The sequence below is a fragment of the Vibrio sp. Vb1554 genome (assembly GCF_033344235.1).
This window is the reverse complement of the sequence record NZ_JAWPOJ010000001.1, coordinates 57,672-115,342: the sequence shown is the minus strand read 5'-3', so window position 1 is coordinate 115,342 and position 57,671 is coordinate 57,672. Positions and strand designations below refer to the sequence as shown.

The window sequence follows — 57,671 nt, the reverse complement described above, 5'->3', positions numbered from 1 at the left end:
TATTCGGGGAGCAGTAAATGGTTTGATGCGAGAAGTAATTAAAGGTCACTTACTTGAACACGTCGTACTTGAGGAAGACAAAACTCAACGTGAAAAAGATATGGAAGTCGTATTAAAAGTACTGGACTCTTATATAAAGTAACCCTACTTCGCTAGAGTAAAGTCACTAGGGTTAAACTCGAATATATCCTTTATAGGTAATCGCTTACTAAGCGGGAAATAACAATTCCATTTCATATTGATTAAGTTGAAAACGGAACCTATATCGGTTCAATTTAAATAGTTTATTTATAAGAACTAAAACGGCCCAAACATAGGGCCGTTCATATTATTAAAAAACTCTAAACTATCTGATAAAAATACATATTGTGATAGGTTTTTACTTTATGGAAGAGTACAAGTAAACCTTTATACCTCTTGTAATTCGACGTGCTTAGCGCTGTAAGATTTTGTAAATGCAACACACCCCAAAAGTACAGCAAGTGGTAACACAGGATCAAAGATTGAACCATGAGATCCGAAGAATAAGTTAAGAATCATGACTAATGAACCACCAATAGCCCAAGCAATTGTTGTTGGAATAGTCCAAATAATGAGTTGTTTCTTAACCTCAGTCACCCCCATTAATCGATTAACAATATGGAATAGCGAGTCATTAAAGTAGCCAGCAAATAGAGATCCCATCGTAGCTGCCGTCGCTGCGAATAAAAGATTAACGTCAGGAATATTTACTAAAACTGGGGCAGATATAGAAGCAGCGGTTATCATGGAGACTGTACCAGAGCCCTGAATAATACGAACTAACGTCGCAATAATAAATGGAATCATAACCGCAGAAATAGGAAGCCCTGCAACTTGGTTAGCAATCTCTGCGCCCGCACCCGTTTCACGCAATACGGCACCTAACGCGCCACCAGCTCCTGTTACTAGCAAAATGATGCCACAAGTGGAGATTCCTTGTTCCATCTTTTCATTCGCTTCTTCTTTGGTAAGGTTATTACCCAATGTGTAAACCGCTAATAACGTCGCTATTGATAGTGCAATAGTAGGGCTGCCGATAAAAGCGATAAATTGACCAAATGTTGTTGCAGTCAGCCCTTCGAAACCGAAAGTCCCCTCTAATAAACCCATCACTGATTTCGCAAGTATAAGTAAAATTGGTATAATAATTGGAGCGATAGATTTACTTAAAGATGGTAGGTCTTTCGCTTCTTTACTTGCAATGTACTCTTTGTGATCATTAATCAGTTGCTCACTAGACTTCGAGAAATGTTCGGTTGGAATGAATTCAGGAAACTGCTTTTCTAACCATCTTGCATACCAAACAATACCCATGACACAAGGCGCTGCGATCATCAAACCAAAACCTAACATGCTGGCAAGATCGACACCAAAGATACCAGCAACTCCCAAAGGCCCTGGAGTCGGCGGAATAGCGTGATGCGCTACGACCAAGCCGCCCGCCAGAGCAACCGTAAGCGTTAAAATCGAGCGATTGGACGTTTTTGACAAAGACTTCGCTATTGGATAAAGAATGATAAGCGCGCTATCCACAAAGATTGGGATGCTAACAATATAGCCAGTTACAGCAAGAGCGGCCTCTTCTTTCTTTTTTCCTAACCACTTTATAAAATTATAGGCAATACTTTCTCCTGCTCCAGAAGCCTCTAAAATAGCCCCCATCATAACGCCGAGACCGATGACAATCCCTATACCGCCTAATGTTCCACCAAATCCTTTGCTAACGGTCGCAATCGTGTCGTCAACACTTAACCCACCAATAATACCTGCGATACATGCCGCAATTAACATCGCAATTAACACATGTACTTTTGTACGTAATACAAGAAAAACAAGGACTGATACGGCTACTATTAGTCCAATTACTGAGGTTGGTAACATTAGACAATCTCCATATTGTTAACAGAAATAAATTGTTGTAATACATCCTTGAAATTACTGTCTGCTTTAAATCCAAGCTCCAGTTCTTTAGTACAATCAATTTTTTGTGGCCAACTACTCACAATACGATCAATACCCGCATCATGCTCATAGGTAATATAATTAGAAAGTTGTTTACCCATTAGAGTGTCCATTGTTTGAATCATCTCAGCTGGTGTAGTTTGAATACCAGGTAAATTAAGCGTTCTATAGGACAGATTATTTAACTGCTCATAAGGCATTAGCCCTGCATATTGAATATTGTCCACCACTCTAGACGGGCTCGATATCCAAAGTTTTAGCGTAGGGTCTACAGGACAATTTGATTCTTGAGCATTCAAAGGCTCACGAATAATTCCGCTTACGAAAGAGCTAGCGGCAAGGTTTGGTTTCCCAGGGCGAATACAAATAGTCGGTAAACGTACGGATACAGCTTTAACAAAGCCTTTACGGGCATAGTCGTTCACCAATAACTCACCTATAGCTTTTTGCATCCCGTAGGATGACTGAGGATGAAGTGCTGTTATTGGTGTAATCGTTTCCGGAAGATCACCACCAAATACAGCTAAAGATGAAGCAAACGTAAAACGAATATTAGGGTTTACTTTACGGCAACGCTCAAGCAATAACTGTGTGGTCGTCAGATTTACAGCTACGCCTAAATCAAAATCTTGCTCAGCATGGCTCGATACAATTGCCGCTAAATGAAAAATGTGTGTCGTTTCGGCAGTAATAACTTGGTCTATATTTTCTCGCTTTGTCATATCCATGACTAAAGAAACGACTCGGTCATCAATGCCCTCTAAGCGCGACTTTTGAATGTCGACAATAGTAATACTTTCAGCTTTGTTTTCTTTTAGTAGTGATTTGGCAAGTAGGGTTCCGAGAAAACCCGCCCCTCCAGTTATGATAATATTCATAGTCACGACCCTTTGTTTTTGTAATTGGTTTCAAGTTATTTATGGATAGAAATTAAAATTGTTATAGGTATGGTTTAACCCAACTAAGGCCCAGCTGCGTGCTATGCCTTGGGTTGTATTCACAACCGATCCAGCCTTGGTAACCAGAGTCATCCAAAACATAGAATAGGTGTGGGTAATTCAGTTCGCCTTCCGATGGTTCGTGCCTTTCAGGCACAGAAGCAATTTGAATATGGCCTGTGTATGGCGCCACATCGCGAATCAACGTACTCAGATCACCGTCCATAATTTGTGCGTGATAGAGATCGAGCTGCAATTTCACGTTTGGACGAGCCACTTGTTTGATGAGTTCCACCGCTTCACGTTGATGTGCAACAAAGTAGTTCGGTACATCGCGATTGTTGAGTGGCTCAATCATCAGCTCAACACCATGTTCGGCAAACTTATCCGCTGCATAACGAATGTTTGAGATAAAGGTTTCAATATACTGGTCACGAGTGAAGCGTGAATCAACAATGCCAGACATAGCGTGAACCTTTTTACAGTTCAGTGCCTTGGCGTACATCAACGCAGTCTCGACGCTCGTTTTAAATTCATCCTCACGCCCCGGAATAGCTGCAAAACCTCGTTCACCTGCATCCCAATCACCTGGAGGCATGTTGAATAACGCTTGCTCAAAACCAAACTGCTGTATCTTGCTTGCTAGTTCTTGCGCTTCGAATGCGTATGGAAAAAGGTATTCCACCGCTTTGAAGCCCGCTTGGTGTGCTTTTTCGAAACGATCTAGAAAAGGAACTTCTGTGAATAACATTGTCAGATTTGCCGCGAATTTAGCCATTACTTACCTCTCCCTTTTAGGTCTTGAATCTCAGTATCCGTTAAGTAGCGGATGTTGCTATCTTTAAGAATGAACGCTAGCTTCGCTGTCTCTTCTAGCTCTTCTGCGTTATCCACTGCATCTTCAAAGTCCGTACCCGTGATCACTGGACCATGGTTCGCCAGGAGGAAAGCTCGGTAGTCACTAGCCCGCTGCGCAAGTTCTTCAGCAATCTGAGGGTCGCCCGGGCGCAGGTACGGAATCACTGGCAGTTCGCCAATGCGCATTACAAAGTAAGGTGTGAAAGCTTTGATGGCATTCTCGCGATCTAAACCTTCAAGACAAGAAAGCGCCGTCAAGTAAGTAGAATGCAGATGCACAATCGCATTACACTTTGAGTTATTTCGATAAATCGCCAGATGAAAAGCCACTTCTTTTGATGGCTTTTCACCAGAGATATGGTTGCCATCAATATCCACAACCGAAAGCTCTTCAGCAATCAAGCGGCCGAACGAAGAACCAGTTGGCGTTGCCAGAAAGTGTCCATTAGGCAGTTTTAGAGAAAGGTTGCCAGCGCCGCCAGTCGCATAGCCACGTTCAAACATAGAGCGCGCCATAGTGACCATTTGCTCTCGCAGTTGTTGTTCTGTCATCAATTCTTTATTCATCACAACCTCACCTATTCAAAAAACGACTGTGCTTTGGCAAAGAAGTGTTCATCGCCGAAGTTGCCCGATTTCAGAGCCAAAGAAAGCTCGCCTTCAAGTGACTTCACCCAAGGTACACCTGGTGCGATTTGAGGACCGATATGAAAACCTTTTACGGCTAGGCTTTGGGTTACAACCCCTGAGGTTTCCCCACCCGCAACGATGAAATTTTTCACACCGTGCTGCTGAAGTTTAACTGCAAGTTGGCTAAAGAACTGTTCAACCGCGTGACTTGAAGCATGCGCGCCAAACTCTTGTTGAATCGCTTTTAACGCCGCTGCATCTGCGGTTGCGTAAACCAGTGGTGCGAACTCGCTTTCGATGTTGGTCATGACCCAATCAAACACTTGATTTGAGTAATCTTCTTCCGTCAGACACGCCTTCACATCAATAGCAAAGTGTGGCGCTTTTTCTTTGTAAACAGCGACCTGTTGGTTGGTCATGACAGAACAAGATCCAGATAACACAACGGTTGGTGCCTTTTTAGGGTTCCCCTCTTGCTTCGCATCACTTTGATCTTCAAGGTTCTCTATCCAGTTCTTAGCAATACCCGCAGCCAAACCAGAACCACCAGTTACCAGTTTTAGAGACTTCGCCGCTTGGCCAAGTGTGACAAGATGCTCTGCATTGAATGCATCAACCACTGCATAGCGGTTACCTTGTACTTTTAGCTCTTCAAAGCGCTCAATTACCGCTTTTGGACCTTGTTCAATTATTTGGAAGTTTACCAGGCCAGATTTGCCTTGAGATTGAGCATCCATCATACGAACTAGGCTTGAATCAGTCATTGGTGTCACAGGGTGATTACGCATACCTGAGTCGCTTAGCAAGTCTTGGAATACAAATAGATGGCCGTTGTAAACTGTGCGACCATTCACTGGTAATGATGGGCATACAATGGTGAACGCTTCACCTAGCTCTGCAAGCAGTGCATCCGTTACAGGACCAATGTTACCTTCTGCTGTGCTGTCAAACGTTGAGCAGTACTTGAAGTAAAACTGCTGACAGCCATTTGCTTGCAGCCACTTAAGCGCAGCTACTGAATCCTCGATTGCCTCATCTACAGGACAGGAGCGAGATTTAAGACTGATCACGACCGCATCTGCATTTACATCAATCTCTTCTTTTGGAATATCGTTAAGCTGAACTGTGCGCATGCCGTTTTCTACAAGAAAACCTGCGATGTCTGTTGCGCCAGTAAAGTCGTCTGCGATAACGCCTAATAACATCATTTTTTCTCCGTTTTACGTGCGCTTACTTCTGTTTGTTTTCTACACCTGGAAGCTCAATACCATCAAAAATCTTGATAACGGCACTGTCGTCTTCCTGGCCAAAACCAGCATTGCTTGCACTCAAAAACATGTTTAGTGCTGTGCTTGATAGAGGAAGTGGAAATTTGAGATCTTTTGCTGTGTCCGATACGAGGTTTAAATCTTTCACAAAGATGTCGACCATAGATTTAGGGGAGTAATCACCATCAACTACATGCTTCATGCGGTTCTCAAACATCCAAGAGTTACCCGCTGCATTCGTCACCACGTCGTACATCAGGTCAAGAGGAATGTTTGCACGTGCCGCTAATGCCATTGCTTCAGCACCAGCTGCGATATGAACACCTGCTAGCAATTGGTGGATAATCTTCACAGTTGCGCCTAGGCCAATCGCTTCACCGATGTTGTAGACTTTAGCTGCCGTTGCGTTGAGTACTGGTTCAAGTGCATCAAATGTGCTTTGCGCTCCCGACGCCATAATAGTCATCTCACCTAATTCTGCTTTTGCAGCACCACCAGATACCGGTGCATCAAGCATCACAAGATTGTGTTCTGCCAATTTCGCTTCAATTTGTTTTGCGTCTTCTGCTGAGATGGTTGCTGAAACCATTACTGGCGTATTCGGCTTAAGCGCTGTAGCAAGACCGGTTTTGAACAAGACCGTGTTAACTTGAGCTGCGTTCACAACAAGAACTAGAACCGAATCAAGCTTATCTGCAAACTCAACTGCATTTGTAGAAACAGCTTTTGCACCGAATGAACCTAACTCTTCAAGCGCTTGAGAATTTAAATCGAAACCATAGACATCTAGGCCTGCACGCACACATGACTTTGCGGCGCCCATTCCCATAGAGCCTAAACCGATAATACCTACAGATTGAACTTCACTCATAAAAACAATGCCTTCTGGTCTATTAAACTTTGTTAATTCTTGTTTGGTTGATGTGATTATATGTGAAGATTAATACTAAGACCTCGCTTTGAATCACATTTTTTCACACAAATTAACAATGTCGTGATATATACCTCTTTATGGGCAGAGATATTCCGAGCAGTTAACACAAGCGAAGGCTGTTCTTACAACGTTGAGAACATAATTCACAGATATTCACAACAAATGAAAAGATTGGTAGGATACTGAAAAACAAGAATATAGAAGTGAAACTATGATCCCAGCAGAACGTCAAAGAACCATATTATCCCTGTTATCACATCAAGAAGTGTTAAGCATTTCAGATTTAACCGACCACCTTGGCGTATCACATATGACCATTCGTCGTGATATCGTGAAGCTTGAATCCTCAGGTAAAGTCGTTTCTGTTTCTGGTGGAGTGCAACTCGCTCAAGCTCTACATTCCGAACTTTCCCATGATGCGAAGGTCGAGCAACAAGCGGATGAAAAAATTCAAATTGGTAAGCTGGCGGCTACGTTAATTGGTCAAGACGCTACGATTTACTTGGATGCGGGAACAACCTCTCTAGAAATCGCCCATCAAATAGCAAATCGTAATGATCTTTTAGTGATCACCAATGACTTCTCTATTGCTGCTTTCCTTATGACGCACAGTGAATGTGAGCTTTACCACACTGGGGGAAAAATTGACCGCGAGAACCAATCCACCATTGGTGGAAAAGTCGCAGAGTTCTTGAATGGGCTAAATATTGATATCGCCTTTATTTCGACTTCATCTTGGAGCTTGAAAGGCTTATCAACACCTAATGAAAATAAAGTTCTTGTTAAAAAAGCAATCATCAAGGCGGCACAAACCAATTATCTGATCTCAGACTCAACTAAATACGGTCAGATAGCGAGCTTTCATGCATTAGACATCGAGCAATTGGACGGAATTATTACCGATCGAAACCTATCCGAAGTGGTCACTCAAGAATTAACGGATAAAGGATTACGTGTGTATAAAGAGTAACACTACCTAAACATCTGAGTTCGCGTAACTTTTATACTCGTTAATTTATAGGTGCTTCCAATATACATAGACCGTGCTGTGTACTTTCTGGCAGAAAACACATCCTTTTGTTTTCTAAATTACCAAATTACTGATTACATCTGGATATGGAAGCTCACTTCGCTTTATCGCTGCTCGTCACTTGTCATCAAAAATCAAATTCACCGCAATTGCCATCAAAACTAAGCCTGAGATTGGCAGCAAGACACCTAATGGTGAGCGCTCTATGTAAGGCAAGTTTTCCGCAATCAATAAGCCCCACTCAGGTTCTGGCGGCTTAACGCCAAGTCCGATAAAACTCAGAGACGTCAGGCTGAGCGTAATGTACGGCAAACGCAGAAACGCATGACGAATCAATGGCGGCAGCACATAAGGTAACAAGTAGTAACGGAGTACTCGCCACTGACTGGTTCCCCAAATGGGCGCAAGATGCGTGTAAGGCTGCGCTTTGGCTTCCATCAACAAACTTGCACAGTGCGCTGCTAATGGTGCCCATGACACCATAACAATCGCAATCAAGGCACTGTTTGGGTTCATCCCCGTTAGACCCGCAATCAGCAGACCCGCCACAATGTATGGCACACCTTTGGTGATCTCAATTAAGCCTTGGCTATAACGAGTCACAAAGCCGAGCAGCAAACCAATCACCAAACTTAGGAAGGTGGCGATGATGCCCATTTTGATTGTCGACATCATACCGCCGCCAACACGAGCAAGCAGATCTCGTCCAACCGCATCGGCACCAAACGGTGCTGCTAAGCTTGGCGATTCAAGGCGAGTAAATTGGATAGTGTAAGGATCGCGCATTAACGCCCATCCCGCACAACCAATCAGCAAGGCAAAGATTGTGGCACTGACGATACGTTTGGTAGTGCTTTGGGTAAAACGGAACGTACTGTGACTGCTGATCAGCTTGCCACTTGTGACACTGTGTCCGAGTAACCAGCGTTGCAATAAAATACTCGCACTGCTGATCAACATCGAGAACACCAGTAACACCAACAAGCCACCTTGCAGCATCGGCAGATCTTGTGACTTCGCTGCACCTAAGATTAGTCGTCCGATGCCCGGAATGGAAAACACTTGTTCCACAGCAACCGCGCCGCCGGTCAAACCAATCACCGTCATTGCGATTTGAGGAATCAAATTACTAACGGCACGCCACAAGGCAAAGCGTAAGATTTGAAACTTACTGACGTTCGCCGATAGCCAAGTGATCACCCAAGGCTCATCTAATACTCGCTTGAGGCTGTCATTGAGCAAGCGCCCGAACAAACCAGCAGCAGGCAATGCCATTGCCAAACTTGGTAGCCAGAGGTTCTGCACGCCTTGCCAACCATAAGGTGGGAACCAACCCAACCAGATGGAAAACACCATGATCAGTAACGAAGCAATCACGTATTCCGGCAGTGAAACCAACACCGAACTGAGCGTGTCATGATGCTTGTCTAAACGATTCTGTTGCCAACGACGCACAGTGTAAAGCACGCTCGCCATGCACATTACAAATGCCATACCTAAGGCTGTAAGCATCAGTAATAGCGACGTTTTTGCGGTTTGTTGAACGCTCTCCATGACGGACGCCCCGCTCACCCAAGAGACACCTAAGTCACCTTGCATGGCAAGCGTCAACCAATCCCACAGTCGCTCAGCAGCGCTGCGGTCAAGTTGAAGATCTTCTCGAATTGCTTGCAGAGCTTCCGCCGTCAGCAATTGTTGAGCACCCGCACGGGCACGCAGGATTGATTGGCTTGGATCGATACCTGCAATATCCGGCATCAAACCCACCAGCACAACCACTACCCCGAGAGACAGGAAGCGCGACAAAAAACGCGTAAACCATTCAGGCATACAAGCACTCCAACGAGAGCGCATGTTGGCAACAGACGACATCGAGTTAGTTCACCTCAGTAAACTGGTCGATCAGGCGACGCTCACGTGGGTCACGTTGTGCATTCTTCACACGATCACTCTCACCTTGGATTACACGCTCGTGAAGCAGTGGAATCACAGCGTATTGTTCAAGGATTTTGCTTTCTGCTTCGATGATCGCTTGTTGGCGTTTCTCACCCAATGGCTGACGATCAGCGTGTTTCAATGCAGCATCCACTTCTTCAGAGCAGAACTGACCTAGGTTGTAAGAACCTTTACAGCTAAAGTCACTTTGCATGTACGCCACTGGGTCACCAGAATCCAGCACTGTTGCACGTGACAACAAGAACGCATCGAACTTACCTGCTAGTGCATCGTTTTCGATTTGTGCATATTCACGAACGTCTAGTTCAACCACAAAGCCAGCCGCTTCAAGTTGTTGCTTTAGCAGCACCGCTACTTCTGGCAACTCAGCACGGTCGGTAAATGTACCGATGGTGATCTTCTCACCATTCGCGTGGCGCATTTCCATGGTTTCCATACGAGGGTTCGCATCACGAATTGGTTGAGCCCATGCCAATGCAGGACCTAACAGACCTTTTGCTGAATCGGCGTGGTTCTCGTAAACCGTTTTAATGATTTGCTCACGGTTAACCGCTTGAGCCGCTGCTTTACGCAAACCGAACTGGCTAAACACATCTGATTTATTGTTTAGGTAAAGCGTGTTGGTACGTGGCATTGCAACTTCATGCAGTTGTGAAGATTCCATCATCGCGATTTGCGAAACAGGAACGGCTTCAACGACATCCGCCTCACCGGTACGCAGCGCTGCAGCACGAGCAAAGCCATTTGGTACGTATTCAGCAAAGATACTGTCTACTTTTGCTTTTTCACCCCAGTAACCGTCAAAACGCTTCAGCTTTGCGCTGGTTGTCCCGTTGATTTCTGTCAGAACGAATGGACCGGTACCCGCATTGATTGGCACAACACGACCGTTTTCTTGGTATGCAGCACCAGAAAGGATCGCTAACTGTGGGCTAGATAGACGGCTTGGCAACAATGGATCGTTAAAGGTCGTTTTGATTTCAACAGTGAAGTCGTCCAATGCGCGAACTTGCCATTCGATACCATCCAAAATGCGTGGCTTTGGTGCGGCATCTAATGCTTTTTGTAGAGAGTTCACAACCGCGTTGGCATCAAGGTCAGAACCATCGTGGAATTTCACGCCCTTACGTACCGTAAATTGCCACGTCATCGGGTCAACTTGTTCCCACTCTGTTGCCAGCATAGGCTCTGCTACCGACTGATCGTTAAGGTTCACTAGCGTTTCTGCCGTGCTCCAACGTGACAGTTTGAACGCGTCATCTGAAAGTGGTGACAAACCTGTGCGTGGTGGTTGCATCATGGCAACGCGAATTTCCGTTGCTTGTGGTGCGGCTGCTTTTTCCGCTTCTGGCTTGCTTTCGCCAGAGTCAAAACAACCCGTCAGCAGTGCGCTTAAAGCCAGCGACAAAGCTAACTTGGGAGTACTAAGGTGCATAAGAAACCTCTCCAATGGTTTTTGTGAATTCATTACTTTTGTGTTGAGCGCTCATCAATGCTCTCGTGATCAAGTGTGATGGGTTATTTGTCACGTTTTGTGCTGTGCCGTGCTCGACAACGCGTCCTTTGTCTAACACTAGGATTTCATCGCATAGGGTTTGTGCCGCATCGAGGTCATGTGTCACCAAAATCAGGCGCATCTGACGACTCTTTTGAATGCCTGCCAACAAGTCGAGAATCTGTTTACGACTGACGGGGTCTAAGCTGCTGGTTGGCTCATCGGCAACCAATACGCAAGGCTCAACAATCAAAGCTCTGGCGATAGCCACACGTTGGGCTTGCCCAACTGATAATTGCTGCGGGTTACGATCCAACAATGTGAGATCCAAACCGACATCCGCCAACACCTTTTCCACCTTCTCATTGAGCTCTTGTGTCAAACCAATGTTGCTTAGCGGCTCCAGTAAGATCTGGCGAACGGTGTAATAAGGATTCAAGCTCGATTGCGGCTCTTGCGGAATCAATTGAATGTGCTGGCACAACTCTTGGCGCTGCTTAGCCGAGCTACGCGATAACGGATAACCACACACATACACTTCACCAGATGTGGGCTTACGAAGACCGAACAGAAGCTCAATCAAGGTCGATTTACCCGCACCAGAAGGACCAACAATCGCAATGTTCTTTGTGTCGATAGCAAGATCCAATTGTTCGAGCGCTTTAAACGGTTTGCCCCCTAACCAACTTGGTTTGGAGTAATAGTGAACACTGGCTTGCTCAAAGCGAACTTCCGCCGATTTAGGCTGCGTGTGCCCGCTCAAGTTGTGCTTAGTCAAAATAGGCTCCAGAGATGAGGTTAAGGCAGCAGTTGCGCAAGTTGTTGGCAGAAAGGATGCGAACTTTGCTGAATGGCTTGCCATGGTGCGCCATAAGCCACCATGGTGTTGTCCGCAATCACCAAGACTTTGTCACACGCCAAAGCCGCAGAGAGATCGTGCGTGATCAACAAACCACTGATGTTGCGTTGCTGAACACTACTGCGAAACAACTCAAGGATCTCCGCTTCGGTGATTGGATCGAGCGCACTGGTGGGCTCATCAGCGATGATCAAGTTAGCACTACCAAGCAACGCAATCGCAATACAAATACGCTGACGTTGACCACCAGATAACTGGCTTGGATGCTGCGCTAATGCTGCTTTTGGATCCGCAAATCCGAGTTGAGACAACAAGGTCGTCACCGTTTCTCGGTTTACTGAAGACAAGCGTGTTTTGTTACCTGTCAATGCCAAACACAGTTGTTGCTCGACAGAGGCCAATGGATTCAGTGCTTTAAGTGCATCTTGGAAAATGACCGCGGGACGCTGGGATTGACTCCGTTGCAGCATGGCAGTTTGTGCGACTTCACTGCTGTTAAGCTGGATAATTCCGTCTACCCAAATATCAGACGGCAAAAAACCTGCGACGGCTTTCGACAACATGGATTTACCAATGCCGGAAGGTCCCATAATGGCAAGAACTTCACCTTGAGACAGCTCAAAAGAAATGTCTTTGAAGAGTGTACGCTCTGAGTCTGTAAGGCTGAGATTATTAACGGAGAGTATTGGTTGAGAAATCACGGCATAAACTAAATGTAATAATATAACATCACAAATAATATCATGCGGGTTAAAGCAAGGAAACCAGTCGGAGGGGTTATTTCATCACCTTTTTCAGATTTATCAACAAGGGCAGATGGCTCCACCCTTGTTATAAGAACATCTAAATTAGGTCGTTTGTGACAGTGTGAATTACTGACACTTTTGTTTGACTTGTTCGAGGTATGGGAACAAGAAGACAAAGCGCCCAACGTAGAACAGAGTGAATGCCAGCCATAAACCGTGGTTGCCCCAATATTGCACCGCAATAAATTGAGTCACTAAGAACAACACCATGGTTAGAAAGGTAGAGTTACGCACTGGTCGCGTCGTCCCTGTACCGGTAAAGATGCCGTAAAACGTAAGACCAAAACCAGCAACCAACGGGAATGCCAATAACCAAGGGCTCATGTCTAGATACAGTTCAACAAGGTTTGGCAAGGTGGTAAACAACATCACCACTTGGTGTTTGAACAGCACTAACAGCAAGGTCAAGACAACAACGAACGCCGCGGTCCATTGCGTGTTTAGCTTAATCACGTTATCAAGCAATGTCGTATTCTTCTGGCCTACCGCTTTACCTGCAAAGACGCTCGACGCGTTCGCTACACCGTCGAACATGTAGCTGACGATAAAGGTCACTTGCATCATGATTGCGTTCGCAGCAAGCACATCAGAACCAAGCTGAGAGCCTACACGCGCCATCATGTTGAAGAACACCAATAGACACACAGTACGAAGCAGCAGATCCATATTGGAAGACGCAATGACTTTGAGATCTTTACGCGTCATTTTTGCGGTCTGAATGTGATCAAACAGCGGGAAGCGACAGGTTTTCAACACCAGCACCGCACCAATAACAAACGTCGAGATTTGCGCGATAAGTGTCGCCACCGCAACACCAGCAATGCCCATATCAAAGTACAACACAAATACGATATCTAGCACGATGTTCAGAACATTACCAAACACTTGCGTGAACAAGGTTTCTTTGGCTTTCGCCTGCCCCATCAACCAACCAATCACGGTGTAGTTCAGCAGTACAAACGGCGCACCAAAGATCATGATATCGAAGTAAGTCTTAGCGTTTTCGGCCACGACTGCATCAGGGGAGATAATCAGCTCTGCCCCCATCCAAATCACGGACTGCAACGCAATGAAAATCAAGCCAAGGCAGAGCGAAAGCACGAAAGGACGCAATAAGCTACTCGCTTGATCCTCTGGGCTATTTTTACCTAATGCGATTGCACTTTGCCCGGTAGTACTGACGCGGAAGAAGCCAAACAGCCAATACAAGGTATTCATGATAACGGTGCCGATCGCTACACCACCAATCATCTCAGCCACACCGAGTTTACCGATCACCGCGGTGTCCACCGCCCCCAATAATGGTTGGGTAACAGTAGAAACGATGAAAGGAAATGCGATTTTAAAATAGTCTTTATGAGTCAGGGACATCTTAAATTATGAACAGGGTTAATTTTTATAAGGTCGCTATCATATGCGAATGGCGTCCGAACATGAACCAAAGTTCGCCAGCAAGGAATAGCATTGATAATTGATACAACCAGCAAACGTATTCTCATACCAAAGCTTGAAATAGGATAACGACTTATGAGAAAAGCCAAATTAACTGCATATAAATGAGTTTCTAGTTTGGAAAGATTGGCGTTTGGTGGAGCATGGCAGATCAGAATGTATCTGCCATGTCATAACGGTAGTGATTGGTGAAAAGAGACCGTACAGATGATATTTAATGCTTGTGGGTTTCATCTGACAATGTTTAGGTCGATACCAAGCCTTATGTTCTGTAAAGCACCTTAATACTATTGTCCATTCCCAAAATACAAAAAAATTCACCATGTAGGGTGGATATGCTCGAAACCTGACGTCTAGTATGCTTCTGATATTTCTAATGTATCTTCAATCAAATCCAATTCAAGCTCAGTTGGAGCTTCAGATAAAAATGCTCGTTGCTTTTCAGCGTTCCCAATACAGATAAGATTTGCGCTGGAAGAAAAATAAATTTCATTAACTTCTTCTATAAAATGTGTTCTAGAAGTAGGAGCGGGCTGATTGTCCTTAACGTCTGCGACTGCAAAAATTATTTGCTCATCACGTGAGTTCTTAGTGGACAAAAAGTTGAAGATAGTTTCCCGACTAACTTCGTCAATATCTTCTTTAAAGACTGCATCTAAAACAAAAGGTAGCCTGTGCATTTTTTCATTGTCTTTCAATAGCTCCCAAAAAGAAAAGTGATAAGCCATTATTAGTTTGTGTAACTCAACACCTTGCGCTGGAAAAGAATTGATTTCATACACATCACGGTATCTTGGTGACATAGGTATCGTAGCCTGCAATGCTTTAGCATTACTCTTAAATTTCTGCAAAAATAATCGGCTAACGATATTTCTTTCCCGTTCAATATCGCTTTGGTCTATGCCTTTCAGCTCACCTAAAACTAAGTCGAGCTTCCTTTGCACCTTGTTTAGTTTTAAATCGAGCTCTTCTGACAGCCGCCGTATGGATTCATACTCCATCCAAGTATCAAAGGTTATATTAAGCATTTTGAGCTTTTGTAAGACTTTATACTTACCGACTAGCTCCCTTCGACCCTCGGATAGTTTCTTTTCTACAGAATTTATAGTTGACTGAACTGATTTTAATTTCTCATCAACCACAGACCTCTGATGTACAGTATCATTAAGCTCTTGATTATATTTATATAGTGCTTCTACTGTACTTGGTAGAGACTGTTCGCACACGGGACATGAATCCAATTTTGGGCGTTGTTTATTCTGAGCGCTATGAACCTTACGTAAAACACTATTCCTCATGAGCAACGAAGATTTCTTGTTGACTAACTCAATATGTTGCCGCTCAAGCTCAATCAGAGAAGTGTTGATGTTGTTAAAGTCATCAATAAATTCATAAGCACCATTTTCAAATCTCTGAGATATTCTCTTTGATATTTCTAATTCTGGATGCTTTTTGTGATACTCTTCTATAAACTTTATTTCTGATTTATATTCCTTTCTTTTCTCTTCTAGTTGATAGCGTTTGGCTCTATCTGATTGATTAGAAATTCCAAAACAGTAGTCTAAATAGTCCTCTTTAAAGTTCTTATAAAATCGGTAGTTTCCAATTGACTCTCTTAGGTATACCCACCCTACTGACTGAGATATATAAAATGGTAAAAAAGCTGCCTCTAAGGGAGCTAAACTAACATCCCCCTTGCTCTCTAAATGTAAATCGAAGCCTAGAAGATTAGCGAAGAACTCTTTATATTTTCGATATTCATAAGAAGTATTTCCAGAGACGCCATCGAATCGCTTGATAGGTTCGCCTTCAACCTTAACTATTAATGAATCGTTTTTCCTAACAAAAACTACTTCTTTACAGGTTGCATTTACAGACAAGGTTAATGTTAACCTAATAACTACGTCTTCTTTCAAAATGTCAGAAAGGTTATCCTTTGCGTCATTTATCCCCATTGAGTAGTTAATAATTTGGATTAACGTACTCTTTCCTGACGTATTCCGTCCATAAACAATATTAACCCCGTTATTAAATGTGGTATAAAAGCTCTTATCTTTATTTATATTAAATACCAACAAACTATTGTAATTAACTTTAACCACAGATGTCCTCCATCTCTACGTAAGATGCAATAACTGCAAATACAATGATATGCGACTCTAAAGATATTTTATATTCACTTCTTATATATTCAATCAATGAAATAATACCATCACATTCGTTATACTCGTCTTCTACAATATCTTTATGTTCTTTTACAAGCGACTTTACTTTAAGAAGCTCAGAGTTACGTAAAGACTTAAAACCATCAAAGCAATTATCTATATGTTCTTCATAATTCTTTGAATACCTAAACTTTATTTTAAGATTTTTCCCTAACACTTCAGCATACTTTCGCCAAAGATTATAAGCTTTTTTTTGACTAGTTAAGACATCCATTGCATTTTCAATTTGACTTTTTGCAACCCACTTAGCTGAATGACTTAACTCTGGCAAACCATTTTTATTAAACTCTAGTTCTGAGTCAGTAAACAGAGTCATTAAGACATCTAATGCTGCTACATAATCTGAAATTTTATCACCAAACATACTCGTCATTTTCCCTACAAGGTAATCTTTATTGACTTTATGATTGTGATTTAAACTAATATTAGCAAACTCAAGACCATTCATTTCAGAAATATCATTTGGCTCTGCGTTGGAGTTAATTATATCTTCTAGTTTAATCTGTATTTCTTTATCCAACGTCAAAAATCTAATTGGCGTAGTATCTTCCTTTACGCTAATCGACTTCTTTTTTTCCCAGCTTTACCGTTAGTCAGCTTAATTTCCGCATTAGAAATAAAGCTTAACCTATGACTATAATTTTTAGACTTATTTATACTATTATCTTGGCTAATCCGCTGACCAGTCATTGTTAATTTACATAGGATTTCGGCTAGTTTGTCGTTTGTTCCCCAACTAGAAGACAAGGACTTTTTCTTAGCTTGGTAAGCCTTGACCTCATCCAATTCGTCATTACCATCATAAAACGCGAATAAGAAGTCATCATGATGCTCAAATGCTAGGAAGTACTTCCTTTTACCGAACGAAGGAAAGTCATCCAGCAATAGGCATAACGCTGCGCATTTCTGAAACGAAAACCCACGCCCAGCCTCAACTCCGCCATTAATTCCTTGCCCCACTACACAACCCTCAAAAATACTGGATATTTATACACATATCAGTCACTTAACTCACACTAAGATTATATTCAACTAGGTACATTGATATCGTATTACTAACATTCGTGAGAGCGTCATACTTGAAAATTGCTTTACTGTTAAAACAATAAATCGACATTAAAGATTATATTTATGCATGGCTACACTTATTTAGTAGATACTGACGCACATTACCCCCTAACCTTAACCAATGCATGAGCTAGTATTGAATTGATTCGACTTCGACATAAAGCCCTGCGTACTACCTAGCTAGTACAAATTAAAAAGGTAACACCTGACGTCTACCCAAGTGTTACCTTTCATTTTACATTTTACCTTCGGCGGCTTGTCTCGCTAAGCAGTCTGAATGCTCATTACCTTTGATACCAGAGTGACCAGCTACGTGCTCAACGCTAACACGTGGACGAATAGCTTTAAGCTCATCTATCAGCATCCATAAGTCCTGATTAGCGACAGGCTTCTTGCTTGAGTTGCGCCAAGCGTTACGCTTCCAGCTATCAAGCCATTCATTGAAGCCCCGCACGCAGTACTGACTGTCACTAAAGACATTGTCCCCCTCACCTGCTACAAGTAAGGCAATGATGAGAGCCAGAAGCTCAGCCCTTTGGCTGGTGACACCGCCAGTCCTGCGAACCGAGGATGAGTACTCATAGACGCATTGACCAAGAGCGTCGTAAACCGCGATACCAACACCCCCTTGAAGACACCCGTGCTGATTGTCTGGTGCTGAACCATCGCAATAGATACTTAGTGGGTGCTGAGCGTTGTGTAATAGATGTGTCGTTTGAAGTTGTGTATTCATATTGAGTCCTTAATCGTAAAGCCACACCGAAAGCCCCACATAGCCAACTACACCAACGAAAGACTCGTAGTGACTAGCTGACAGCATGGCTTTGCGGTTAAGCGTTGGGTTTGAAGTGAAGTAGACCTTGTGGTGGCCTATTGTGGGTTGTGGAGATCTGAGGGTTAATCAGGCAGCTTGGAGTGATAGCGCTGATGTGGCATGTATCGAGCGTTTAAAGGTAATGCTGTAGTTCGCACCTTCATCACCACCTAAACACACGATATAGCCGTGGTGGTCAAGCCGCTTTAGCGACTCTCGAATAGTACGAGGCTTGAGCCTTAGAGCTTCTTCAAGCGTCGACATCGACACGATAAGATACTTTGCCCCTTTCGGTAGCATTCGTTCTGCAACAGTAAAGACTCGCTTGTCGCTAACACTGGGCCTGTACTGAGACTCACTTTCAGGGATTGTTGTCTCATGACGAGGTATCCCATACATTTGTGCTAACTGAGACGCTACCTTACGGCAAACAGATAAGTACAACGCAATGGTGCGCTTTGAATACGACTCGCGGCTTAGTGCTTTGAGACTGACATTAAGACGCCTTTCAAGACTGTCATAGGTAAGTGTATCGAGCGTCTGAAGCAATCGAAAGATTCGGCTTCTAGACAGCCCTCGACCTACCCCAGACAAACGACAGGCGTTATCAAAGACGGCCATCTGGCGACGACTAAGGTCTGAGTACTCAAGTGCACAAGCAAGCTTAGCTTTCAGCTTTGAGTTGTTTACATATGTCATATCAAGTCCTTTAAAAACAATAGATTACAGAACAATCCTGCAAGACTGCAACATATATAAGAAAGGCATTGAGTAGTTACTTAGGGTTGGGTAGAAAGGAGGATGATTGATAGGAAGGCGCAGAGCTTAAAGTCTCTCTAAGAACTACTTTAAGTTAAGCTCTAAGTAAGTGATTGTTATTGTTAATAACTACAATCACATCTTAAAGACAGACTTTAAGTATCCACGCCCTACACCAGCACGTCTTACAAGCTTAAAGCTTCCCTTAAAGAGAACTCTTAAGCTTTGCGTCTGGTGCATGTGTTGCTCTTTGTCTCTCTGCTTGCCCAAGGCATTAAGACTCACTCTCTATGAAGCCGAGAGGTTACGAGGTGATGGCCTTGAAGCCCACTCAGTGCGTGACTCTGATGTGTGACTTCTTGCTGTGGTTTGGCGGCTACAGTCCGCATTGGGTTTGTTCTTATAGGCAGTCGTAATTACAGGTTATTAACATCCTGTCAGACTCACCGTATCGGGCTGCGCCCTATAGGTAGTCGTAATTCGATTGGCATTGCGTTGAGACTCAAAGAGAGCGTAAAGGCAGGGGATGAGAGCGTTGATACCTCGATGGTTTGACCCAACTAAAACAGACAAGGGCAGGCGTTGCACCCGCCCAAGTGACCTAGATAAGCTCGGCGTTAACCTCTGCCATGTAAGGCGCTAAGACATTCTCAATGCCATTTGTAGCGTCCTCAAAGACACCAAGCTCTACTAACGCTTTAACATGCCCCCACACCTCTTGGTGCAGCTGCGAGTCTTGCGTTGTAAGCAGCGTTTGAGTATCAAGATGATTAGAGGCTTTAATAGTTAAGACGTCGTTCATATCAATGCTCCTTTGTGCTTAAGGTGAGCTAAAGATACCGAAACTCAACTTGGTTGTGTTATGTGTAGTCACTAGTGAGTGCAATAACTTGAATATGGTCACGCAAGAGCTTGCTAAGTGAGCACTTATTGTTCAATCAGCCGACACTTAGAACACGGTGCCAGCTTCAACCGCCTTCTTCTTCACTCTCTGTACGGTACTTGCATTACAGCCAAGCTCCTGAGCGACACCACGGATAGACTTTCCCTCAAGTAACAACTCAATGATACGCTGATGCTGCTTGGTATTAGCTTTGCGTCCTTGGAACTTCTCAGCCCACTTCGCAGGGTTAGCTTTAAGCGCTTGTCTTCCAGCCTCAGCCGACGCTAAGCGATTCTTACGCTCTGCCGCAGCCATAGCCGTGAGCATGGTAATCTGGATGTCAGTGACCATGTTCTGCATGTCATCATCTTTGTTTGAGTATGAGAACGTCAGACCTTGGTTGATAGTCTTAATGCACACGCCTCTGTTGAGAAGCTCACGTATAGTCGATTCAGCGTCTCGATAGTCACGCCCTAAACGGTCAACCCACCATACGACTAGAGTATCTCCTTTACGTAGCTTACCAAGAAGAACCGATAGCCCTGCCCTCTTTTTAGCTGGCACAGTACCCGACACTTTCTCTGTCGTAATCTCCGCATCAGGGTAAAGCTTTGAGATGTCACTCAATTGGCTGTCCACGTTCTGCTCCTTAGTCGACACACGGACATAAGCAAAGACCATTGAGTTACTGTCATTGGATTGAGTTGTCATTGTCATACCTCGAACGAGTGCTTTAGGTTGATGTATGCTTAACTTATTGTATGCATATCGACAAGTCAACACCTAAAGCACACAAAAATAACAACCTTAGAGTGTATGCATTTGGGCATAACCTAATACACATTCTAGGCATTATTGCTATTGCTAGTGAAGCGAGCGAAACTGCGTTTTCGTTTGTCTTCATGACACGGGGTATGGGGGGGGTAGAGCGCATTCTTGAAACATATGAACACGCTCAAAATTTTTACCTAAATTAGTTCGGGGTCAGGAACTAGCTACCCAGCCTTCATCATCCCATAGGTCAACCGTCTGCCCTCCTAAATTGATTAACCTCTGAGACACGTGTTGGCTATTTAGCTGCTGTGTCGGTGAGCATTCAATGACAGTGAAGTCATCGCCTTCCCAAGAAATTGAAAGCCCATAGTCTTTTAAAACCTCAATCCTTAGCTCAAGTCCATCTCGACGCTTGATAATTATTAGTCCATGGTAATCATTGCCCGAAACTTCCATGAACTCTTTTGAGCGGGGGTTTGAGATGGAACCAAGAGTGATAGTATCAATCAAGCGACGCAATAACCCATTAGCCTTATGCCGCGAGTCGTCGTCATTGGCAATGTCTTCAAGCACTCTCTGAAGCTCTTCTACTTTATCTAGTGCTGTCGACTTCTCATAATGTACAGCTTCCAAGCGATGTTCTGCTTGCTCTTGTATCGCTTTTAGCCGAGCAATATCGTCCTCAAGTGTTTGTAGTCTTGCCTCAAGTAACTTACTTGGCTTATCCAGCAGGTAGTTAATAGCATTCTCTGCCTGACGTTCCTTTTCCTTTAGTTCTTCACTGATTCGTGCCAAATAGTGCTGACACTCTCTCAGAGAAACAGCATGGTCTTCTTCACTGAATGAACTCAATGAATGACGAAGAGCAATTAGCAAGATGCGCTCTGTCTTCTCGTAGTGCCAGTTCTTAGCCTGACAACCCGTAGTCTTCAACTGAGAACATCTTAAGAAACGATACGTTCTTCCTTTCACTGTTGAAGAGTTTATGGCTAAACCACTGCCACATTCACACTTAAGAAGACCTCGAAAAAGGTTTGCCATACCGCGCTCGACGACTCTTCCCTTAGCAGTTGTCTTACTCGACTTAATCTGTTGGCAAGTCGCCCATAGCCCTCTATCAATAATTGCAGGGTAATAGTCCTCGACAGGGTCACCATCAGCGACATCCCTTCCATCAATGCGTTTTAGTAGTTGAATTTCACCAATAACACCTCGGTGTTTGAGAAGTGAGCGGATATGTCTATACGACCATGTAGATGATTTCCCCCAGTAAGGGATGCCAAGCTCATTGAGTTTTAGCGCTATGGGCTTTGTACTAAAACCTTGGCTGTACCATGTAAATATCTTACGAACTATCTCTGCCCTTTCGTTATTGACTAAGAAACAAGACTTGTCGTCACTTACAGTAAGCCACTCGGGGCATTTACGCGTTACGATTATCCCCTTACGTATAAGCTCTTTGTTCTTCTTCTTTGCAGCACGCACACGCAGAGATTTTATCTCACTTTCTTCATGTGCTCGCTGAGCGGTCATAAGCCACATCATTAGGTCGAGCATTACGCTGTCAGAGTTTGTAGTGTAGAGCTTACTGTCAGACAATGTGAATATACTCACGCCGACTTCCAATAGCTCCAGCATTAAACGTAATGACTTATCGACTTGTTGACGAGACAGCCTATCTACAGACTCAACTATTAACACTGAGTTGGGTCTGATAGCCCCTTTCTTCGCAAGGTCGATAAACTGAGAAAGTGCACCTGTGGTAGCGTTAGCACCTTTCCAAGCACTAACACCGAGGTCATTGAAGGTTTGGTCTGAAAGCTGCCATCCGTGTTGGCAACATACTTTTTCGATTGCTTCGCGTTGGCGAGTGAATCCGTGTCCTTTAATTTGCTTTTCCGTCGATAAACGTGTGTAACTGTACGCTATCTTGGTCATTTCTTATACCCTAATTATTAGTAACCCCTTGTTGCTATTAGCGTTGGGGATTTTACCAAAGTTTAGGGAATACGATAAAGCACCTTTACAACATGCCAACCGAACTTGGTTTTAACTAAATGCGGCGTTAACACTTCGCCAGAAAAGCACACTTTGTCGAATTGAGGTACCATTTGACCACGGCGGAATTCACCAAGGTCACCACCGCGTTTGCCTGACGGGCAAGTTGAATACTTCTTCGCTAATGTCTGAAACTTTGCGCCTTTTTTCAGTTGCTTGATTATGTCTTCCGCTTGCTCTTTGTGCTTCACAAGAATATGTAATGCGGCTGCTGTATTTGCCATTGATCTATCTCTCACTATTCTGGTCGCGCAAGTGTACCCAATCCTTTTTAACAGACCAAACATTTCTTAATAATAGCTCAGTGGCAAAGGCCAAAATGCACGTGGAATATAAAATCGTCTATATAATGAGTTTAAAATTCAAACAAGTTTTGCTCAGTTAATCACTATTCTCTAAAAGATTGCCTAAAAAGCTCACATTTGTCTCTCCGATGGTTGAAGCCTTCGTCTGATAAGATTAGATTAGACACAATTCGGTGGTATTTATAAGGTTATTTTCATGGCAAAAGTCGTTAGCAAAGCGAATCAGTCTCAGGGCATGTTGATGTTTAAGCTCACCCTGCAACAGAGTTTCGCTATCGGTACGCTAAAAGTCCGTGAAATCGTCCCATACATGCCAACGACGAAGATCCCTTACTCGCATCATCACGTCATTGGAACCGTTACGATACGTAACTTAACAGTACCAGTGATCGATATGTCAGCGGCTGTTGGCTTTCGTCCTATAAGTGAAGAAGAATATAAAAGCTGCTACTTGATCGTGACAGATTGCTTGCGAACCGTAGTAGCTTTTATGGTTCGTAGTATAGAGAAGATCATTGAGTGCGATTGGAAAGCTATTGAAACGCCACCTCCGAGCGCTGGAAAAAATATTTTCGTGACTGGAATTACTCGCTACGAGGACAAAACTGTTCAAATGCTGGATGTGGAACTGCTACTTTCCAAAATTTATCCGCAGTACGAGAATTCAAAGATACCAATGCTGACAGATATTGAGCGAGAACGCCTAAAAGCACTCAGTATTCTATTGGTGGATGACTCTTCCATCGCTCGTAAACAGCTGTGTGACGCACTCGATAGCATCAATATTGGGTATCAAATCTGTAAAAATGGTTTAGATGCATTGGAACTGATGAAAAGTGACGCTGCGGCTCATCGCCCAATTGATATTCTGGTCAGCGATATTGAAATGCCCGGATTAGACGGTTATGAATTAGCATTTGAAGTTCAGAATAATTCCTCTCTGAACCATTCATACCGCATTTTACATACATCGTTATCGAGCGAAATCTGTGTAGACAGAGCTCACCAAGTTGGCGCGCATGAGGCACTTGAGAAATTCAATGCAGGAGAACTAATCGAAGCGATGCTTCGCGGAGCAAAAGAGCTAGAAGCCAAAGCTATGACTTCTTAACTCTTATTGGACGAGTTGATTTGAGAATATAATGCAGTGCTTGTCCTATCCCTGATGCTCACATCCGCTAATTTCTCAGCTCACTTCTTTGGCATCGCGTAACTACGAGAAACGAATTCCGTCTCTTTGACTTGATGAGTATGATTAATATAAGAAGCTAGGCTGTAAAGTACATTCGCTAATAAGTTCGCGTAACGAAACAAAATAGGTGCGGGCTGCTTCTTACCTGTATGTTCAACGGCAACTAATGCTCGTACCGTTTTTTTAGCTTGGCAACGGCACAAATGCAATTGACTGGCTGCCGGGTGTCCTCCGGGTAGAACAAAGCCTTTGAAGCCACCATCAATGCGTTGCTTGAGCAAAGCATAATCGGCCTTTAACTCTTCAACTTCCGTCTCTGTAATCGCTAATTTTCCGCGAACCGAACCATTTAGATGATAAACATTAGGCTGCATTCTTGTCAGTATATCACGGCTAAACTCGTCCAACTCCATAGCGAGAACAAGGCCAATACGACTACAAAGTTCATCTGCTGTAATTTCAAAGTCACAAACCGGACTGTCCTCGTAAATAAACGGATAGCAAATCTCGCTCAATTCCTTGCTTACAGGTTTCATGCTTTTGTTCCAATATAAAAAAGGGAGTCAGTATAACCTAACTCCCTTTAAACGTTCATTATGCCAAATAATCGACATTCATATGATCGGTTTACAATCAGGCACTTTCGACTTTCTTGTGACCTTCTTGAAGGTGAACAAAATCGACTAAATCATCACCAGACACTTGATACGCCTGACCAAAACCTTTAACAAATAGCCCCGATTCTGGCTTTAAGTTGAACAAAACGAAATCCTCTAGCTGGCTTAGACCATCAATAATCTCACCAAAACGCTCTTTCATTTGTCCAACAACTTGTTGCCACATCTCTGTGTCTCGCTCAACTACATTTGCTACCGCATCAAAAGTTAAGCGCTTACGAGCAAACAGCTGCTTTGAAGACTCTTCATCTTCGATCATCATCAATGAAACATTTGGATTTTCTAAAAGGTTACGGGCATGACGAGCGATTTTAGAAATGAGAACGAAATAACCTTCCTGGTTTTGAACATAAGGCGCGTAGCTTACATTCGGGCGACCTTCTGCATCGACAGTTGCAAGCTGAAGTGTACGGCGCTCCTGACGAAACTCTTTGATCTCTGGCCCTAAACGACCTTGCAAACGCTCTTGTTTAACTTGTTGATCCATATTGATACCTGACTTTACTAATTAGTATTCGAGTTAAGCCTCGATTATGTTTGTGATTACTTTTTTAATTCGGCTTGTAGGGCGCGAAATGCGGTTACTTGCTCTTCAATCAACTCGCGCTTTTCGTTACGGCCTAAATAAACCTTGAAAATATTGCTTCCGCACTCCGAGAAAAAACCAAAATAGTGACTCTCTCTACCCATAAACGGTTTACTGACTAATGCGACATTTTTAACGTTATCTAATTTAAGGTGGCCGTGCAGTTCACCTTCTCTACCCATTAAATTGTAATAGCCACGCGCCACTTTTCCTTTTGGAAACGGCGCTTTAACTTCAAAGATAGAACCAAAAGAGTGGACGATGGTCGTCACCGGGCCAAAACCAACCAAACTTTCTAGGATGCTTTGCGCTTGCTCTCCTGGTGCAATAGCCACCATTTCCTGAGGTAGAGCCGCAACAACCTCAAACTCGGAAATGCCAAGACGCTCTGCCATCGCAGCTGGCAATAATTGTGGTTCTTGCTCTAGTAATACTTCAACTTGTTGCTTGATTGATTCCATTGTGTCTTCCGTTTTTGTTCAATTTGTTTTCATTAATTATTGGATGCTTTCGGTACGGTTTCGTTCATCTCCGACGTGAGTACCTGAATACAACTTTGAGCCAATGACACTGCCCAGAAGCTGCCTGCAAGAGTAAGGACTGCGCTACGTTCATGTAGTTGTACTAAGCCTTTCGCTTGCCACACTTTAAATAGAGGCAATAAAAACCCGAACGCGTCCTCTCCCATAAATGATGGAAGTTGATTTGCTTGAACAATGCCACGGTCAAACGCAGATTTGAGTGCAGAAAAAAGTGGTTCTAGAGGGCTTTGCTTCATCATCATCGCGATGGTGCTTTGACCTTCTTTGACCGCTTTAATATAGGTCTCTAGTGTGCGGTGTTGCATCATCCCGTAGCCACCGATATTACCTCCAGCACCACAGCCAATTGGCAATACCTCTGCATAAGTCTTGGCTAAACTATTGTATAAACTACGCTCGCGGTTATCGATTGCCCAATGGTTCACACTCAGTTGCTTCATATGGTGTTTGGCCATAAAGTTCACACCGAGCTCATACATTCCCGCTTTTTCTGGTGTGGTCGCAGGTGGCGGGATTTTTCCCTTTTCTACGAGGTTGAGCATGGGAGCTGACCCGCCAACCACTAACTGATACAAATCTAGTCCGTGTGCGCCAGTCGAGAGGAAATCATTTAAATCTTGCTCTAATACTTCTTTGGTTTGATAAGGTAAGCCATAGAGTAAATCGATAATGACCGGAATTTTGTCTTCTTTGGCGATCTCGCTCACTCGTTTGAGGACATCTTCCCTATAATCTAAACGTTTTGCGCTGCGGCGCACTTGTGTATTAAAACTTTGCACACCAAAAGAGAAACGATTAAACCCACCCTCTAAAGCGCCTTGATACAACTCATCAGAAAAACGATTGATGCGACCTTCTAAGGTGATTTCGCAGTCTGCAGCCAAAGGAAAGTGGTCTCGGATAGCCTGGCCTAACACACGAACCTGTACTGGAGATAAATCCGTTGGCGTTCCGCCCCCGATATATACGGCGTGAAAAATACCATTTTGTGTCCAAGGTAATGCCGCTTTCTCTCTAAGCTCCTGCATTAATGCTTCAAAGTACTCATCAACCAGTGTGCGACTTGCAGCATTTTGAAAGAAGTTACAAAAAGTGCAACGAACGCGACAAAACGGAACATGAATATAAAGACAGCGTTTATTGGTCGCTTTAACTGAGTTAGCCGTAATACTCGAAAAAATCGCCTGTTGTTGAGACGAGGGCACAGGTACGCTCGCTCCCCCGGCATGTGCAGAATGCTTCTTAACAAAAGCAAATCGCAATGGATCAGGACTATCACTGGCCAACACTGATTCATCAAGCTTATCGATATCGACGCTCATATATACTCGCTTAACTCCCATCATGTAAGGGATGGAAGCTGATCTTAAAAATTCTGCAAGAATCATAATTTGAGCGTAATGATAATGCAATTGATAATTGATCTTATTTCCATTGTAAGTAATAATCTGCCCAAGTTTTCATAGTTTCCCGAGATATTCCGTGAACGTACAAAGATATGTCATTGCAGGAGGTGCTTCCCTTGCCATCCATGCCGCACTTCTTTTTGTTTCTCAAGAGACAAAGGTGTTCGCGATGCCGGCTGGAAACCCAGCAAGTTCGGTAAGTCTAAATCTTGTGTCTGCTCCTCCCGCTGTCGAAAAATCTACACCAGAAAATGTAGCGCCACCAAAAGAGCAGCCTCAAGACCAACCTGAACCAGAAAAGAAGATTGTAAAAAAACAGGTCGTCAAGAAAGACGCTGTTAAGAAGAAGGTAGTAGAGAAAAAACCTGAACCGGTTAAACAATCTAAACCTAAAGCGGTCGAGCCCACCAAAACCGTAACAAAGCAAAAGGTTCAGCCCGAAGCGAAACCAAAGAAAAAAACGGAACCGGTGAAGAAAGAGACGGTAGCTCAACAATCCGCACCTGCGAGCCAATCCAAAGGGGCAACATCTCAGCCTGTCTTGGTCGACAAACCAACGTTTGTGAGTCAACCAACACAACCCCGTTACCCAAGGTCTGCACAAAGACGCGGTATTGAAGGTGTAGCCTTGTATGAGATATGGCTAGATGAGAATGGTAACCAGATTAAACAGGTTTTGATTGAGTCTTCCGGCACAGAGTCGCTAGATGCCTCAGCACTTCGTGCGATCAAACAGTGGCAATTTACACCACATATTTCAGGTGGGCTAAAAGTCGCTCACCGAGTACAAGTACCTGTTCGTTTTAAGTTGGATGGATAATGGAACAACTACAAGAATTACAAACTCAATTTGGGCTGATGACATGGCCTTTGATCATTTGCTCAGCTCTAACCGTGATGATCATCGCCGAGCGATTATTCCATGTGTTAATTAGCCTTGGTGTAGGAAAGCGAGCCATTCGCCAAAAGCTCACAGGATTAGACCCAACAAATGGGAGCGAGCTTGAAGCACTTGCTGAAGAGTTGTCGAATAAGCGGCCGCTTCTGTACCGTGGTGTTGCGATGTTGCTTGCTCATCATTCTTTCTCGAAATCTTTAAGAGAAGATGCCGCAGGTATTTGGCTGCAAGAAAAACGCCATCAGCTGCATTCCGGCCTTCGTTTGCTGACGCTGATTGGTGTCATCAGTCCTTTAATTGGCTTGCTTGGTACGGTACTTGGCTTAATTGACATGTTTAAAGGCATCGCGGTTTCAACGGGGAATATCACTCCGAATGATTTGGCTGACGGCCTAGGTCTTGCTATGCGCACCACTGCCGCGGGTCTCATTATCGCACTTCCTGCCATTTCAGGAGCGCAGATCATTGGTTTGTGGGCGGATCGTGTAATCGCCAAGCTTGAGCACACTTTAAACTACGTCAACTTATGGCTTGAAGGTATCTCGTTACAGCATGTCTCGCCAGACCACTCAAAAGTAACACTGCGCTCTTCTGAGAAGATTGAGGCTGCAACTCAATGATTAAAACACCACAAGAAAATAGTCGTAACGGTTTAACCCCCGATTTAACACCGCTGTTAGACATTATTTTTATCGTCATGGTTTTCCTGATGTTAACCGCAGCGGTCAAACTCGATTCATTAGACGTCAATTTACCGAGCACAGAATCTCAGGCTGTTGCAGATGTCGATAAGCAATCCATCACGGTAAATATTCTTAAAGACGAGCCTTACTGGGCTATTAACGGCAAGACATATATCGATTGGGACAACTTTACCCTCGCGCTGTTAGAAGAGAGTAAGTCAAGCGATAAACCGATTGTAATTGGAGCAGAAAAAACCGCGAATATTCAGTCGCTAGTACAACTTCTCGGCTTTTTACAAGAAAACGGAATTCAAGCAACTCAGTTACTCACTGAAGAGCCATCATAAAAATAAGTAAGATAGAGATCCTTTCAAAATGAAGAACACACGCATCACTATTCATGCTGTTGTCACGGCAGCTATTTCCCTACTTGCGAGTAGTCAACTTTTTGCCAATGAAACGCCATCCTCAGAGCGCGTTGTTAGCGCAGGCAGCGCCGTCACTGAACTCTTGCTTGAACTCGACGCTAAAGATAGCTTGGTTGCTATCGACGTCACCAGTCAATTACCAAAAGGAATGGAACTGCCTAAAGTGGGCTACCATCGTCGTCTTTCAGCGGAGGGGTTGCTCGCCTTACGTCCGACAAAAGTCATTGGTTCTGATGAGATGGGGCCGAAAACAACATTGAGCCAATTGAAATCGGCTGGCGTAGATGTAGAAATTGTTAATACTGATGCAAATGTCGAGGGCCTTTATCAACGTATTGATCAAATTGCGAACCTTATGGATCGCAAGGCTCAAGCTGAAAGCTTAAAGCAAGATGTCCAGGCGCAAGTACAAGCACTCAATGCAAACCAACCTGATCAAGCGAAGAAAAAGAAAGTGCTCTTTCTGCTGATCCATGAAGGGCGACCTGCAAATGTTGCGGGCTCACAAACGACACCCGATGCAATTATTCAACTCGCCGGCGGACAAAACCCAGCCGCTACACAACTCTCGTCATACAAGCCTCTATCCACAGAAGCGATGGTAGAGATGCAGCCTGACGTGATTCTTGTTAGTGGTCGCAGCTATGAAACGTTGGGTGGTGCCGATGCAATTTTAAAAGCAATGCCGCTTCTTGCTGCGACACCAGCAGGAAAGAACAAAAATATCGTGACGATTGATGGTCACGCTCTAGTAGGTGGTTTGGGCCTTAAAAGCCTTGCAGAAGCCAAACGCTTGAATGCACTGCTTTACCCATAGAGACAAGACATGTTGTTAAGACGCATCCCCCTTTCAACGACGTTATCAGTGCTTAGTGGATTTTTAGCATTTATTGCTATCGCCTCGATTACCGTTGGCCCAATGAACATTAGCTTTGCTGACAGTTTGCGTAGCCTAACGGGAGGCAGTTCTGATCTCGCTCCTCACATTCAGTTGGTCATTAACGAAATCCGATTGCCTCGCACCATTTTGTGTATGTTCATCGGCGCCATTTTGGCAATTTGTGGTGTGGTTATGCAGGGCTTGTTCCGTAACCCATTAGCCGAGCCTGGTATCATTGGTGTGTCTGCTGGCGCTGCTCTTGGTGGTGCATTCGCTATTGTTGTATTTGCTGAATTTAGCCAAAACTATCCGCAACTAATGAACTTAGCGGCTCTGCCTCTTTTTGCTTTCCTTGGCGGTGCACTAACGACTATTCTCGTTTATAAACTCGGCACAAGTAAGTTTGGTACCTCAGTTACAATTATGTTGTTAGCCGGCGTTGCCATCAGCGCGCTCTCGGGGGCTGCGATTGGCTACATGAACTTTATCGCAGATGATCAGATGCTGCGAGATTTGACGCTTTGGTCGATGGGCTCATTAGCTGGTGCAAATTGGTCAGGGATTGCTCTATCTGCTATAACACTCGTCATCCTATTGCTCTGGTTTCAGAAGAAGTCGATGGCGCTGAATGCTCTGTTGTTAGGGGAATCAGAAGCAAGACACTTAGGAGTTCCGGTTCAAAAACTCAAACGTCAGCTTATTTTACTTTCTGCACTGGGTGTTGGTATTACGGTGAGCATCAGTGGTGCAATTGGCTTTATTGGGCTCGTGATTCCTCACTTAGGGCGCATGCTCGCTGGGCCTGACCATCGAACGCTATTACCAATATCTGCCTTAATGGGAGCACTGCTTCTTACTGCCGCAGATATGTTTGCTCGTGTTGCCGTGGCACCAGCTGAATTACCAGTTGGAATCGTGACCGCATTGATTGGCGCGCCCTTTTTCATCTACTTATTGTTCCAGCAAAAAGGGAAGATTTTGTAATGAACCAGATCGTTTTATCGGGGAAAAACATTTCGATGACGTATGGCAACCGTGTGGTGCTCGATGACATCAACATTGATATCCGAGCTGGTGAAGTGACCGCCCTACTCGGCCCCAATGGCGCAGGTAAAAGTACTTTACTCAAGCTTCTATGCGGTGAGATCTCTTCGAATCATCACATCACCTACTTCGGCAAACAAAAGCATGATTGGGAGCCTGAAAAAAGCGCCAAACATATTGCAATGCTCCCGCAGCACAGCACCTTAACCTTCCCATTTCTAGCCAGAGAAGTAGTAGAGCTGGGGGCAATACCGCTATCACTGTCCAATAAAGAAACCACTAAACTGGCTTTACATTACATGGAACAAACCGACGTATTGCATTTAGCAGAAAGCCTGTACCCGTCTTTATCTGGTGGAGAAAAGCAACGACTGCATCTAGCACGAGTGATGACACAACTACATCAATCTGGCGAAAAACGAATCTTAATGCTTGATGAACCTACCTCAGCGTTGGATCTCGCCCACCAACACAACACGTTAAAGATTGCTCGTGAAACGGCAAAAGCACAAAACGCAGCGGTGGTTGTGGTGTTACATGACTTGAATCTAGCCTCTCAGTACGCAGACCGCCTTGTACTCTTGCATAACGGGAAACTAGTTTGTGATGACACGCCATGGAATGCACTAACGTCAGAGCGCATTGAGCAAGTTTATGGCTATCGATCTATTGTGACAAAACATCCGACGCTAGACTTCCCTCAAGTGCATGCCGCAGCATAAAGCGTATTTCCTCTAAGCCGTCTCTAAAACACTTTGATACGACAAAGGCCCGCAATATAAGAATTGCGGGCCTTTGCTTTGATAGTGGCAGAATTTGGTGCTTTAAAGGCTATTACTTGCTCATTTGGATCAATGATCGACCAATCAACCACTCAAGCTCTTTGTCACCACCCGCACCAAACTGGCTTTCAACCATTTTGTATAAGCGGTCAATACCATTAGCAGCAAATTCTTGCGCATTTTCAGCGGTGACAATGTGATGGAATAGCAGTCGTAAAATCGCGAGAAACTCAGCATCTTCCAGCGCTTTAATCCAACTTTGTGAAAATGCATTTAATCCTTTATCAAACTCTAAGTGTTCAATAAACATTTTAAAGATACGGCCATCCAGTGCGGCGGTGAAGTCCGTTTTCTTAGGGAAGTGATGGCTAATACCGGTACGCGATATACCTGTCTGCTGGCTTAGCGTCGTGTACGACATTTTGTCGTAACCTAATCTGAGTAGCTGATCAATAACGGCATCCATGATCTTTTGGATAGTGATTTCGGTATCTTCTTTACTACGCTTTGGCATATTTTAAGCTCTTCTCTTTGTAAATCCATCTAACTCACTATTAAATGAGGCCAGAATGAAATCATTCTTAGCATTATACCCGGCTCGCCGATGCGGTTCGATTAGCGAAAACCTAGAAATCAGGTTGCTAAGCGCTGCACTTGAAAGCGCTTTGGGTATATGTATTGCGACTATTTAATATCATGTCGAGTTCCAAACCATAACGTCTTTACACTGCGTAATGTGTAATTTTCAGTTATGTTTTTGTCAATACATGCTACTCAAAATAAGGCGAAAAGTTAGTCTCATCAAAACCTTGCGCCAATTATTCATCGAAACTATTCAAAGACCAAGAATGATAATTATTAAAAATAATCAATCAAGAAATAGTCTTATAAATTAACCATTAGTTCAACTGGACTGAGCAAAATCTCGTCACTATGTTCGTTAATTGATTTTAAATGTTGATATATATCACATTAACGTTCTTGATGATTTAGTAATCCAATCTTTAACCCTTACTTAACAAGTGCCTATTCTGTTCCTTTTTTACGCAAAAGTCGTCATTTTTGTAGATACAGATCAAATACCTGATAGAATACCCTTAGTATTTACAAGAGGATTCGTTATGAGTGTCGAATTAGAAAAAAACCAAGTATGTGAGGCCTGCGGCTGTGCTGGCGAGATAGGCTTTATCATCAAAGAAGGTGACGAAGTTGCCGACGTAACGGTTTTCGCACAGACAAAAACAGAGCTAGAGTCTGAACTACAAAAATACATCGAGCTCGCTAAATCAGTATGTGCTGATGTTGAATACAATGTTTCAGAAATAACCGAAGAAGCGAACCAAGCGACGGCTCGATTCAAATTTGAAGTAAGTGCTGAAAAACTTATCTTTGAATTAAAAACTCGCTCACTCGCGCGTTAATGAAAAAAGCGAGCATGATGCTCGCTTTTATTTTTCCAATCTCTTAATCTTAAACCGCTCTAAATGAAACAGACAACTTCGGCGCGTTTATTTATCTTTTTTGAACACGACCCACTTTAACGAGCCATTGGTTTCAAAATCGTTCTCAGCGGTACACATCAGTAGTACGCCTTCAACATTAATCACGGCCCCTGTGGTGTAGGCTTTATCATCGTAGTAACAGATACGCTGACCTACCTTACCGTCAGCAACTATTAGCGCTTTGTTTTCTGGTGTACTGTATGATTTAGCAAAAACGGAACCCGACAGCAGTACTGCAAAAACACCAGCGGTAAAAATAGATACACTTTTTAACTTCATGAAAATCTCCCTCAAACCTCAATAATACTAACAAGGACCCTTGTGAAGTTCTTGGAAGAATCTCATATTATTCAAATATCTACTGATATTTTTCTCACCTCTACGCTTGAATCTGCTTCACATTCAATCATTTAATTTATCTCATTTTAGTAAGCTTGAAGTTACTTAGCGCAGTAAAGAAGCGCACACTTTTAGCGTGCATCTCTAATTTGAATATTTAAGTTATGAATCAAAAACTGTGAGCAAAAAATGCATAATAGGTTTATTTAAGTATAAGATAAGCACCTGTTGATCTCGGTATTTAACTAAATCTTTGACTATGCGTTTTGTTTCCCTATGCCTTACTTCAATCCTGCTCTGCTCGTCTCCTTTGGCATATGAGCTAGATTACTATTCTAAGTTTGGTCACATCGATAATTACGGCAATCTTGATCTTAGAAACAAGCCTTACACCCAACTCCCCTCTGGCCTAGTGGTAAAGGGCAACTTAAACATCTCACAAACCCCTATCAAAACCTTGCCCAAAGGGCTTGATGTTGAAGGCAGTCTGGAAGCAACTAACAGCGCACTCAAAGTTATTCGCTCAGGAACAAAGATAAAAGGCTATGCAAACCTACTAGGTAGTAAGATCGAAAACTGGCCTAAAGGCATAAAATTAGGCGGTTACCTAAACCTGACAGATACACCGCTAAAAGCGCTTCCAGCTAAACTTCGAGTAAAAGGTGATCTAAGTGTTATTCGCACTCCCATTTCTGATCTTCCTGAAGGATTAGTGGTTGATGGTAATCTCTATATTGGAGGATCAGCGCTGAAAGTATTTCCAGACACAATGACGGTGAAAGGGAATATCTATTTAGGTGGTAACAGGATCACAAAATGGCCCAGCAATTTAACCCTTGGTGGTGCCGTCGCACCTTAAAGAGCAGATAAACAAAAGCCCCGGCAGACCGAGGCTTTAAGGCATTCTGAATCAACGAGTTCAGTGACGAAGATTACTCTTGGTTATTCACAGGATTGGCATAGCTCGCCACCAAATAAGGTCTTGCTCCTTCAGGTAGCTGATCCAACTTATCCGAGAGATGACGCTTAACCGCTTCCGTAATGATGCTCGAATCTTCATGCCCAGCAGCTAACAAGTTGATTGGGTACAATTTGTAGTTGTTGTGAATTTGGCGGTCGATTTCACCAGCAAGAGCTTCCGGCGTTTCAAACTCTTGCTCAATCACATCACCAAACGCAACATGTACACGGCCTTTATAGCCAACGATACCTTGAATGATGCTTTCGATATCTTCAAATTCGCCTTTTTCATAGCGGCCATTTTCTGCTTTTTCGTACAGCTCTTTTGCTTTGGCAATGTCACATGGATCATTTTCATAGGCAATCGAGACAGGAACGATTTTCAGAGAACGCGTGTACTCACCAAAACTGATTTTTTGTTTACGACCTTCAACATGGAACATTTTTAAAATCGCAGGATCAGTAAAGTCGTTTCCATCTTTAGCACGACCTTCCTTTTGGGCAATCCAAATTGAATTGCCAGTATCAAGCGAATGTTTGATATAGCTTGACAGTTGTCCCAATGCTTTCATCATTTCTCTAGGCGCCTTAGCAGAGCGCTTAACGATGAAGCTCTTATTGAGTCGCATCAATTCTGTCGCACATGGCTTCTTCAGCAGGTTATCGCCAATCGCTATACGAACTGTACGGTGCCCACTTTGGTACAAGCCATAATTTACGAGCGCAGGGTCCATCGCAATATCACGGTGGTTAGAAACGAATAGGTATGACGTGTTTTTATCCAGCTTATCCAAACCAGAAAAAGTGACGCCATCCGTTGTCTTATTCAATGTATCTTTCAGATACTTCTTCACTTCAATCTGAATTGCTTCGACAGAATCAAGCTTGCTCCACTTGGCTTTCAGGTAGATTCGCAGGATCGGGCTCATTAGCGTTTTGAACCACGCTGCTTTATTAGCAAAGCGATGTTCTAGGATAGCAGTGATAAATTCATCATCTTGGATTAGACGATCCAGCGCTGCTGGAATTTCTTCGTCGTTGTAAGGACGAATTTCAATATAAGGATCGGTATTGGCTGTCATTGTTCATTACATATCAAAAAAAGCTGGCACATTTTACGCATAGTTTTGCTGACAAGCAGCATTTCAACCCATACTTTTAACATGGTCATACCAGTTAAGCCACCATTTATCATGCTAAAAAATTCTCTCAACAGGTTGGAATCGTATGGGTTTAACGTTACCCTTAGCGCCAAAAAACACTGGTACTCATAATGAACTACGCAATTGAATTTCACGACGCTAAATACCCCTTTCTTGATGTAGCTGCGCGTAAAAAAGCACTGAAGCACAGTCTACTATCTGTCATCGAAGGGTTAGCCGTCATTAAATTGGGTAAGCAGGAGTATGCCATTGAACCAGGCCAATATTTTTGGATTCCTCAAGGATGTTTGAGCTCCCTCACCTTTTTACCTAATTCTCGTGTATATCGTTGTGATTTTTCTGTGCGTTTAAATGACGACTTCTCACAACAGGCGGGCTTTGTGAAGCCTTCACCGCTACTAAAAGCGCTCGTCGAGAAGCTAGCAACAACTGCCGAACGCTCGGATCTGCAAACCGATCTACTGACAGTAGTAAGACATGAAGTATTGACGCTGTCTCCTAAACTAGCGCACTCAACGTTAACGAGAACCATCAATCAATGGACTCCTGGCTGTGACATGAATATTTCTAAAGAGCTTTGCTTGGTACTAACACTACGTGAAGCAAGAAAAATGAAACTGTCGGGGAAGAAGGAAGAGCAAATTGTTGACTCTCTTTTTGCTGGTAACACCGAAGAATATGAACAGCTTTGCTTTTTAGTCTTTGGAGAAACGCTATAACTTGCTCTTCAACAAGCTACGTCTTCAGCATTACGGACACAGAAAGTAGATTAAAACAAAAAGGGCGTACATTGATAATGTACGCCCTTTTTTCATTTGCTTGAGATGTCTAGAAAGGTACTTCTATCTGCATCATCCAGTCAGCGTCATAATATTCGTGCCAACGATAATCAAACCGCATTCTTGGCTGTCCGTCTGATTTATCACCAAAACCAACGCTGAACATCAACCCGTGACTACGAAGCCACTCTTCTGTATCCATTTTACTCTCTTCGTCTCGGAGCTCTTCCGGCATCCAAAAACCAAGACCAAAGTAATTCTTTTCTAAGTTTTGAGTTAGAAGTGGGGTCTCTTCCGGCTTAATCGCCCACTCCTCCCAATAGTTTTCTGTTGGTCCTTCAAGCTTCGCTTCCGCTGCATACCAAATCAATGCTTCAGTACTTAACACGCCGATGGAATCTAAAATTTCTTCACAGATAGGAAGAGTGTTATCTTCAAACACCACGGAACGATCAGAAAAATAGTTACACGCGGAATGAGCTTGTGTCACCACAAGCAGCGCACATGCACTAAATAAAACGACTCTGACCATGAAAATCTGACCTCTCAGTTCCCAGACAATGTTTCTCTGTATAAGCCTTTACTAAGTAATAAATCACGTACGGAAGGTGTTGTATAGGCGCCGATCTCTTCACCCTCGGCCAATGCTTTGCGAATATCTGTGCTTCTTACTTTTACTTTTTCAGGACATGCCATAACAGTCCAACGTTCCGTAATCTCTTCAGCTCTACTAAATTTAGCAAATTTGAAGAAATTATCAGGACCAATGACAAAAGTTATATCGGCAGTTGGGTAGATTTCTTGAATTTTTTCTAACAACGCATAGGTCGTCACACTTTGTCCAGGTTGGTATAAAGCTTGCTCTGCATCAGAACGCTGAACATTAGAAAGCCCCATATCCTTGATGAACACATCAACCATTTTGCACCGAGTTGGGTAATCAAGCATGTTCTTGCCCCAAGCGTGTGCAATGCTTGGCTCAAGTAGCACAAGATCAAAGTGGCTCAAAGACTCAATAACACTTTTATGCCCTAAACTAGGTGGGTTAAATGCACTACCAAAAATGGCGATTTTTTTCATATCCGGTGATTACCTGGTTGAAGAGAGTTTTCTAATCTGATGATTTCGGTATGATACTACTAATCTTTACAGCTTTTGACCCTAAAGTCGCGTTTAATGAGCCTCAACTGTATGGTTTATCACCATTTGAGCAAATGCGCTTTAGAGTCTGAAATATTTGCAGGAAAAGGAACCCTAAATGGAACAATCCATCCGTGACGAAATGCGCGTACTCCCTTCAATTGATCCGCATTTTGAAATTGAACGCCGTGTCGCTTTTATTAAGCGTAAATTGCAAGAAGCGGGCTGTAAGTCTCTTGTTCTTGGCATCAGCGGTGGCGTTGACTCAACGACATGTGGTCGTTTAGCTCAGTTGGCTGTAGACCAACTAAACGAAGAAGCGGGCAACAATAGCTACCAATTTATCGCAGTTCGCCTGCCTTACGGGGAGCAAAAAGATGAAGATGAGGCTCAGCTCGCTCTGTCTTTTATCCAGCCAACCCATTCTGTATCGGTGAACATCAAAGCAGGTGTTGACGGGCTTCATTCGGCTTCTCACGTTGCATTAGAAGGCACAGACCTTCTACCAACTGATGCAGAAAAAGTCGACTTCGTAAAAGGCAATGTAAAAGCGCGTGCTCGCATGGTTGCTCAATACGAGATCGCGGGCTACGTAGGCGGCCTTGTTCTTGGTACTGATCACTCAGCAGAAAACATCACTGGTTTCTACACTAAATTTGGTGATGGCGCTTGTGACATGGCACCATTGTTCGGATTAAGTAAGCGCCAAGTTCGTGAAGTGGCTGCTACATTGGGTGCACCTGAGCAACTAGTGAAGAAAGTGCCAACGGCAGACTTAGAAGAGCTTGCTCCACAGAAAGCAGACGAAGATGCCCTAAGCCTAACTTACGAGCAAATCGACGACTTCTTAGAGGGCAAACCTGTTCCACAGCAAGTGAGTGACCGTCTGGTAGCGATTTACAAAGCAACGCAGCACAAACGCCAGCCAATCCCGACGATTTACGACTAAGCGATATTTTCAGCTCTCTTTAAAACTCAAAACGCTGCTAAAAATAGCAGCGTTTTTTGTCTAGGAACAGTTTTTGTCGAAGGACAAAATTGCTCTCGCCTAGTTGGTTACTGTTACGTCCGTCTCTGGCACAGCACAACACGCCAATACGGTTCCCATTGCACGTTCCTCATCTGTCAACGCAGGCACGTCCGGATGATGTACTTGACCCGACGTAAGCTGAACCTTACACGCGCCGCATAAGCCAGCACGACAGCTATTGCTAACAACCTTCCCTGCGTCTTCAAGCTGATCTAACAACGTTTTCTGATTATTCCCTACAACTTTCGTCCCATTGAAATCGATCGCTATGCTCTTCTCTGGTCTTGAAGTGACTGAAGATACGCCAAACGCTTCTTGATGGTAGTTTTCTTCTGGCAGCCCTTTTCTTAGCAGGAGATTTTTCGCTTTCTCCATAAAACCATCAGGACCACACACAAACACTTGGCGCTGTTCAACATCTTTGATTTGCTTAATGTGTGACAAACTTAAACGCCCTTTCAAACCAAACCAATCAACAGCAGGTTGCGTTAAACAGACTTTTACTTCTAGCGCTGGGTGCTCACGCTTTAACTGCTCCAACTCTGAGCGACAAGGAATATCATTCTCGGTGCGACATTGATGGTAGAAAACCACGTTATCCAACTGATTGTGATCCGCTAAGTAACGCACCATTGATAACATTGGTGTTACTCCACTACCCGCAGAGAGTAACAACAGAGGCTGCGCTTCATGCGTTTTAAGGTGGAACTGACCGTCAGGTTGTTCTGCCTCTAAAACATCACCGACTTGTAAGTTGTCTAAGAGTGAGTTAGAGACTCTTCCACCCGCGATACGCTTTACAGAAATAGCATAACGACCCGGGCGAGAAGGACTGGATGACAAGGTATAGCGTCGACCCACTTTCTTACCATCAATATTCACCTCTATTGGTAGGTGTTGTCCTGGCAAGTAATTAGGCAACGAACCTTTGTTTGGCTCTAACCATAAGGTCACAAAGTCTTGGGCAATTTCTTCACGCTCAACACATGTAAGCTTCATGCGCACTGGCGAGTTATCTGCGTAAAACTCCGGCTCTTTGTACTCCAATACTTCAACTTTATCGCCTTGACGAATAATGCCTTCATTTCGCGCGACAAGATTCTGGCCAAAGAACACACCACCGACATCGTTTGCACGGAACTGTTGCAAGGTTTTGAGCGGCTCTTTGCTCTCACGGAATGTGCCTCTTTGGGTATTCACCGTAGTCAGGATACAGCGCTCGCAAGGTTTGAGAGACTCAAACTCTACCTCACCGATTCGTATGCGCTTCCATGAATCTTCTTCAAATGGCTTAGTATCAGAGACAACTAAGTTAGTACGAAACTGATCCATTGAGTGTAGCTCTGAACTTCTTCGGTTCAGCTCATCAAGTGAAGCTTGGCTGATCACTAAAACCGGATAACCATCAGCAAAACTGACGTTTTGACCTAGCTTTTCACGGACACGATTCGATTGCTCACCACTAAACAACAACTCAACGCGTTGCCCCAACACACGACTAAACCAGTCATCTGCATCATCTGTCGTGGTATAGGCAGTAAACGTATCTTTCCAAACCGTTGCAGGTGTCTCCTGCATTTTGAAATCTTGGTAACGGATTTTAAGTGGCTCCATACCCAAACTACTAAACACCACTCCATCGGACAATAAGGCAGACTTAATGGTTACCATTTGCGGATACTTTCGCGCAGTGATCATCGAGCCATCAGCTTTCGCAATCATAAAGCGACGATCGAAGCTCAATCCTTGCTTCTCAACCCATACGGACGACAGCGATAATCCGCCAACTGACTTAACCGGAAAAACATTAATTTGGGATAAAACGGGTTGCGACATGGCCTTCTTCCTACGGGTGTTTTTTATTTGTTGCGGTATTGTATACTCAAATCACATTAAGTTGCAGAGTCTGCTGCCTCTTCATCCATTTCAACTTTCTCGAAACCATATTCTTATAAATTTGGTTTTAGTGACAAGTATTTACTACACTCAATATTCGCGTTTTTTAACACCGTTCTGACCAAATACCGTTTGATAAAGTGTGATACGACACACATAATTCACCCAAGTTATCACTACTCCCATTTATCGATTTGGAGCTTAATTATGGATACAAGAAAACTGGTTCTGATTTTGTTATGTATCTTTCTTCCGCCTGTCGCGGTGTTTATGGAGAAAGGTCTAAATAAAGACTTTTTGATTAATCTAATATTGACGTGTTTCTTCTTTCTACCAGGTACGATCCACGCGCTTTGGTTAACAATGAAGTAACCACTTACACTCTCACTCTTTATAAAATTGAAAAATGGGATGAAATATGAGGGCAATTCCTCTATCATCCTGTCGCCTAAGCGCAAGCGTTTGCTCAAAAGCAAATACGGCGCTTAGGCTCCAATCAGACAACTTTTCAATGGTGGGAGCAATTAATGACAACACTGACTATCACTCGTCCTGACGACTGGCACGTTCACTTACGCGATGGGGAAGTTCTTAAAGACACCGTTCGCGACATCAGCCGCTACAATGGCCGTGCGCTGATTATGCCAAATACCGTCCCACCTGTTACTACAACTGAGCTCGCCCTAGCCTACCGTGACCGAATTCTCAAAGAGCAACATGGCGAACAGTTTGAGCCTTTAATGGCGCTTTACCTTACAGATAACACGACACCAGACGAAATACGTAAGGCTAAAGCAACCGGACACATTGTTGCTGCCAAGCTCTATCCTGCTGGCGCCACAACAAACTCAGATTCCGGTGTGACCAATGCGAAAAACATTTATCACGTTTTAGAAGCAATGGAAGAAGTAGGAATGTTACTTTTGGTTCATGGGGAGGTAACACATCACGATGTTGATATATTCGACCGAGAAAAAGAATTCCTTGATACCGTCCTCGCTCCTATCGTCAATGATTTCCCTAATCTTAAAATCGTACTAGAACATATCACCACCGCCGACGCAGCAAACTTCGTTAACAATGCCTCAGACAACGTAGCGGCTACCATCACTGCCCACCACCTTCTTTTCAACCGTAACCACATGCTTGTGGGTGGTATTAAACCTCATTTCTACTGTTTGCCAATTCTTAAGCGCGGAACCCACCAGCAAGCGCTGATCGAAGCAGCAACTAGTGGTAGCAAGAAGTTTTTCCTAGGTACAGACTCAGCGCCACATGCGAAAGGGGCAAAAGAATCGGCTTGCGGTTGTGCTGGTTCTTACACTGCACACGCTGCGCTAGAGCTTTATGCAGAAGTCTTCGAAAAAGAAGGCAAGTTGGAAAACTTGGAAGCTTTCGCAAGCTTCAACGGTCCTGATTTTTACGGCATTGCACGTAACACAGATACAGTAACGTTAGAAAAATCCGCTTGGGATGTGCCAGAAACGATGCCATTTGGCAATGATATCGTTGTGCCTATTCGAGCAAATGAACAGATCGAGTGGAAAGTGAAGTAAGTACTTTACTGACGTTTCACCCATAAAACAGGGTCATGCTTTTTGTAAAAAGAAGTCATGACCCTTGTTATTATCGTCTCATGTTTTAGATGTGATTATTGACCACGAAGCTTTTCAACCATCGTCCATACCGCAACCACAACCAACCCCGCCACAAAGCCGATAATACCGTTCAGTAAAATAGGCAAAATGGCTGTAGCAACCGAATGACCACTAAAGTTCATAATAATCGGCTCTACAAAGTGATGAATGGCTGGCACGTTGTGCACCACAATTCCTCCACCCACCAAAAACATCGCAGCAGTTCCTACAATGGTTAACAACTTCATCAACTTTGGTGCAAAAGCGACCAAGGCCCCTCCGACTTTCGCTACCCAACCTTTACCGTTTGAGCGACTTTCAAGGTAAAGGCCTAAATCATCTAGCTTCACAATCCCAGCGACTAGTCCATAAACTCCAACCGTCATAATCACTGCAATTAAACTGACAACTAAAATTTGCGTAACAAGACTGGCTCCTGTCACGGTACCTAACGCAATCACGATGATTTCTGCTGAAAGGATAAAGTCTGTCCGAATCGCACCAGAAACTTTACGCTTTTCATACTCTTCTATCGACTCGCCAGTATTAACTAGCTCATCTTCTTCTTCGTGCGGATGCGAGTGAGGAAACACTTTCTCAAGTACTTTCTCTGTCCCTTCAAAGCAGAGAAATAAGCCGCCAATTAGCAATAATGGCATGATAAGCCATGGAATAATCGCGCTAATAAGTAAAGCTGAAGGAACTAAAATCAATTTATTTTTGAATGAGCCTTTTGCAACCGCCCAAACCACTGGAATCTCTCGCTCAGATGCAACACCAGACACTTGTTGAGCGTTTAACGCTAGATCATCTCCCAACACACCTGCGGTTTTCTTTGCCGCCATTTTTGACATTAAGGCGACATCATCAAGCACCGTGGCAATATCGTCCAACAGTGTGAGTAAACTTGCTCCAGCCATTTTTTGTCTCTTATATGAAATTGAGTAAGTAACAAAATGTAACACCAATGAATCACTCATCAAAGTGATGATTTTGCAAAGAATACCACCCCAAATGGTGTTTTATATTGCTGTAAAGATAAGACAGGTCTAGTCTTGTGATACCTTTCAGCAGTCAAAAGAAAAAGTATAGATGAAAAGTGGATACATTTACCCGATCGGTACTCCTGGCCAACCTTGGAACGAAGAAGAACGTAAAGCTTGGTTAGCAACGCAAGAAGTAAAACGTAGCTACCAAGATGAAGTCGTCAGTAAAATCGATGCCCTACGCGAGCGTTTTGATGTTGAACAATATGGTGCGCTCTCATACAACGAGGCACGCTTCCCTCTGTTTTGTATCAAAACACGCAATTGGGATTCAACTAAGCCTGTTGTGTTGGTCACAGGCGGCGTGCACGGTTACGAAACCAGCGGTGTACATGGCGCATTAAAGTTTGTAGAAACAGAAGCAGAACGCTATGCAGAGCATTTCAATATTGTCGTTGCACCCTGCGTAAGCCCTTGGGGTTACGAGGTGATCAACCGCTGGAATCCAAACGCGATTGATCCAAACCGCTCTTTCTATAAGGATAGCCCTGCCGAAGAGTCCGCTAACCTCATAAAGCTAGTTGCAACTTTAGGCGATGTGTTAATGCACATTGATCTACATGAAACGACAGATTCTGACGAAACTGAGTTCCGTCCAGCCTTAGCTGCTCGTGATGGTATTGAGTACATTGAAGGTATGATCCCAGATGGATTTTACACGGTGGGAGATAGTGAAAACCCTCAGCCTGACTTCCAAAAAGCGGTCATTGAGTCAGTTGCAAAAGTGACTCACATTGCACCAGCAGATGAAAACGGCGAAATCATTGGTTCACCCGTCGTACAGTTTGGCGTTATCAACTACCCAATGGTAAAACTGGGCCTGTGTGGCGGCGTAACAAATTGCGTTTACGGCACGACAACGGAAGTGTACCCAGACAGCCCAACGGTGACCGACGAAGAATGCAACGATGCACAGGTTGCAGCCGTAGTTGGTGGTTTGAATTACGTACTAAGTAAGCTCGAATAACACAGGTTAACAATAAAGCAACTGACGATGTCTTTGAATTGTGAATCAGCTTTACTTTGCTCCAAAAGCAAGTTGAGACATTAATCCGCTAGTTTATTAGAAATTACCGCATTAACATCGCTAACACTGAAGATGCGAAGCATCACGACTTTATGACGCTATTTTAATGCGGTATCTAATAAATCCTAAAATACAAACGACATCTAGACATCATCGTCACTACTAACTCCTCTTCCTGAACAAACTATCGTCATACCATTTAAATCAAACCTCAACCAACGAGCTTCTGAAGCGAAAAACATCCTTAAACAATAAGAAAGCTTAATGCTCTTTGGCTTTATTTTTTAATCACTTACCCAAAAGCACATGCATTAGCCATTGCCTTGTTTTTTATACGCGATTGATCTTTTTAGAGAAACACATATGAACTTCATTGCTTAACCGAAAAAACAAAGATATAATGAAAATAATTATCATTTGTATTTTAATTTTAAATCGAGAACCTCTTTCTCTTTGCATTGAAAGCGGCACTTTTCTTTTGCTAGTTAATCCAGTTTTAAAGCCAAATCAGCACGTTGAATTTTTAGGTATGGCCTAGTGATACTTTGAGGGCTGGATTGTGACCTTAATGTTTATAAAAAATAACTTGGTTATGTTTTGTTGGAATTTAGAACCTATATGCGAATAGATATTCATTATTCGTATTCCATCCCCAAGTCATAAGTTAAGAGAAACTCACTTTATTTTGGGGCAGATTCTGTATGAGTATTCACGTAGTAAGCCTGTTTTTTATACTGTGCTTAACTTCAATTTTCGTCGGCGCAAACCAACTAGATTGGTCGTTATTGCTGACCATGGATGACAAAGCTTGGCTACCGATTACTGCTAGCAGATTACCAAGGCTAATCGCACTAATTCTTACCGGATCTGGTCTCGCAATATGTGGTGTTATTCTTCAACATATTGTTAGAAATCGTTTTGTTGAGCCGGGCACCACAGGCGGTATCGATGCGGCAAAGCTCGGTATTTTGGTATCTATCGTCATGCTTCCATCCTCAGACAAGCTTGAACGTATGCTCTTCGCCGTACTATTTTGCTTCGCCGCTGGCCTTATCTACATTGCCATCGTACGAAAAATTAAATTCAGTAACTCTGCGTTAATACCTGTGATTGGGCTTATGTTTGGTAGTGTACTAAGTGCTATAGCGGAGTTTTATGCTTATCAAAACAACATCTTACAGAGTATGTCCGGTTGGTTAATGGGAGATTTCTCCAAAGTGGTCCAAGAACACTATGAAATAATTTTCTTGATTTTACCCATCACCCTACTGACTTACTTATATGCACATAAGTTTACTGTGATGGGAATGGGCGAAGATGTTGCGTCCAACTTAGGAATTAATATTGCGTTCACTGCCGCCTTGGGTCTAATGCTAGTTTCCGTGACAGTTGCTATAACAGTGGTGACCGTAGGTGCCATTCATTTTATCGGTTTAGTCATACCTAACCTAGTCGCACTAAAATATGGCGATCACCTTAAAAACACCCTACCAATCGTTGCACTAGGCGGCGCTTCGTTACTTATTTTTTGCGATGTCATAGGCAGAGTTGTTGCCTTTCCTTTTGAAGTCCCAATTGGATTAACAGCCAGTGCTATCGGGGGAGTCATGTTTCTTGTGTTTCTTTTGAAAGGAGCACGAGTATGAGATCACATTACTCAAACATGCGAGTGAGCATTATACTCGTTTGCATACTGTCTATCGCCTTTATCTTTACAAGCTCTGGGTGGGATTTTGATTACGTCATCCCTAAGAGGCTGATTAAACTTGGTGCCATAGTTATTGGGGGCAGCTGCGTGGCCATCTCTGCTGTTATTTTCCAAGCTTTAGCTGGTAATCGTATTCTTACGCCATCCATTATGGGATATGAGTCGGTTTATCTGGTTTGGCAAACCCTACTCTTATTACTAGGGGGCACTTCTGGCATTGCTACATTAGGTGTTGTCGGTAATTTCGCTGTCTCTGCAATACTCATTCTGTTGTATTCCTTAGCGATTCAATCTTGGGTACTCAATAGATTTAAACATGACATGCACCAAGTTCTGCTGATTGGCTTTGTTTTGACAATGGTGCTGACAACTCTTGCTCAATTTATCCAGCTCAGAATAAGCCCTGGAGAATTCTCTATCCTTCAAGGGCTCAGCTATACCTCGTTTGAGCGAGCGAAACCTTCTACGTTACTTTTTTCCAGTATTGCGTTAAGCGTTTTGGCACTCTTTGCTAACAGATGGTCACGCGAGCTAGATGTGATAGGTCTAGGTCGAGACCAAGCGATGTCATTAGGACTAAATGATAAGCAATATGTACCAAAGTTCTTTGCTGTAATCGCCATTTTAGTAGCAATTTCGACGAGCTTGATTGGCCCAACGGCTTTTATGGGAATTTTTATTGCCAATATTGCTTATTCCGTTACTAGCGCACCGAACTACAGACACATATTGCTCGTTGCTTGTGCTATTGCAATTGTCATGTTCTTGTCTGGTCAACTTCTGGTAGAGCACTTATTTAACTTTAAAACCACCGTCTCTATTTTGGTGAATGTCCTTTGTGGGGGATATTTCCTAGCCATCACGATAAGAACAAGAAGCCAAATATGAAAACTGTTACTCGCCTGTTTAAAGACAACTCACTGACAAAAAGGAAATACCCCATGTTTAATAGCCCCCTACGTTTGAGTATCGCGCTTGCTTGCTGCGCTCTAGGAACCTTATCAGGTTGCGAGCCGGAAATAACTAAAATTGAAGATACTCAGCCATTAGAAAAGCTCATCGTGATTGAACACAATCTCGGAGCAACTACTATTTCTCATCGCCCTCAACGAGTGGCAGCATTAGATATGAACGAAGTGGACTTTTTAGATCAGCTAAATGTTCCAATCTCAGGAATGGTGAAAGACTTTGTTCCTCACTTTCTAGCGAAATACAAAGACACACCTGAGATAGCGGATCTTGGTGCGATAGTTCAGCCTAATATGGAAAAGATCTATGCCCTAAAACCAGATCTCGTATTGATGACTCCGCTACATGCTAATCAGTATGAAGAACTCTCTCAACTCGCTCCGACTTTACATTTTGACATCAACTACCGTAATAGTCGTGACCATCACGTCGATACCATTAAGAAACACCTTGTAGAGCTTGGTGAGATCTTTGAAAAGCAGGAGCTAGCCCAACAGAAAGTTGCCGAAATCGATGCAAAAGTCGCAGAAGTGCGCGCTGTTACGAAAGAGCGTTCTGAAAAAGCTTTGGTTGTCATGCATAACAATGGTGCTTTCAGCTCATTTGGCGTTGAGTCTCGTTATGGCTTCGTTTTCGATGTTCTGGGGGTAAAACCAGCGAGTGAAAAAGTGGAGACAGGTTTGCATGGTCAGCCAATTTCTAGCGAGTTCATTAGCCAAGCTGATCCAGACATTCTTTACATCATTGATCGAACAGCAGTAATGGAAGGAAAGCCTGTCATTGATGCGGAACACTTAGCAAACCCACTACTCCGTCAAACCAAAGCATGGAAAAACGACAACGTCGTTTTTGTTGATGCCGATGCTTGGTACATCACTTCAGCAAGCATCACATCTCTGAAAATCATAATTGAAGACATCCTAAAAGGTTACCAAAGCTAAATCTAATAACAATGAGTTGGATCTTAAGTAATTCAACACTCAATCGACGTCAGAACGGATGTGAGCTAGCCCAAACAAAGAAAAGGAATCTATAATGACTCATGACTATCATCAGATAGCGATGGACTCTTCACAGAAAAACAAACCAAGCCCATGTCATATCGCCCTCTTTATTTCACTTCAATTTAGTACTTTTGTCGTACCAATTAGTATCGCTCAAGCTGAAGAAGTCGTAGATGAATCAATGACAGTTTATGGTGAAGCAAACAGAGTTTATGCCGCTGGCAAAGTTTCTCACGCGAGTAATATAGGAATGCTTGGCGACAAAAACTTCATGGAAACGCCTTTCAATACGATTGGATACACAGAAAAACACATTCAAGACCAACAAGCACGCGATATCTCAGATGTAATCTCAGCTTCTGATCCCTCTGTTTTCACCAGCGGTGAAACCGGCTTAAACAAAGAAAGTTTCAAAATAAGAGGTTTCAACTCAGACATTAGCGACGTTATGCTTAATGGATTGTATGGTATCGCTCCTTATTACCGAACCTCTCCTGAAATGTATCAACGTATTGATGTACTTAAAGGTCCTGCTTCTTTGCTCAACGGTATGCCACCGAATGGATCTGTTGGTGGCACCATCAACTTAGTGACAAAAAGAGCACAAGAAACACCAATCACATCTTTCACCGGCAGCTACTTACCGGACACTCAATTCGGAGGACATATCGATATTGGACGTCGCTTTGGTACAAATGAAGAATTTGGTATTCGTTTCAACGGTGCATTTAAAGATGGAGACACCGCGATAAACAACCAAAGCAACAAAACTCAACTTGCATCATTAAGCCTTGATTGGCGTAATGACATTGCTTTCCTTGAAGCAGATTTTTACTACAGTACAGAGCGAGTTGAAGGTGCAAACCGTGGGTTAAGCATCGCTTCTGGTCTCAAAATCCCATCACCTCCTCCATCTGACACATTATTGACGCCAAGTTGGGCCTACAATGATAGCGAAGATAAAGGGATGATGATTCGCGGGGAGCTAAGCGTTAGTGACTCTGTAACTGTATACAGCGCATTGGGTGGTAGCCGTACAGATTTTCATTCAAATGTACCGCAACGAATCAAAATCATCGATAACGAGGGTAACCTAGAGGTATCTCTCGGATCAGTTAATCTTGAGAACAAACGGACTTCAGGTGAGATAGGTGTTCGTAGCAACTTTGACACTGGCCCAGTAGAACACCACCTTGTACTGAATAGTACTTACTTTAGAGAAGATAAAAATGATTCTCCAACAGGTAATAATAATCCAGCCCCTTGGAACTCGAATATTTATGATCCTGTTTGGGGACCAGAAAATTCAGTTTACGACAACTACTATGGTTCACCTATCGATTCAACTCAGGTCAGCTATGGCATTGCCGATACGTTATCTTTTGTTGATGGGAAATACCAAATCACGCTCGGCTTGCGTTACCAGAGCATTGATTATGAATCTGGAATAATAATGAACGGAATGTCGCTTCCTACCACCAAGTTTAAGGAAAGTACTTACACTCCCGCACTTGCAGCATTATACAAAGTTTCGAGCTCAGTTTCGCTTTATGGTAACTACACCGAAGGCTTAACGAATGGGAAAACAGCAGGCTCTAGCGCTGCAAACGCAGGAGAGGCTTTTGAACCCCAAAAAACCAAACAGACTGAAGCAGGCGTGAAGCTTGACCTGGACGGCTTTGCTCATACGTTCAGTTTATTTGAGATTAAAAAGCCAAATGGGTACCAAGATCCGGATACCAACATTTTTTCTTTCGGTGGTGAACAGCGCAATCGCGGTATTGAATGGGGGTTCTACGGCACACTATCAAAGGACTATACACTCATCGGTGGTATCGCCTATACAGATGCAGAGATTACAAAAGCAACAGATGTGACAGAGGAGGGGAAACAAGCAACTAAGCTACCCGATTTACAAGCTAAACTCGCATTAGAATGGAACCTCCCTGCGATGCGTGATCTCACGCTTATCGGCCAAGCGAACTATATGTCTGAACAATACATTGATGCACAAAACACTCAGGCATTACCTGCACAGACTATTCTTGATCTTGGCGCACGCTACAACTCAAATATTGCTGAAACAAGCGTGGTTTGGCGCCTTAGCGTAAACAATGTACTGGATGAAGATTACTGGACAACCACCCACTATGCGGACCTAGCTCTTGGCGCACCACGTACAGTGATGCTGTCAGCTACTGCGGATTTCTAATCCCTCCACCTCCCCTTTAGCCTGCCTTCTAAGGGGGACTTACTCCCATTTGGCTGTTCATGAAAATTCACAACAAATCAAAGGAAGTACTCATCTTCAACATTCAAGCAGACAAAGAGCTCGCAACACCTACGGCCAAAGTTAATTCAAAACATAATCCATCAACGTCCACTTCCATAGGCTTTATATGAAAAACGATAAGAGCTCAATATGCTCTACCACGTTCTCCTTATTTTCGCTTGATAGGCTAGATAAGGTGACAATATGATAAGTAAAATCAGCCAACATTACGTTACGCCTAGCTTAATGCCAGCCTTAAAGCCATCGATTAAGAAGCTTGCTTTGGGAACGTTTTGTGAAGCACTTGCCGCTGTGGCAAAAGTTGGTGCACTGCTATGCTTGATAAACCTTATCGATAAATTTGCAAACCAATGGATTTACGGTGCCATAGGACTTTGGGCGGCTAGCGCACTTGCCTCATCAGTGGGCTCGTGGTTAGTTCATGATGCCGAGTCGCAGTTTTCCACTCGATTACGTCGCCAAGTTGCTCAGCACTTGACGCGCTTGCCAAGCAAGACCATCTCTCAATATGGTGATAATCAACTGCGTCGCATAGTTTCCGAAGACATCAGCACGCTTCACCACATGGTTGCGCATTTGCCTTCAGAACTCGTGACATTCATTGTCGTACCCGCAACTTCTATTTTTATCATGTTGAATCTCACAGGTCCGGTAGCGATGCTTACTCTGCTCCCTGGTCTAATTGCATCATTGTACTACCTACTCTTTTTACCTAGGTTCGCCGCTAAACATGGCAAAGAGCGCATGACAATAATGGGTGATATCGTTACCGCAGTAAACGACTACACAAGAGGTATCCGAGTAAATCGAATTTACGGCACGCAAGCAGGAGCACTCGACAGCTATAATGATGCCACAAGACGCTTTACTCACGGCATAGTGAAATGGGTTGGTAGCGTTGCCCTTCCAGCAGCAATTGCTACCGCATTACTTCAAGCGGTTTCGACTTTCGCAATGGCCTATACCATTGGCTATGAATTAAGTCCCGTGGCAATGGCGTCGCTATTCTTTTTTGGTTTGGCCGTCGTATCACCCGCACTGAAGCTTGGCCATGGATTGGACTACGTTAACGCAGGAAAGAATGCTGCAAAGAACATCAGCGACTTTTTACAGCAACCACAAATAGAAAGTGGCAGTTTGAGCGCGGGAGAAAAACCGCTATCACTACAAGCATCAAATATCGTAGTGGCTAATGGAACCGTTAATATTATTGATAACTTCTCCCACTACTTCCCACGGGGTTCATTTACAGCCATCATGGGGCCTAGCGGAGCAGGCAAAAGTACGTTACTACGTCTATTAGCAGGTCAAGAAACACCTCTTTCAGGCTTCGTTACCTTAGGAGGCAATCAACTGTCTAAACTCTCTGAGATATCCCGATACTCCTCCATACGCTATGTACCCCAAGATATCGGTGTACTCAAAACTACCATTAGGCAGAATTTGAAACTATCAACGCCAAGTTCAAGTGACGACGAGCTGAACCAAGCTTTGCAACAAGCTCAATTAAAGATTGACCTCAATTCTGATGCAAGCGTGCTTTCAGGAGGCGAGCAACAACGTGTCGCAATAGCTAACACATTTCTAACTCAAGCCAACGTTCTATTACTGGATGAACCAACCAGTGCTCTCGATAAAAATACGGCCTTCACTGTGATCAGAAATCTCGCGAAGTTTGCGAAAACACAAGACAAGATATTGATCATAATTACTCACGACTCAGAACTCGCGAAACTTGCAGACACTACATTGATGCTCAACAGAAAGGCTCAACGACAGGATGAAGAAGTATGACGGCTCACAATACCCTCTATTCCAATTCGACAATTCCACAAAGTGCAAAGCACCGTCTATATCGAGTCGCTATAGGTTGGGGACTAGTTGCATTATTTGAGGCAACGGCTTACACATTTCTTGCAATATCTATTGTCGAACAAGCTTCACCATTGAACGTCATAATAGCTGCTGTTCTAACTGTGATAGTTACCGTTATTGTAACTCGTTCTGGATTTCTCTCTGGTGCGAAACTGGCTGGGGATCTTTATTCATCAGTAGGTCATTCGCTCAGTAAAGCAAAGTTAGCTTGGTTTAATGATCAGCATAGAACTCAGCTCACTCAACTAGCAGAACGAGGAATACCTGGCTTTATGGCCATTCCTGCTCATCAGCTACAAACATTTTTGCACGCTCCAATGTTACCCATATTTTTAATTATCGGTATTGGGGTCGTTGGAGGAGGTGAAATTGCACTACTCAGTGCCGTATTGTTACTAGTTGCACTGCTCGTTCAGTACAAGGCGCAAAGATACCTAAGTCGCTCAGATAGCGACCGACATGACGCAGAGCTTCAAGCGACTAAATCAACACTTGAGCTCATAGATCACCTTGAGTTACTTCGCTCAACAGCGGGGCCTGAGCGCTCAATCGAGCGTATTGAACAGAGTTGGCACGCACAAGAAGAAGCTCATTCAACTATTAATCGTAACGCTTCTATCGCAACCTTAGTATCAGGATTGGCAACGATTTTACCCCTTGCAGGTATCGCCATCTATCTCGTCTTAGAGCCGATTACTCAACCCTTATTAGCCTTGGCTTTATTGATATTGATTACCCGTGCAGCTGCACCTTTGGGTGAACTCGCGTTGGCAGGCTTTGCGATTAACGACGTAAAATCCTCAATTAAAAATTACGCTCAGTTAACGAATGTCCCTGTTCTGCCTGAGCCTAATCCTCAATTTGCAACCTCCCCCAAAAACCATAAGTTCGAACTGAACCTTGTGGGCCATTTAGATCTCTTTGAAGATGCTAGCACGGAGATCAAACAAGGTGATACCGTCGTCATCAATGGAGTCAGTGGCAGTGGGAAAAGCACTTTACTGGGCCTGTTTCTAAGGTTTGATGATCCTGACCAAGGTCTTATTTCGCTCGGAGGGATAGATCTAAAGAATATCCCTTATGACGTGCTCACCCAGCATATAGCCTATGTTGCTCAGGAACCGGTCATTTTTACTGGCACATTGGCGGATAACATTCGGTTAGGTAATCCCAATGCAAGTGATTATGAAGTTGAGAGCTTTGCAAGACACGCACAATTGGACAAACTTATTGACTCATCTCCTAAAGGAATACATCAAACAGTAGGACAAAGAGGCTCAGGGTTGTCAGGAGGTGAAAGACAGAGAGTTGCAATTGCGCGAGCTCTCATTAAAAAGGCGCCAATCCTCATTTTCGACGAAGCGACGGCAGCATTAGACGAAGCAACCGAAAAAAGTATTGCTCAACATATTCAAACATTGAACTCGACCGTGATTATTGTGACGCATCGCGATCAGAATATATGGTCACCCACATTGGAACTCACGATTGAGGGTAGAAGAGTTATAGTTGCACAGTACAACTCTACTTCCTTGAAAAGTAGGGACAAATTGGCGGCTGAAGAAACTAATAACAATCAATACTTAAATCTAAGCGGTGTCAATTGAGTTTTTTTGTCACTTTAGCACATTGTATCATCTAAAGAATCTTACAGGCATGTTGTAAAGCAATGATAATAAAGCGAATTCTCAAGGTTATAATTCTGACTCAATCTGACACAAGATAGACGTAGGTCTTTCCAATACCATCAGCTTTTCGAGTCGGTCATCATACAGCGCATTGTCAATTTTTTTAAAATAGACTCTACACTTTTACAACAATCGATTCTTGTATTGCTCCGGTGTCATGCCGGAGTATTTCTTGAACATCGCGATAAAAGGGCTAGCTTGGTTATAACCTAACGTCAGAGCGACTTCTTTCACAGTCTGCCCTTTACGCAGCAACTCCATAGAATGTAAATATCGCACACGTAAGCGCCACTCAGTAAAGCTCATGCCCAACTCACTCTGGCAATGTCTCGCTAACGTGCGTTCTGTGGTATGCACTTTTGCCGCCCACTCCGCCAAACTGATCTCATCCGTCGGCGATTCTTCTACTGCTTTTAAAATCGGTTCAAGATACTTATTGTCGGTAGTCGGTAAAAAGTGATGTTCGACTTCTTGCTTTGCAAGCTGGTCCAATAACACTTGTACCAAGCGCTTGTCTTCATCAGTTTGCGCCACATTAATGTCTCGCTGACGAAAGTCCTCAATAATAGATGACACGATTGGAGTCACTTTGATCAAGCTCGTTTTAGTTGGAAAATGCGCCGTCAATTCAGGGGCAATATTCAAAGAACAATATTCGATTGGCTTACGGTTGTAGCTAGTGTGACGAATTCCGGCGGGAACCCAAATAGCAAGATGTGGAGGTGCTAGAAATCTTGTGTCTTCTGCATCCATCTCCAGAATCCCACCGCTGATCAGTTGCACTTGCCCCCAAGGGTGGCTATGAATTCGTGTTTCTGTATTAGAGAGAAACGCTTCGAAATTCATAAATACATCTGATGGCGCACGATCGATTGATAAGGAGGGGTGAAGATTTCTGGCGCTCTTTTTCAAAATTGTCTTCCTATCGCTTACGATGTCTTTTAAGAGATACTTTTTATTATAAAGACCTGCCAGACTAGCGCCATCAATAATTGTGCTATAGGGTTCTCATGATTTATTTACTTCCGTTTTTCACCGTTATGATTTGGGGTGGTAACTCAATTGTGAACAAGATGGCTGCGAGCGCCATTGAACCAAGTGCGATGAGTTTCTACCGTTGGTTTGTCGCAATGGTACTCCTAACGCCATTTTGCCTGCCTGCAATCATCAAACAACGACACATTATTCGACCTTACTTAGCTAAGTTGGCGTTTCTTGCGTTACTTGGTATGGTTCTCAACCAGTCACTTGGATACTATGCCGGTTTAACAACAACGGCCTCTAATATGGCCCTGATCACCTCTTTAGTTCCTTTGATCAGTGTGTTTTTAAGTGTCCCATTGCTCGGTAAATCTATATCAATGTTAAGTATCGTCGGTGGTGTCATTTCGCTCGGCGGCTTGGCATTTATGCTTGGTCACGGTGATATCACTTACTTTTTACATCAAGACTTAACGCAAGGTGACAGCTTAATGCTCGTTGCTGCCATGGTATACGCGGCTTATTGTGTTCTGCTAAAACGCTGGAAAATGCCATTCAGTAGTTTGACTCTGGTTTACATGCAGGGCTTCTTTTCTGTTTTGATGCTCACACCACTTTGGCTCTCTAGTGAGCAACTGTTACCAAGCCAAGACGCGCTACCATTAATCGCTTATGCTGGTATTGCTGCTTCCATTTTCGCGCCGCTGATGTGGGTCAAAGCGATTGATTCAATTGGTGCTGATTCAAGTGCTATGTTCATGAACCTAATGCCTGTGGTTTCCGTCATACTTGCTTCAACACTAATTGGTGAGAAAATTTACGCTTACCACATTATTGGTGGGTTGTTAGTCATCTCTGGCGTTATCCTGTCGCAAGTAAAAGTAAGACAGAGAAAACCATTATCCAATTCTGAGATTGCCTCTACCGCCAATTAACATCTACACCCCAAGCCACAGAACTACGCTGTGGCTTGTCACTTCCAGCGTTCGAATAAAAGTTAAAATTTTGTTTCATTCGCTATTCCCGAAAATTCATCTTGCTGCTAAATTGGGAAAACAATAACCCATCAAGGAAAGACAGATGAGCAGTGGTCAAAGAGACATTACCCTTCGCTTTTTAGCAGAACCCAGCGACGTAAATTTTGGCGGAAAAGTGCACGGCGGCGCCGTAATGAAATGGATCGACTTGGCAGCGTACGCCTGTTCTGCAGCGTGGAGTGGTAAATATTGCATTACCGCATATGCTGGCGGCATTCGGTTTGTTGCTCCGATTCATGTCGGCAACTTAGTCGAAGTTAGCGCGAAAGTCATTTATACCGGACGAAGCTCAATGCACATTGCGATTGACGTGCAAGCTAGTGATCCAAAGCAAATGAAAAACAGACTCACCACTCACTGTATCGTTATCATGGTTGCTGTAGATGAAAACGGAAAACCAACCGATGTACCGAAATGGATTCCAGAGTCAGATGAAGACAAAGCCTTAGAGCAATCCGCTATCCGTCTTATGAACATGCGTAAAGAGATTGGGGAAGAAATGGAAGCACACGTTAAATACCTCAAGTAACTGGCATCCGTTAAGAACGCTATTAAGTACCTCAACGTTACCTAGACCCAGAGTGTGGAGCAACATCATGGTTTTGCCATTTGTTTCACGCTCGCCCTTCTCTGTCATAAATCCTTCACCTAGCTTTGCTTAAATCCATCCATTATTTTAGAGTTGGATAGAGTTTGGATCTTGAGACTAAAAGAAACGACCTTAAGTGAAGAGACGTTGACCAATTTAAAAGCGGTCGAGTACCAGTGGGTGAGAACCATGTACGTCGAGGGGTATAACGAAACAGAAATTAATCATTACATTCAAACTTGCTTTGGCGGTGACGTTACCTTTGCTAATCTATTTCGTCGCGTCGCACTGCAGCAAGAAAGCTTGTACACGCTGCTTCAATACGTTGGATGCGCACCTTCCAGCCGAGAGTTTTAATCTCTTCCTTCCCTACCTCAATTTAGCTTTTTACTAAGCTCTAGTTATTTATGTGAAGTGCTACGCAGGGCATTATTCAAGCCCTGTGTAATCCATTGCAAAGCCGCTAATCTCTATCTACTTATTGCAAAATTGCCTTTAACAGGCATAAAAAAACCTGAGTCTAAACTCAGGTTATGGTTACAAAAACTGTTAGTGATTGAATCGTAAGGAACTAAGCTAACAGCCAGCTATGCGTAACGCTAATAAAAGCCAAGATATTACTGATCGGCGGCCAAACCAAAATTGTAATATCCGTGCTAAGTATAAGGGCGACCATGTGGTCGCCCTTTTCTAGTTATTCTTATCAATCTCAGACCACAAGAGATTATCCTTTCACACCACCAGCGGTTAGACCACCAACCAACCAGCGCTGCGCAAGTAAGAATACGGCAGTGA

58 protein-coding genes (2 of these 58 cut by a window edge) are annotated in these 57,671 nt (G+C 43.5%); 25 read left to right on the top strand and 33 right to left on the bottom strand.

The features are described from left to right. Positions 1-142, top strand: the 3' portion of a protein-coding gene (gene rcnR / locus R8N28_RS00535; protein ID WP_005375370.1) for a Ni(II)/Co(II)-binding transcriptional repressor RcnR. It extends 131 nt beyond the left edge of the window; 142 of the gene's 273 nt are visible here — the last part of the coding sequence; the start codon falls outside the window, past its left edge; the stop codon is at positions 140-142. A gap of 266 nt (positions 143-408) precedes the next feature. Here rcnR and R8N28_RS00530 read toward each other — a convergent pair whose 3' ends face one another. The 6 genes from R8N28_RS00530 to ltnD form a co-directional block, all read right to left on the bottom strand. Continuing rightward, a complete protein-coding gene (locus tag R8N28_RS00530) occupies positions 409-1,902 on the bottom strand; it encodes a GntP family permease (RefSeq protein ID WP_005375369.1) in 1,494 nt (497 codons plus the stop codon). Continuing rightward, a complete protein-coding gene (denD, locus tag R8N28_RS00525) occupies positions 1,902-2,861 on the bottom strand; it encodes a D-erythronate dehydrogenase (RefSeq protein WP_065275422.1) in 960 nt (319 codons plus the stop codon). The genes R8N28_RS00530 and denD overlap by 1 nt, the downstream gene beginning before the upstream one ends. Before the next feature lie 61 nt (positions 2,862-2,922). Continuing rightward, positions 2,923-3,699, bottom strand: coding sequence for a 2-oxo-tetronate isomerase (otnI, locus tag R8N28_RS00520; RefSeq protein ID WP_065275423.1), 777 nt, complete (start codon positions 3,697-3,699; stop codon positions 2,923-2,925). Next, on the bottom strand, positions 3,699-4,346 hold the full coding sequence (locus tag R8N28_RS00515) for an aldolase (RefSeq protein WP_005385078.1): 648 nt from the start codon (positions 4,344-4,346) through the stop codon (positions 3,699-3,701). The genes otnI and R8N28_RS00515 overlap by 1 nt, the downstream gene beginning before the upstream one ends. A gap of 11 nt (positions 4,347-4,357) precedes the next feature. Continuing rightward, entirely contained in the window at positions 4,358-5,614 is a 1,257-nt protein-coding gene (gene otnK, locus R8N28_RS00510) for a 3-oxo-tetronate kinase (protein WP_065275632.1), read from the bottom strand. A gap of 25 nt (positions 5,615-5,639) precedes the next feature. Further along, positions 5,640-6,548, bottom strand: coding sequence for an L-threonate dehydrogenase (gene ltnD, locus R8N28_RS00505; RefSeq protein ID WP_065275424.1), 909 nt, complete (start codon positions 6,546-6,548; stop codon positions 5,640-5,642). Between the two features lie 274 nt (positions 6,549-6,822). Between ltnD and R8N28_RS00500 the strand changes: the two genes are divergently transcribed. After that, the gene (locus R8N28_RS00500; protein WP_005375354.1) at positions 6,823-7,581 is read left to right on the top strand and encodes a DeoR/GlpR family DNA-binding transcription regulator; all 759 of its coding nucleotides are present in this window, start codon (positions 6,823-6,825) and stop codon (positions 7,579-7,581) included. 177 nt (positions 7,582-7,758) lie between these two features. Here the strand turns inward: R8N28_RS00500 and R8N28_RS00495 are convergent, their stop codons facing one another. The 14 genes from R8N28_RS00495 to ppiC all read right to left on the bottom strand — a co-directional run bounded on the left by R8N28_RS00495 (position 7,759) and on the right by ppiC (position 23,077). Beyond that, positions 7,759-9,513 carry an ABC transporter permease subunit gene (locus tag R8N28_RS00495; RefSeq protein WP_080773750.1) on the bottom strand — a complete coding sequence of 585 codons (1,755 nt, stop codon included), beginning with the start codon at positions 9,511-9,513 and terminating at the stop codon, positions 7,759-7,761. Positions 9,514-9,517: 4 nt separating this feature from the next. Further along, the gene (locus R8N28_RS00490; RefSeq protein WP_005441857.1) at positions 9,518-11,032 is read right to left on the bottom strand and encodes an ABC transporter substrate-binding protein; all 1,515 of its coding nucleotides are present in this window, start codon (positions 11,030-11,032) and stop codon (positions 9,518-9,520) included. Next, the gene (locus R8N28_RS00485) at positions 11,022-11,870 is read right to left on the bottom strand and encodes an ABC transporter ATP-binding protein (protein WP_009698234.1); all 849 of its coding nucleotides are present in this window, start codon (positions 11,868-11,870) and stop codon (positions 11,022-11,024) included. The genes R8N28_RS00490 and R8N28_RS00485 overlap by 11 nt, the downstream gene beginning before the upstream one ends. A 20-nt stretch (positions 11,871-11,890) precedes the next feature. Continuing rightward, positions 11,891-12,652 (bottom strand): ATP-binding cassette domain-containing protein, encoded by a 762-nt coding sequence (locus R8N28_RS00480; RefSeq protein WP_082240194.1) that lies wholly within the window; start codon positions 12,650-12,652, stop codon positions 11,891-11,893. A gap of 171 nt (positions 12,653-12,823) precedes the next feature. Then, positions 12,824-14,128 (bottom strand): MATE family efflux transporter, encoded by a 1,305-nt coding sequence (locus tag R8N28_RS00475; RefSeq protein WP_042521555.1) that lies wholly within the window; start codon positions 14,126-14,128, stop codon positions 12,824-12,826. 434 nt (positions 14,129-14,562) lie between these two features. Further along, a complete protein-coding gene (locus tag R8N28_RS00470; RefSeq protein WP_025505171.1) occupies positions 14,563-16,311 on the bottom strand; it encodes an ATP-binding protein in 1,749 nt (582 codons plus the stop codon). After that, on the bottom strand, positions 16,304-16,954 hold the full coding sequence (locus R8N28_RS00465; RefSeq protein ID WP_031831501.1) for a hypothetical protein: 651 nt from the start codon (positions 16,952-16,954) through the stop codon (positions 16,304-16,306). The genes R8N28_RS00470 and R8N28_RS00465 overlap by 8 nt, the downstream gene beginning before the upstream one ends. Positions 16,955-16,986: 32 nt before the next feature. Beyond that, complete coding sequence (locus tag R8N28_RS00460; RefSeq protein WP_025639475.1) at positions 16,987-17,394, bottom strand: dsDNA nuclease domain-containing protein; 408 nt, start codon at positions 17,392-17,394, stop codon at positions 16,987-16,989. A 343-nt stretch (positions 17,395-17,737) separates the two neighbouring features. Further along, positions 17,738-18,235 (bottom strand): ribonuclease HI, encoded by a 498-nt coding sequence (locus R8N28_RS00455; RefSeq protein ID WP_025507102.1) that lies wholly within the window; start codon positions 18,233-18,235, stop codon positions 17,738-17,740. Between the two features lie 168 nt (positions 18,236-18,403). Continuing rightward, positions 18,404-19,015 (bottom strand): hypothetical protein, encoded by a 612-nt coding sequence (locus tag R8N28_RS00450; protein WP_005483022.1) that lies wholly within the window; start codon positions 19,013-19,015, stop codon positions 18,404-18,406. A gap of 661 nt (positions 19,016-19,676) precedes the next feature. Further along, the gene (locus tag R8N28_RS00445; protein WP_005479249.1) at positions 19,677-19,877 is read right to left on the bottom strand and encodes a hypothetical protein; all 201 of its coding nucleotides are present in this window, start codon (positions 19,875-19,877) and stop codon (positions 19,677-19,679) included. A gap of 147 nt (positions 19,878-20,024) precedes the next feature. Next, positions 20,025-20,669, bottom strand: a complete 645-nt coding sequence (locus R8N28_RS00440; protein ID WP_065275426.1) for a recombinase family protein — start codon at positions 20,667-20,669, stop codon at positions 20,025-20,027. Positions 20,670-20,942: 273 nt separating this feature from the next. Then, positions 20,943-22,670 carry a recombinase family protein gene (locus R8N28_RS00435; RefSeq protein WP_025505472.1) on the bottom strand — a complete coding sequence of 576 codons (1,728 nt, stop codon included), beginning with the start codon at positions 22,668-22,670 and terminating at the stop codon, positions 20,943-20,945. A gap of 62 nt (positions 22,671-22,732) precedes the next feature. After that, complete coding sequence (gene ppiC, locus R8N28_RS00430; RefSeq protein WP_082240195.1) at positions 22,733-23,077, bottom strand: peptidylprolyl isomerase PpiC; 345 nt, start codon at positions 23,075-23,077, stop codon at positions 22,733-22,735. A 214-nt stretch (positions 23,078-23,291) separates the two neighbouring features. Here ppiC and R8N28_RS00425 point away from each other — a divergent pair, with 214 nt between their 5' ends. After that, positions 23,292-24,206 (top strand): chemotaxis protein, encoded by a 915-nt coding sequence (locus tag R8N28_RS00425; protein ID WP_005385059.1) that lies wholly within the window; start codon positions 23,292-23,294, stop codon positions 24,204-24,206. 80 nt (positions 24,207-24,286) lie between these two features. Here the strand turns inward: R8N28_RS00425 and R8N28_RS00420 are convergent, their stop codons facing one another. From R8N28_RS00420 to hutW, 4 genes are all read right to left on the bottom strand, one after another. Then, the gene (locus R8N28_RS00420) at positions 24,287-24,823 is read right to left on the bottom strand and encodes an ATP:cob(I)alamin adenosyltransferase (RefSeq protein WP_033906781.1); all 537 of its coding nucleotides are present in this window, start codon (positions 24,821-24,823) and stop codon (positions 24,287-24,289) included. Positions 24,824-24,920: 97 nt separating this feature from the next. Next, a complete protein-coding gene (gene hutZ / locus R8N28_RS00415) occupies positions 24,921-25,451 on the bottom strand; it encodes a heme utilization protein HutZ (protein WP_005375331.1) in 531 nt (176 codons plus the stop codon). Between the two features lie 56 nt (positions 25,452-25,507). Next, on the bottom strand, positions 25,508-26,011 hold the full coding sequence (gene hutX / locus R8N28_RS00410) for a heme utilization cystosolic carrier protein HutX (protein WP_005385051.1): 504 nt from the start codon (positions 26,009-26,011) through the stop codon (positions 25,508-25,510). A 32-nt stretch (positions 26,012-26,043) separates the two neighbouring features. Next, complete coding sequence (gene hutW, locus R8N28_RS00405; RefSeq protein WP_065275428.1) at positions 26,044-27,414, bottom strand: heme anaerobic degradation radical SAM methyltransferase ChuW/HutW; 1,371 nt, start codon at positions 27,412-27,414, stop codon at positions 26,044-26,046. A 160-nt stretch (positions 27,415-27,574) separates the two neighbouring features. On the opposite strand from hutW, the gene R8N28_RS00400 reads away from it, so the two are divergent. From R8N28_RS00400 to R8N28_RS00375, 6 genes are read left to right on the top strand one after another with little or no spacing between them, the layout of a single operon-like run. Further along, entirely contained in the window at positions 27,575-28,318 is a 744-nt protein-coding gene (locus R8N28_RS00400; protein WP_025998667.1) for an energy transducer TonB, read from the top strand. Beyond that, positions 28,318-29,016, top strand: coding sequence for a MotA/TolQ/ExbB proton channel family protein (locus R8N28_RS00395; protein ID WP_005385044.1), 699 nt, complete (start codon positions 28,318-28,320; stop codon positions 29,014-29,016). The genes R8N28_RS00400 and R8N28_RS00395 overlap by 1 nt, the downstream gene beginning before the upstream one ends. Beyond that, on the top strand, positions 29,013-29,426 hold the full coding sequence (locus tag R8N28_RS00390) for an ExbD/TolR family protein (RefSeq protein WP_005375322.1): 414 nt from the start codon (positions 29,013-29,015) through the stop codon (positions 29,424-29,426). Before R8N28_RS00395 ends, R8N28_RS00390 begins: the two co-directional genes overlap by 4 nt. A 28-nt stretch (positions 29,427-29,454) precedes the next feature. Continuing rightward, positions 29,455-30,324, top strand: coding sequence for a heme/hemin ABC transporter substrate-binding protein (locus R8N28_RS00385; protein WP_065275429.1), 870 nt, complete (start codon positions 29,455-29,457; stop codon positions 30,322-30,324). Positions 30,325-30,333: 9 nt separating this feature from the next. Continuing rightward, positions 30,334-31,371, top strand: a complete 1,038-nt coding sequence (locus R8N28_RS00380; RefSeq protein ID WP_053350537.1) for a FecCD family ABC transporter permease — start codon at positions 30,334-30,336, stop codon at positions 31,369-31,371. Next, positions 31,371-32,153: a heme ABC transporter ATP-binding protein gene (locus R8N28_RS00375; RefSeq protein WP_005385036.1), complete on the top strand. Its 783-nt coding sequence runs from the start codon at positions 31,371-31,373 to the stop codon at positions 32,151-32,153. The genes R8N28_RS00380 and R8N28_RS00375 overlap by 1 nt, the downstream gene beginning before the upstream one ends. 112 nt (positions 32,154-32,265) lie before the next feature. On the opposite strand, the gene R8N28_RS00370 is transcribed toward R8N28_RS00375, so the two are convergent. Then, the gene (locus R8N28_RS00370) at positions 32,266-32,727 is read right to left on the bottom strand and encodes a TetR/AcrR family transcriptional regulator (RefSeq protein WP_005385033.1); all 462 of its coding nucleotides are present in this window, start codon (positions 32,725-32,727) and stop codon (positions 32,266-32,268) included. A 607-nt stretch (positions 32,728-33,334) separates the two neighbouring features. Between R8N28_RS00370 and R8N28_RS00365 the strand changes: the two genes are divergently transcribed. Further along, positions 33,335-33,634, top strand: coding sequence for a YfcZ/YiiS family protein (locus tag R8N28_RS00365; protein ID WP_005385031.1), 300 nt, complete (start codon positions 33,335-33,337; stop codon positions 33,632-33,634). A gap of 87 nt (positions 33,635-33,721) precedes the next feature. Here R8N28_RS00365 and R8N28_RS00360 read toward each other — a convergent pair whose 3' ends face one another. Then, positions 33,722-33,994: a YnjH family protein gene (locus R8N28_RS00360; protein WP_005375306.1), complete on the bottom strand. Its 273-nt coding sequence runs from the start codon at positions 33,992-33,994 to the stop codon at positions 33,722-33,724. 319 nt (positions 33,995-34,313) lie between these two features. Between R8N28_RS00360 and R8N28_RS00355 the strand changes: the two genes are divergently transcribed. Further along, the gene (locus R8N28_RS00355) at positions 34,314-34,913 is read left to right on the top strand and encodes a hypothetical protein (RefSeq protein WP_005375305.1); all 600 of its coding nucleotides are present in this window, start codon (positions 34,314-34,316) and stop codon (positions 34,911-34,913) included. A 73-nt stretch (positions 34,914-34,986) separates the two neighbouring features. On the opposite strand, the gene R8N28_RS00350 is transcribed toward R8N28_RS00355, so the two are convergent. Beyond that, on the bottom strand, positions 34,987-36,096 hold the full coding sequence (locus tag R8N28_RS00350) for a 1-acyl-sn-glycerol-3-phosphate acyltransferase (protein ID WP_065275430.1): 1,110 nt from the start codon (positions 36,094-36,096) through the stop codon (positions 34,987-34,989). Between the two features lie 191 nt (positions 36,097-36,287). On the opposite strand from R8N28_RS00350, the gene R8N28_RS00345 reads away from it, so the two are divergent. Then, a complete protein-coding gene (locus R8N28_RS00345) occupies positions 36,288-36,896 on the top strand; it encodes an AraC family transcriptional regulator (RefSeq protein WP_065275431.1) in 609 nt (202 codons plus the stop codon). Between the two features lie 109 nt (positions 36,897-37,005). Here R8N28_RS00345 and R8N28_RS00340 read toward each other — a convergent pair whose 3' ends face one another. Next, entirely contained in the window at positions 37,006-37,488 is a 483-nt protein-coding gene (locus tag R8N28_RS00340; protein WP_005375301.1) for a hypothetical protein, read from the bottom strand. Positions 37,489-37,502: 14 nt separating this feature from the next. Further along, positions 37,503-38,036 (bottom strand): nicotinate-nicotinamide nucleotide adenylyltransferase, encoded by a 534-nt coding sequence (locus tag R8N28_RS00335; RefSeq protein ID WP_065275432.1) that lies wholly within the window; start codon positions 38,034-38,036, stop codon positions 37,503-37,505. A gap of 178 nt (positions 38,037-38,214) precedes the next feature. Between R8N28_RS00335 and nadE the strand changes: the two genes are divergently transcribed. Continuing rightward, positions 38,215-39,045 carry an ammonia-dependent NAD(+) synthetase gene (nadE, locus tag R8N28_RS00330; protein WP_065275433.1) on the top strand — a complete coding sequence of 277 codons (831 nt, stop codon included), beginning with the start codon at positions 38,215-38,217 and terminating at the stop codon, positions 39,043-39,045. A gap of 99 nt (positions 39,046-39,144) precedes the next feature. Here the strand turns inward: nadE and R8N28_RS00325 are convergent, their stop codons facing one another. Next, entirely contained in the window at positions 39,145-40,962 is a 1,818-nt protein-coding gene (locus R8N28_RS00325; protein WP_065275434.1) for a hybrid-cluster NAD(P)-dependent oxidoreductase, read from the bottom strand. 267 nt (positions 40,963-41,229) lie between these two features. Here R8N28_RS00325 and R8N28_RS00320 point away from each other — a divergent pair, with 267 nt between their 5' ends. Together R8N28_RS00320 and pyrC are read left to right on the top strand one after the other, a co-directional pair. Then, entirely contained in the window at positions 41,230-41,394 is a 165-nt protein-coding gene (locus tag R8N28_RS00320) for a YqaE/Pmp3 family membrane protein (RefSeq protein WP_005375297.1), read from the top strand. A 155-nt stretch (positions 41,395-41,549) separates the two neighbouring features. Further along, positions 41,550-42,578 (top strand): dihydroorotase, encoded by a 1,029-nt coding sequence (pyrC, locus tag R8N28_RS00315; RefSeq protein WP_005385019.1) that lies wholly within the window; start codon positions 41,550-41,552, stop codon positions 42,576-42,578. Between the two features lie 95 nt (positions 42,579-42,673). Here pyrC and R8N28_RS00310 read toward each other — a convergent pair whose 3' ends face one another. Continuing rightward, positions 42,674-43,579: a DUF808 domain-containing protein gene (locus tag R8N28_RS00310; RefSeq protein ID WP_065275435.1), complete on the bottom strand. Its 906-nt coding sequence runs from the start codon at positions 43,577-43,579 to the stop codon at positions 42,674-42,676. 172 nt (positions 43,580-43,751) lie between these two features. Between R8N28_RS00310 and R8N28_RS00305 the strand changes: the two genes are divergently transcribed. From R8N28_RS00305 to R8N28_RS00275, 7 genes are all read left to right on the top strand, one after another. Next, entirely contained in the window at positions 43,752-44,672 is a 921-nt protein-coding gene (locus tag R8N28_RS00305) for a M14 family metallocarboxypeptidase (protein ID WP_005375292.1), read from the top strand. A gap of 761 nt (positions 44,673-45,433) precedes the next feature. Beyond that, positions 45,434-46,378, top strand: coding sequence for an ABC transporter permease (locus R8N28_RS00300; RefSeq protein WP_033906772.1), 945 nt, complete (start codon positions 45,434-45,436; stop codon positions 46,376-46,378). After that, a complete protein-coding gene (locus R8N28_RS00295; RefSeq protein ID WP_053307879.1) occupies positions 46,375-47,328 on the top strand; it encodes an iron chelate uptake ABC transporter family permease subunit in 954 nt (317 codons plus the stop codon). Before R8N28_RS00300 ends, R8N28_RS00295 begins: the two co-directional genes overlap by 4 nt. 53 nt (positions 47,329-47,381) lie before the next feature. Further along, positions 47,382-48,350, top strand: a complete 969-nt coding sequence (locus tag R8N28_RS00290) for a siderophore ABC transporter substrate-binding protein (RefSeq protein WP_053307880.1) — start codon at positions 47,382-47,384, stop codon at positions 48,348-48,350. A gap of 94 nt (positions 48,351-48,444) precedes the next feature. After that, entirely contained in the window at positions 48,445-50,625 is a 2,181-nt protein-coding gene (locus tag R8N28_RS00285; RefSeq protein WP_318183311.1) for a TonB-dependent receptor, read from the top strand. Between the two features lie 264 nt (positions 50,626-50,889). Continuing rightward, positions 50,890-52,500: an ATP-binding cassette domain-containing protein gene (locus R8N28_RS00280; RefSeq protein WP_065275437.1), complete on the top strand. Its 1,611-nt coding sequence runs from the start codon at positions 50,890-50,892 to the stop codon at positions 52,498-52,500. Beyond that, the gene (locus tag R8N28_RS00275; protein WP_017821247.1) at positions 52,497-54,188 is read left to right on the top strand and encodes an ABC transporter ATP-binding protein; all 1,692 of its coding nucleotides are present in this window, start codon (positions 52,497-52,499) and stop codon (positions 54,186-54,188) included. Before R8N28_RS00280 ends, R8N28_RS00275 begins: the two co-directional genes overlap by 4 nt. 204 nt (positions 54,189-54,392) lie before the next feature. Here the strand turns inward: R8N28_RS00275 and R8N28_RS00270 are convergent, their stop codons facing one another. After that, on the bottom strand, positions 54,393-55,181 hold the full coding sequence (locus tag R8N28_RS00270) for an AraC family transcriptional regulator (RefSeq protein WP_005385013.1): 789 nt from the start codon (positions 55,179-55,181) through the stop codon (positions 54,393-54,395). A 98-nt stretch (positions 55,182-55,279) separates the two neighbouring features. Between R8N28_RS00270 and R8N28_RS00265 the strand changes: the two genes are divergently transcribed. From R8N28_RS00265 to R8N28_RS00255, 3 genes are all read left to right on the top strand, one after another. Beyond that, complete coding sequence (locus tag R8N28_RS00265; RefSeq protein WP_054574462.1) at positions 55,280-56,185, top strand: DMT family transporter; 906 nt, start codon at positions 55,280-55,282, stop codon at positions 56,183-56,185. A 145-nt stretch (positions 56,186-56,330) separates the two neighbouring features. Continuing rightward, positions 56,331-56,816: an acyl-CoA thioesterase gene (locus tag R8N28_RS00260; protein WP_005375279.1), complete on the top strand. Its 486-nt coding sequence runs from the start codon at positions 56,331-56,333 to the stop codon at positions 56,814-56,816. A gap of 171 nt (positions 56,817-56,987) precedes the next feature. Next, positions 56,988-57,233: a hypothetical protein gene (locus R8N28_RS00255; RefSeq protein WP_005375277.1), complete on the top strand. Its 246-nt coding sequence runs from the start codon at positions 56,988-56,990 to the stop codon at positions 57,231-57,233. Between the two features lie 367 nt (positions 57,234-57,600). Here the strand turns inward: R8N28_RS00255 and malG are convergent, their stop codons facing one another. Beyond that, positions 57,601-57,671 carry the 3' end of a maltose ABC transporter permease MalG gene (gene malG / locus R8N28_RS00250; RefSeq protein WP_005375275.1) on the bottom strand. The gene runs 820 nt beyond the window's last position, so 71 of the gene's 891 nt are visible here — the last part of the coding sequence; its start codon lies off the right edge, out of view; the stop codon is at positions 57,601-57,603.

Coding starts and splice junctions, on each gene's coding strand:
- R8N28_RS00530 (WP_005375369.1), bottom strand. CDS start 1,902: ATGTTACCAACCTCAGTAATTGGACTAATAGTAGCCGTATCAGTCCTT.
- denD (WP_065275422.1), bottom strand. CDS start 2,861: ATGAATATTATCATAACTGGAGGGGCGGGTTTTCTCGGAACCCTACTT.
- otnI (WP_065275423.1), bottom strand. CDS start 3,699: ATGGCTAAATTCGCGGCAAATCTGACAATGTTATTCACAGAAGTTCCT.
- R8N28_RS00515 (WP_005385078.1), bottom strand. CDS start 4,346: ATGAATAAAGAATTGATGACAGAACAACAACTGCGAGAGCAAATGGTC.
- otnK (WP_065275632.1), bottom strand. CDS start 5,614: ATGTTATTAGGCGTTATCGCAGACGACTTTACTGGCGCAACAGACATC.
- ltnD (WP_065275424.1), bottom strand. CDS start 6,548: ATGAGTGAAGTTCAATCTGTAGGTATTATCGGTTTAGGCTCTATGGGA.
- R8N28_RS00500 (WP_005375354.1), top strand. CDS start 6,823: ATGATCCCAGCAGAACGTCAAAGAACCATATTATCCCTGTTATCACAT.
- R8N28_RS00495 (WP_080773750.1), bottom strand. CDS start 9,513: ATGTCGTCTGTTGCCAACATGCGCTCTCGTTGGAGTGCTTGTATGCCT.
- R8N28_RS00490 (WP_005441857.1), bottom strand. CDS start 11,032: ATGCACCTTAGTACTCCCAAGTTAGCTTTGTCGCTGGCTTTAAGCGCA.
- R8N28_RS00475 (WP_042521555.1), bottom strand. CDS start 14,128: ATGTCCCTGACTCATAAAGACTATTTTAAAATCGCATTTCCTTTCATC.
- R8N28_RS00455 (WP_025507102.1), bottom strand. CDS start 18,235: ATGAATACACAACTTCAAACGACACATCTATTACACAACGCTCAGCAC.
- R8N28_RS00450 (WP_005483022.1), bottom strand. CDS start 19,015: ATGACATATGTAAACAACTCAAAGCTGAAAGCTAAGCTTGCTTGTGCA.
- R8N28_RS00445 (WP_005479249.1), bottom strand. CDS start 19,877: ATGAACGACGTCTTAACTATTAAAGCCTCTAATCATCTTGATACTCAA.
- R8N28_RS00440 (WP_065275426.1), bottom strand. CDS start 20,669: ATGACAACTCAATCCAATGACAGTAACTCAATGGTCTTTGCTTATGTC.
- R8N28_RS00435 (WP_025505472.1), bottom strand. CDS start 22,670: ATGACCAAGATAGCGTACAGTTACACACGTTTATCGACGGAAAAGCAA.
- ppiC (WP_082240195.1), bottom strand. CDS start 23,077: ATGTTTGGTCTGTTAAAAAGGATTGGGTACACTTGCGCGACCAGAATA.
- R8N28_RS00425 (WP_005385059.1), top strand. CDS start 23,292: ATGGCAAAAGTCGTTAGCAAAGCGAATCAGTCTCAGGGCATGTTGATG.
- R8N28_RS00420 (WP_033906781.1), bottom strand. CDS start 24,823: ATGAAACCTGTAAGCAAGGAATTGAGCGAGATTTGCTATCCGTTTATT.
- hutZ (WP_005375331.1), bottom strand. CDS start 25,451: ATGGATCAACAAGTTAAACAAGAGCGTTTGCAAGGTCGTTTAGGGCCA.
- hutX (WP_005385051.1), bottom strand. CDS start 26,011: ATGGAATCAATCAAGCAACAAGTTGAAGTATTACTAGAGCAAGAACCA.
- hutW (WP_065275428.1), bottom strand. CDS start 27,414: ATGAGCGTCGATATCGATAAGCTTGATGAATCAGTGTTGGCCAGTGAT.
- R8N28_RS00395 (WP_005385044.1), top strand. CDS start 28,318: ATGGAACAACTACAAGAATTACAAACTCAATTTGGGCTGATGACATGG.
- R8N28_RS00390 (WP_005375322.1), top strand. CDS start 29,013: ATGATTAAAACACCACAAGAAAATAGTCGTAACGGTTTAACCCCCGAT.
- R8N28_RS00385 (WP_065275429.1), top strand. CDS start 29,455: ATGAAGAACACACGCATCACTATTCATGCTGTTGTCACGGCAGCTATT.
- R8N28_RS00380 (WP_053350537.1), top strand. CDS start 30,334: ATGTTGTTAAGACGCATCCCCCTTTCAACGACGTTATCAGTGCTTAGT.
- R8N28_RS00375 (WP_005385036.1), top strand. CDS start 31,371: ATGAACCAGATCGTTTTATCGGGGAAAAACATTTCGATGACGTATGGC.
- R8N28_RS00370 (WP_005385033.1), bottom strand. CDS start 32,727: ATGCCAAAGCGTAGTAAAGAAGATACCGAAATCACTATCCAAAAGATC.
- R8N28_RS00365 (WP_005385031.1), top strand. CDS start 33,335: ATGAGTGTCGAATTAGAAAAAAACCAAGTATGTGAGGCCTGCGGCTGT.
- R8N28_RS00360 (WP_005375306.1), bottom strand. CDS start 33,994: ATGAAGTTAAAAAGTGTATCTATTTTTACCGCTGGTGTTTTTGCAGTA.
- R8N28_RS00355 (WP_005375305.1), top strand. CDS start 34,314: ATGCGTTTTGTTTCCCTATGCCTTACTTCAATCCTGCTCTGCTCGTCT.
- R8N28_RS00350 (WP_065275430.1), bottom strand. CDS start 36,096: ATGACAGCCAATACCGATCCTTATATTGAAATTCGTCCTTACAACGAC.
- R8N28_RS00345 (WP_065275431.1), top strand. CDS start 36,288: ATGAACTACGCAATTGAATTTCACGACGCTAAATACCCCTTTCTTGAT.
- R8N28_RS00340 (WP_005375301.1), bottom strand. CDS start 37,488: ATGGTCAGAGTCGTTTTATTTAGTGCATGTGCGCTGCTTGTGGTGACA.
- R8N28_RS00335 (WP_065275432.1), bottom strand. CDS start 38,036: ATGAAAAAAATCGCCATTTTTGGTAGTGCATTTAACCCACCTAGTTTA.
- nadE (WP_065275433.1), top strand. CDS start 38,215: ATGGAACAATCCATCCGTGACGAAATGCGCGTACTCCCTTCAATTGAT.
- R8N28_RS00325 (WP_065275434.1), bottom strand. CDS start 40,962: ATGTCGCAACCCGTTTTATCCCAAATTAATGTTTTTCCGGTTAAGTCA.
- R8N28_RS00320 (WP_005375297.1), top strand. CDS start 41,230: ATGGATACAAGAAAACTGGTTCTGATTTTGTTATGTATCTTTCTTCCG.
- pyrC (WP_005385019.1), top strand. CDS start 41,550: ATGACAACACTGACTATCACTCGTCCTGACGACTGGCACGTTCACTTA.
- R8N28_RS00310 (WP_065275435.1), bottom strand. CDS start 43,579: ATGGCTGGAGCAAGTTTACTCACACTGTTGGACGATATTGCCACGGTG.
- R8N28_RS00305 (WP_005375292.1), top strand. CDS start 43,752: ATGAAAAGTGGATACATTTACCCGATCGGTACTCCTGGCCAACCTTGG.
- R8N28_RS00300 (WP_033906772.1), top strand. CDS start 45,434: ATGAGTATTCACGTAGTAAGCCTGTTTTTTATACTGTGCTTAACTTCA.
- R8N28_RS00295 (WP_053307879.1), top strand. CDS start 46,375: ATGAGATCACATTACTCAAACATGCGAGTGAGCATTATACTCGTTTGC.
- R8N28_RS00290 (WP_053307880.1), top strand. CDS start 47,382: ATGTTTAATAGCCCCCTACGTTTGAGTATCGCGCTTGCTTGCTGCGCT.
- R8N28_RS00285 (WP_318183311.1), top strand. CDS start 48,445: ATGACTCATGACTATCATCAGATAGCGATGGACTCTTCACAGAAAAAC.
- R8N28_RS00280 (WP_065275437.1), top strand. CDS start 50,890: ATGATAAGTAAAATCAGCCAACATTACGTTACGCCTAGCTTAATGCCA.
- R8N28_RS00275 (WP_017821247.1), top strand. CDS start 52,497: ATGACGGCTCACAATACCCTCTATTCCAATTCGACAATTCCACAAAGT.
- R8N28_RS00265 (WP_054574462.1), top strand. CDS start 55,280: ATGATTTATTTACTTCCGTTTTTCACCGTTATGATTTGGGGTGGTAAC.
- R8N28_RS00260 (WP_005375279.1), top strand. CDS start 56,331: ATGAGCAGTGGTCAAAGAGACATTACCCTTCGCTTTTTAGCAGAACCC.